The organism is Chryseobacterium sp. FR054 (assembly GCF_056844565.1).
Genome location: NZ_JBXDSA010000001.1, coordinates 57,672 through 115,342, shown reverse-complemented (window position 1 = coordinate 115,342; position 57,671 = coordinate 57,672). Strand labels below are relative to the sequence as shown.

Annotated in this window: 58 protein-coding genes (2 of these 58 cut by a window edge); 16 read left to right on the top strand and 42 right to left on the bottom strand. The window is 39.5% G+C overall.

What is annotated here, in order from left to right; all coding sequences use genetic code 11:
• From AC106S_RS00565 to AC106S_RS00550, 4 genes are all read right to left on the bottom strand, one after another.
• On the bottom strand, positions 1–426 hold the 5' portion of the coding sequence (locus AC106S_RS00565) for a GNAT family N-acetyltransferase (RefSeq protein ID WP_482437183.1). It extends 93 nt beyond the left edge of the window; only the first 426 of its 519 coding nucleotides appear in the window; it begins with the start codon at positions 424–426; its stop codon lies off the left edge, out of view.
• 391 nt (positions 427–817) lie between these two features.
• Entirely contained in the window at positions 818–1,396 is a 579-nt protein-coding gene (locus AC106S_RS00560) for a 5'-methylthioadenosine/S-adenosylhomocysteine nucleosidase family protein (RefSeq protein ID WP_482437182.1), read from the bottom strand.
• 15 nt (positions 1,397–1,411) lie between these two features.
• The gene (locus AC106S_RS00555) at positions 1,412–2,110 is read right to left on the bottom strand and encodes a DsbA family oxidoreductase (protein WP_482437181.1); all 699 of its coding nucleotides are present in this window, start codon (positions 2,108–2,110) and stop codon (positions 1,412–1,414) included.
• A 113-nt stretch (positions 2,111–2,223) separates the two neighbouring features.
• Positions 2,224–3,417 (bottom strand): MFS transporter, encoded by a 1,194-nt coding sequence (locus tag AC106S_RS00550; protein WP_482437180.1) that lies wholly within the window; start codon positions 3,415–3,417, stop codon positions 2,224–2,226.
• A 395-nt stretch (positions 3,418–3,812) separates the two neighbouring features.
• Between AC106S_RS00550 and AC106S_RS00545 the strand changes: the two genes are divergently transcribed.
• Positions 3,813–4,544: an MBL fold metallo-hydrolase gene (locus AC106S_RS00545; protein WP_482437179.1), complete on the top strand. Its 732-nt coding sequence runs from the start codon at positions 3,813–3,815 to the stop codon at positions 4,542–4,544.
• A gap of 14 nt (positions 4,545–4,558) precedes the next feature.
• Here AC106S_RS00545 and AC106S_RS00540 read toward each other — a convergent pair whose 3' ends face one another.
• A complete protein-coding gene (locus AC106S_RS00540) occupies positions 4,559–4,900 on the bottom strand; it encodes a helix-turn-helix transcriptional regulator (protein ID WP_482437178.1) in 342 nt (113 codons plus the stop codon).
• A 612-nt stretch (positions 4,901–5,512) separates the two neighbouring features.
• Between AC106S_RS00540 and AC106S_RS00535 the strand changes: the two genes are divergently transcribed.
• Positions 5,513–6,106, top strand: a complete 594-nt coding sequence (locus AC106S_RS00535; protein ID WP_482437177.1) for a Crp/Fnr family transcriptional regulator — start codon at positions 5,513–5,515, stop codon at positions 6,104–6,106.
• Between the two features lie 374 nt (positions 6,107–6,480).
• Here AC106S_RS00535 and AC106S_RS00530 read toward each other — a convergent pair whose 3' ends face one another.
• The 4 genes from AC106S_RS00530 to AC106S_RS00515 form a co-directional block, all read right to left on the bottom strand.
• Positions 6,481–8,649 (bottom strand): DEAD/DEAH box helicase, encoded by a 2,169-nt coding sequence (locus tag AC106S_RS00530; RefSeq protein ID WP_482437176.1) that lies wholly within the window; start codon positions 8,647–8,649, stop codon positions 6,481–6,483.
• Positions 8,646–9,962, bottom strand: coding sequence for an ATP-binding protein (locus tag AC106S_RS00525; protein WP_482437175.1), 1,317 nt, complete (start codon positions 9,960–9,962; stop codon positions 8,646–8,648). The genes AC106S_RS00530 and AC106S_RS00525 overlap by 4 nt, the downstream gene beginning before the upstream one ends.
• Complete coding sequence (locus tag AC106S_RS00520; protein ID WP_482437174.1) at positions 9,955–11,403, bottom strand: tellurite resistance TerB C-terminal domain-containing protein; 1,449 nt, start codon at positions 11,401–11,403, stop codon at positions 9,955–9,957. Before AC106S_RS00520 ends, AC106S_RS00525 begins: the two co-directional genes overlap by 8 nt.
• Positions 11,404–14,223: 2,820 nt before the next feature.
• A complete protein-coding gene (locus AC106S_RS00515) occupies positions 14,224–14,856 on the bottom strand; it encodes a CatA-like O-acetyltransferase (protein WP_482437173.1) in 633 nt (210 codons plus the stop codon).
• Between the two features lie 517 nt (positions 14,857–15,373).
• Here AC106S_RS00515 and AC106S_RS00510 point away from each other — a divergent pair.
• Entirely contained in the window at positions 15,374–15,829 is a 456-nt protein-coding gene (locus AC106S_RS00510) for a PPC domain-containing DNA-binding protein (protein ID WP_482437172.1), read from the top strand.
• Positions 15,830–15,849: 20 nt separating this feature from the next.
• On the opposite strand, the gene AC106S_RS00505 is transcribed toward AC106S_RS00510, so the two are convergent.
• The 4 genes from AC106S_RS00505 to AC106S_RS00490 form a co-directional block, all read right to left on the bottom strand.
• A complete protein-coding gene (locus tag AC106S_RS00505; protein WP_482437171.1) occupies positions 15,850–16,344 on the bottom strand; it encodes a hypothetical protein in 495 nt (164 codons plus the stop codon).
• Positions 16,344–17,165, bottom strand: a complete 822-nt coding sequence (locus tag AC106S_RS00500; protein WP_482437170.1) for a helix-turn-helix domain-containing protein — start codon at positions 17,163–17,165, stop codon at positions 16,344–16,346. Before AC106S_RS00500 ends, AC106S_RS00505 begins: the two co-directional genes overlap by 1 nt.
• A 621-nt stretch (positions 17,166–17,786) precedes the next feature.
• On the bottom strand, positions 17,787–18,182 hold the full coding sequence (locus AC106S_RS00495) for a GlcG/HbpS family heme-binding protein (RefSeq protein WP_482437169.1): 396 nt from the start codon (positions 18,180–18,182) through the stop codon (positions 17,787–17,789).
• A gap of 9 nt (positions 18,183–18,191) precedes the next feature.
• Positions 18,192–18,983: an SDR family oxidoreductase gene (locus tag AC106S_RS00490; RefSeq protein WP_482437168.1), complete on the bottom strand. Its 792-nt coding sequence runs from the start codon at positions 18,981–18,983 to the stop codon at positions 18,192–18,194.
• A gap of 625 nt (positions 18,984–19,608) precedes the next feature.
• Here AC106S_RS00490 and AC106S_RS00485 point away from each other — a divergent pair.
• The 4 genes from AC106S_RS00485 (at position 19,609) to pdeM (ending at position 25,416) form a co-directional block, all read left to right on the top strand.
• A complete protein-coding gene (locus AC106S_RS00485) occupies positions 19,609–20,631 on the top strand; it encodes a ligase-associated DNA damage response exonuclease (protein ID WP_482437167.1) in 1,023 nt (340 codons plus the stop codon).
• Positions 20,628–22,208, top strand: a complete 1,581-nt coding sequence (locus AC106S_RS00480) for an ATP-dependent DNA ligase (protein WP_482437166.1) — start codon at positions 20,628–20,630, stop codon at positions 22,206–22,208. The genes AC106S_RS00485 and AC106S_RS00480 overlap by 4 nt, the downstream gene beginning before the upstream one ends.
• 1 nt (position 22,209) lies before the next feature.
• On the top strand, positions 22,210–24,663 hold the full coding sequence (locus AC106S_RS00475) for a ligase-associated DNA damage response DEXH box helicase (RefSeq protein ID WP_482437165.1): 2,454 nt from the start codon (positions 22,210–22,212) through the stop codon (positions 24,661–24,663).
• 108 nt (positions 24,664–24,771) lie between these two features.
• The gene (gene pdeM, locus AC106S_RS00470) at positions 24,772–25,416 is read left to right on the top strand and encodes a ligase-associated DNA damage response endonuclease PdeM (protein WP_482437164.1); all 645 of its coding nucleotides are present in this window, start codon (positions 24,772–24,774) and stop codon (positions 25,414–25,416) included.
• Between the two features lie 280 nt (positions 25,417–25,696).
• Here pdeM and AC106S_RS00465 read toward each other — a convergent pair whose 3' ends face one another.
• Positions 25,697–26,914: an MFS transporter gene (locus AC106S_RS00465; RefSeq protein WP_482437163.1), complete on the bottom strand. Its 1,218-nt coding sequence runs from the start codon at positions 26,912–26,914 to the stop codon at positions 25,697–25,699.
• A gap of 148 nt (positions 26,915–27,062) precedes the next feature.
• Between AC106S_RS00465 and AC106S_RS00460 the strand changes: the two genes are divergently transcribed.
• The 5 genes from AC106S_RS00460 to AC106S_RS00440 all read left to right on the top strand — a co-directional run bounded on the left by AC106S_RS00460 (position 27,063) and on the right by AC106S_RS00440 (position 29,483).
• The gene (locus AC106S_RS00460) at positions 27,063–27,653 is read left to right on the top strand and encodes a TetR/AcrR family transcriptional regulator (RefSeq protein ID WP_482437162.1); all 591 of its coding nucleotides are present in this window, start codon (positions 27,063–27,065) and stop codon (positions 27,651–27,653) included.
• 69 nt (positions 27,654–27,722) lie between these two features.
• A complete protein-coding gene (locus AC106S_RS00455) occupies positions 27,723–28,181 on the top strand; it encodes a hypothetical protein (protein WP_482437161.1) in 459 nt (152 codons plus the stop codon).
• Positions 28,182–28,183: 2 nt separating this feature from the next.
• On the top strand, positions 28,184–28,486 hold the full coding sequence (locus tag AC106S_RS00450; protein WP_482437160.1) for a DUF3817 domain-containing protein: 303 nt from the start codon (positions 28,184–28,186) through the stop codon (positions 28,484–28,486).
• Positions 28,483–28,842 (top strand): rhodanese-like domain-containing protein, encoded by a 360-nt coding sequence (locus tag AC106S_RS00445; protein WP_482437159.1) that lies wholly within the window; start codon positions 28,483–28,485, stop codon positions 28,840–28,842. Before AC106S_RS00450 ends, AC106S_RS00445 begins: the two co-directional genes overlap by 4 nt.
• A 134-nt stretch (positions 28,843–28,976) precedes the next feature.
• Positions 28,977–29,483 (top strand): pyridoxamine 5'-phosphate oxidase family protein, encoded by a 507-nt coding sequence (locus tag AC106S_RS00440; protein ID WP_062699842.1) that lies wholly within the window; start codon positions 28,977–28,979, stop codon positions 29,481–29,483.
• Between the two features lie 91 nt (positions 29,484–29,574).
• Here AC106S_RS00440 and AC106S_RS00435 read toward each other — a convergent pair whose 3' ends face one another.
• The 3 genes from AC106S_RS00435 to AC106S_RS00425 form a co-directional block, all read right to left on the bottom strand.
• Positions 29,575–29,808: a thioredoxin family protein gene (locus AC106S_RS00435; protein ID WP_482437158.1), complete on the bottom strand. Its 234-nt coding sequence runs from the start codon at positions 29,806–29,808 to the stop codon at positions 29,575–29,577.
• 9 nt (positions 29,809–29,817) lie between these two features.
• Positions 29,818–30,702: a dihydrodipicolinate synthase family protein gene (locus AC106S_RS00430; RefSeq protein WP_482437157.1), complete on the bottom strand. Its 885-nt coding sequence runs from the start codon at positions 30,700–30,702 to the stop codon at positions 29,818–29,820.
• Between the two features lie 537 nt (positions 30,703–31,239).
• On the bottom strand, positions 31,240–31,695 hold the full coding sequence (locus AC106S_RS00425; protein ID WP_482437156.1) for a cupin domain-containing protein: 456 nt from the start codon (positions 31,693–31,695) through the stop codon (positions 31,240–31,242).
• A gap of 101 nt (positions 31,696–31,796) precedes the next feature.
• Between AC106S_RS00425 and pdxR the strand changes: the two genes are divergently transcribed.
• Positions 31,797–33,230, top strand: a complete 1,434-nt coding sequence (gene pdxR, locus AC106S_RS00420) for a MocR-like pyridoxine biosynthesis transcription factor PdxR (protein ID WP_482437155.1) — start codon at positions 31,797–31,799, stop codon at positions 33,228–33,230.
• 1,527 nt (positions 33,231–34,757) lie between these two features.
• Here the strand turns inward: pdxR and AC106S_RS00415 are convergent.
• Positions 34,758–35,900 (bottom strand): Atu1372/SO_1960 family protein, encoded by a 1,143-nt coding sequence (locus tag AC106S_RS00415; protein ID WP_482437154.1) that lies wholly within the window; start codon positions 35,898–35,900, stop codon positions 34,758–34,760.
• Between the two features lie 65 nt (positions 35,901–35,965).
• Here AC106S_RS00415 and AC106S_RS00410 point away from each other — a divergent pair, with 65 nt between their 5' ends.
• Positions 35,966–36,769, top strand: a complete 804-nt coding sequence (locus AC106S_RS00410) for a helix-turn-helix domain-containing protein (RefSeq protein ID WP_482437153.1) — start codon at positions 35,966–35,968, stop codon at positions 36,767–36,769.
• Here AC106S_RS00410 and AC106S_RS00405 read toward each other — a convergent pair.
• The 19 genes from AC106S_RS00405 to AC106S_RS00315 all read right to left on the bottom strand — a co-directional run bounded on the left by AC106S_RS00405 (position 36,766) and on the right by AC106S_RS00315 (position 52,758).
• On the bottom strand, positions 36,766–37,800 hold the full coding sequence (locus AC106S_RS00405) for a sulfite exporter TauE/SafE family protein (RefSeq protein WP_482437152.1): 1,035 nt from the start codon (positions 37,798–37,800) through the stop codon (positions 36,766–36,768). The two genes, AC106S_RS00410 and AC106S_RS00405, sit on opposite strands and share 4 nt — an antisense overlap.
• Positions 37,801–37,810: 10 nt before the next feature.
• Complete coding sequence (locus AC106S_RS00400; RefSeq protein WP_482437151.1) at positions 37,811–38,599, bottom strand: phosphatase PAP2 family protein; 789 nt, start codon at positions 38,597–38,599, stop codon at positions 37,811–37,813.
• 69 nt (positions 38,600–38,668) lie between these two features.
• The gene (locus tag AC106S_RS00395) at positions 38,669–39,955 is read right to left on the bottom strand and encodes a sensor histidine kinase (protein ID WP_482437150.1); all 1,287 of its coding nucleotides are present in this window, start codon (positions 39,953–39,955) and stop codon (positions 38,669–38,671) included.
• A gap of 133 nt (positions 39,956–40,088) precedes the next feature.
• A complete protein-coding gene (locus tag AC106S_RS00390; RefSeq protein WP_482437149.1) occupies positions 40,089–40,766 on the bottom strand; it encodes a response regulator transcription factor in 678 nt (225 codons plus the stop codon).
• Between the two features lie 72 nt (positions 40,767–40,838).
• On the bottom strand, positions 40,839–41,495 hold the full coding sequence (locus AC106S_RS00385) for a DUF6766 family protein (RefSeq protein WP_482437148.1): 657 nt from the start codon (positions 41,493–41,495) through the stop codon (positions 40,839–40,841).
• Between the two features lie 56 nt (positions 41,496–41,551).
• A complete protein-coding gene (locus AC106S_RS00380; protein ID WP_482437147.1) occupies positions 41,552–43,072 on the bottom strand; it encodes an FAD-dependent oxidoreductase in 1,521 nt (506 codons plus the stop codon).
• 25 nt (positions 43,073–43,097) lie between these two features.
• Positions 43,098–43,256: a hypothetical protein gene (locus tag AC106S_RS00375; RefSeq protein ID WP_482437146.1), complete on the bottom strand. Its 159-nt coding sequence runs from the start codon at positions 43,254–43,256 to the stop codon at positions 43,098–43,100.
• A gap of 22 nt (positions 43,257–43,278) precedes the next feature.
• Positions 43,279–44,025: an SDR family oxidoreductase gene (locus AC106S_RS00370; RefSeq protein WP_482437145.1), complete on the bottom strand. Its 747-nt coding sequence runs from the start codon at positions 44,023–44,025 to the stop codon at positions 43,279–43,281.
• Between the two features lie 6 nt (positions 44,026–44,031).
• On the bottom strand, positions 44,032–44,829 hold the full coding sequence (locus tag AC106S_RS00365) for an SDR family NAD(P)-dependent oxidoreductase (RefSeq protein ID WP_482437144.1): 798 nt from the start codon (positions 44,827–44,829) through the stop codon (positions 44,032–44,034).
• 6 nt (positions 44,830–44,835) lie between these two features.
• Positions 44,836–45,336 carry a CinA family protein gene (locus tag AC106S_RS00360; protein WP_482437143.1) on the bottom strand — a complete coding sequence of 167 codons (501 nt, stop codon included), beginning with the start codon at positions 45,334–45,336 and terminating at the stop codon, positions 44,836–44,838.
• 42 nt (positions 45,337–45,378) lie between these two features.
• Entirely contained in the window at positions 45,379–47,520 is a 2,142-nt protein-coding gene (locus AC106S_RS00355) for a catalase (RefSeq protein ID WP_482437142.1), read from the bottom strand.
• Between the two features lie 57 nt (positions 47,521–47,577).
• Positions 47,578–47,922, bottom strand: a complete 345-nt coding sequence (locus tag AC106S_RS00350; RefSeq protein WP_482437141.1) for a hypothetical protein — start codon at positions 47,920–47,922, stop codon at positions 47,578–47,580.
• 49 nt (positions 47,923–47,971) lie between these two features.
• Positions 47,972–48,274 (bottom strand): hypothetical protein, encoded by a 303-nt coding sequence (locus AC106S_RS00345; RefSeq protein WP_482437140.1) that lies wholly within the window; start codon positions 48,272–48,274, stop codon positions 47,972–47,974.
• A gap of 66 nt (positions 48,275–48,340) precedes the next feature.
• Positions 48,341–48,937, bottom strand: a complete 597-nt coding sequence (locus AC106S_RS00340; RefSeq protein ID WP_482437139.1) for a ferritin-like domain-containing protein — start codon at positions 48,935–48,937, stop codon at positions 48,341–48,343.
• A gap of 81 nt (positions 48,938–49,018) precedes the next feature.
• Positions 49,019–49,786, bottom strand: a complete 768-nt coding sequence (locus tag AC106S_RS00335) for a KGG domain-containing protein (protein WP_482437138.1) — start codon at positions 49,784–49,786, stop codon at positions 49,019–49,021.
• 216 nt (positions 49,787–50,002) lie between these two features.
• On the bottom strand, positions 50,003–50,617 hold the full coding sequence (locus tag AC106S_RS00330; RefSeq protein WP_482437137.1) for a Crp/Fnr family transcriptional regulator: 615 nt from the start codon (positions 50,615–50,617) through the stop codon (positions 50,003–50,005).
• Positions 50,618–50,658: 41 nt separating this feature from the next.
• Entirely contained in the window at positions 50,659–51,255 is a 597-nt protein-coding gene (locus AC106S_RS00325; protein ID WP_482437136.1) for a Crp/Fnr family transcriptional regulator, read from the bottom strand.
• 310 nt (positions 51,256–51,565) lie between these two features.
• Complete coding sequence (locus tag AC106S_RS00320; RefSeq protein WP_482437135.1) at positions 51,566–51,790, bottom strand: hypothetical protein; 225 nt, start codon at positions 51,788–51,790, stop codon at positions 51,566–51,568.
• A gap of 86 nt (positions 51,791–51,876) precedes the next feature.
• On the bottom strand, positions 51,877–52,758 hold the full coding sequence (locus AC106S_RS00315; RefSeq protein WP_482437134.1) for a DMT family transporter: 882 nt from the start codon (positions 52,756–52,758) through the stop codon (positions 51,877–51,879).
• A 95-nt stretch (positions 52,759–52,853) separates the two neighbouring features.
• Here AC106S_RS00315 and AC106S_RS00310 point away from each other — a divergent pair, with 95 nt between their 5' ends.
• Entirely contained in the window at positions 52,854–54,266 is a 1,413-nt protein-coding gene (locus AC106S_RS00310) for an aminotransferase-like domain-containing protein (RefSeq protein ID WP_482437133.1), read from the top strand.
• Here AC106S_RS00310 and AC106S_RS00305 read toward each other — a convergent pair whose 3' ends face one another.
• Genes AC106S_RS00305 through AC106S_RS00290 form a run of 4 tightly spaced genes read right to left on the bottom strand, consistent with a single transcriptional unit; the run spans position 54,267 to position 56,225 of the window.
• A complete protein-coding gene (locus AC106S_RS00305) occupies positions 54,267–54,860 on the bottom strand; it encodes a Crp/Fnr family transcriptional regulator (RefSeq protein WP_482437132.1) in 594 nt (197 codons plus the stop codon).
• The gene (gene ytxJ, locus AC106S_RS00300; RefSeq protein WP_482437131.1) at positions 54,860–55,237 is read right to left on the bottom strand and encodes a bacillithiol system redox-active protein YtxJ; all 378 of its coding nucleotides are present in this window, start codon (positions 55,235–55,237) and stop codon (positions 54,860–54,862) included. The genes AC106S_RS00305 and ytxJ overlap by 1 nt, the downstream gene beginning before the upstream one ends.
• Positions 55,234–55,695, bottom strand: a complete 462-nt coding sequence (locus tag AC106S_RS00295; RefSeq protein WP_482437130.1) for a DUF1569 domain-containing protein — start codon at positions 55,693–55,695, stop codon at positions 55,234–55,236. The genes ytxJ and AC106S_RS00295 overlap by 4 nt, the downstream gene beginning before the upstream one ends.
• Entirely contained in the window at positions 55,689–56,225 is a 537-nt protein-coding gene (locus AC106S_RS00290; RefSeq protein ID WP_482437129.1) for a YfiT family bacillithiol transferase, read from the bottom strand. The genes AC106S_RS00295 and AC106S_RS00290 overlap by 7 nt, the downstream gene beginning before the upstream one ends.
• A gap of 97 nt (positions 56,226–56,322) precedes the next feature.
• Between AC106S_RS00290 and pncA the strand changes: the two genes are divergently transcribed.
• Positions 56,323–56,928, top strand: coding sequence for a bifunctional nicotinamidase/pyrazinamidase (gene pncA / locus AC106S_RS00285; RefSeq protein WP_482437128.1), 606 nt, complete (start codon positions 56,323–56,325; stop codon positions 56,926–56,928).
• 126 nt (positions 56,929–57,054) lie between these two features.
• On the opposite strand, the gene AC106S_RS00280 is transcribed toward pncA, so the two are convergent.
• Positions 57,055–57,671, bottom strand: partial view of a pseudouridine synthase gene (locus tag AC106S_RS00280; protein ID WP_482437127.1) — the 3' portion only. 565 nt of this gene lie beyond the right edge of the window; the window shows 617 of its 1,182 coding nt (coding positions 566–1,182); the start codon falls outside the window, past its right edge; it ends in the stop codon at positions 57,055–57,057.

Here is a 57,671-nt window from a genome sequence, read left to right as displayed (position 1 = left end):
AAAATTGAGTGCCCTCAGGTTTTCTTCCCAGACTCCTAACCACAGATACTCCTTTCGCAGGTTTTCTGCCATTTCCATAGCTTTATCATAGAGTAACTGTCCTGCTTTTCTGCCATGATGGCTTTTTTTCACATAGATCCGTTCAATTTCCAGAGCATCACCATTCTGGGGTTCCGTCTGTGCAGGGCCGGAGTTCAGTTTAAGATAACCTACCGGATCATCATTCTCCCAGGCAAGGAAGAAATAAGAATCCGGATTATTCAGTTCAGATTTTATTTTTTCTATGCTGAAACTATCTTCCAGGTACTGCTTCATTGCTTCATCAGAATTGCTGTCGGAAAAAGTTTCGGAAAAGGTCTGTCTGCCAATGGTCTGTACTATTTCAAGATCTTCAGCAGTCGCTTTTTTGATTATAATTTGGATCATTTTTAAGTTTTTAAGAACCTGTTTAAATTGCTAATTTGATTTTTGTACCATTGAAATCTTAATATCAATCACATTCTTTGAGTATTTTTTGATTAAAAATATAATTTGCTGAACATTATTTTTTTTAAATGCAAAGGATTTTATTCTTAAAACCGTTATTTTAAGGGACCAAAGAATAGTAATTCGTCGAAGCGTACGGATAAGCATCCCTTTGCCACTCAGACTAAAGCTGAATTATTGATAAACTTTGCATCATTTTTTTGTAGACCTGAAGAAATGTGAAATAATAAAGAAATAATTTCAAACATGACCCCATTGATTTTCATCAATAAAAATACCTGATAATCAAAAATATAAAAGCGGATAAATACAATTTAAACAGGTTTTAAGATTAAAATAATATTCTCTTAAACGCTTCCGCCGCCAGATGTACCTGTACGCTCCAGTCATCTGCCGCATCGCTTCCGGCATCATCCGAAATATATTTCAGACACAGAAACGGAATATTTTCTTTTTTAGCGATCAGGGCCAACGGGTAGGCTTCCATATCTACAATATTGTAATCGGTTTCAGCATGATTCATTTCAAAACTGTCGCCGCTGCCACAGATACCTTCTTTCAGGCCGTTCATCTTCATTCCGTATTCCAGTACAGGTGGTATTCCGGACAGTGGGGTTTCATATAAACTAAAGCCAAGTCCCCTTACATCCATATCACGCTGAATAAATTTCGTACAGCATACCACTTCACCTTTACCAAAGCTTTGACTTCCTGCCGACCCCAGATTCACAATCAGTTCAGGCTTACGTAAATGGATCTCACGGGTAAGTTCTATGGCCGCATTTACCTTTCCTATCCCGGTTATTAATTTATTTTTTCCTTCAAAAGCTTTTCCCGCTTCTGAATCCAGAGCAAATACAAAAAGGGTTTCTGATAACGGAAAGCGAAATTCGTCGTTAATTTTTATCATAGATATTCAAAAATATTAAATGCTGCATCCGTCTGCATCACATGAAGCCCCTCCCTGTGAAAGATCTTTGAAAGGACTTACCGTTTCCTTATAAGTCTGCTGAAGAGCCTCTTCAAAAACCTGAGGCGGCTGCGCCCCGGATACGGCATATTTCCCGTTCAGAACAAAGAAAGGAACGCTGGAAATTCCATTATTTTTGGCTTCCATAATATCCTGATTCACTTCATAATCGAATTCATCAGAAGTTAAAGCCGGTCTTGCTTCCAGATGATTAATGCCCAGATCTTCAGCCAGGGCAACTAAAGTATCAGCATCCCCCACATTTTTACCGTCAATAAAGTGAGCTTTAAAAAGAGCCTCTTCCATTTCAGAGGAAACCCCGTGTTTTTTAGCCAGATGAAGCAGCCTGTGTGCCATAAAGGTATTGGTGATGAGTGCTTTTTCAAAATCGAAATCTATTCCTGCTCCTTTTCCTGCCTGGGCAACATGACTGATCATCTGTGCAGCCTGTGCTTCAGGAAAACCCTTTTTCTCCTTAAAATATTGAATGGTATTTTGGGTAGACGCAGGATCAAGGGAAGGATCAAGCTGAAAACTCTTCCACTCTACTTCCACTTCATCTTTAAACGGCAGTTTTTCCAGTGCCTGTTCAAAGTTGTGCTTTCCTATATAACAAAACGGACACATTACATCCGACCATATTTCTATTTTCATATTCTGATAAAATTTACTTCTTCAAATTTAACGCATCCTGTCAATGTAACAAAATTTATTACAATATATATTATCGACTGCTGAAACTGATTTTCTCTATTGGTAGCTTGATTTTAACGGTCAGAAGTTTTTACTTTATTACAGAAAAGCACATGGGCAATAATGGCTAAAAGACCAAATAAGGCCCCCACAAAACATACCCCGCTCCATTCCGCATACTGCCACGCCACAGAAGCCAGCCAGGTTCCCAGTGAACCGCCGATAAAATAAGAAACCATATAAACGGTATTCAGCCTGTTGACCGCATTGGATTTTATCAGGAAATAATTGGTCTGGTTCATAATGTGACTCGACTGTACACCGAGGTCCACAAGGATTACCCCCACAATCAGTCCCCAATAAGTTTCTCCTGCAAAATACGTAAAACCCCAGCTTCCCACCACAATGAGAAGAGAATAGAGAATAATACGGTTAATATCCAGATATTTCTGAAGCTTACCGACTTTAGCCGCAGCCAAAGCTCCGACAGCTCCTGCAAGCCCGAAACTTCCCACAACTGAAGACCCAGCATTAAAGGGCGGCTTTTCCATGTGAAATACCAATGTGGTAAATAAAGCACACATAGATCCGAATGCCATCGCTCCCCTGAATGAAGCCAGCTGCAAAATCGGCTGCGTTTTGGCCAGATGGGCAACGGAACCCATGAGCTCTTTGTAAGTTCCTTTGAAATTGGGGTGCAGCTCCGGAAGCATTTTGTAAACAGCAATCCAGACCAGAATCATAAGCCCGGCCGCAATCCCGAACATGGCTCTCCAGCCCCAGATTTCTCCTACAATTCCGCCGATGAAGCGGGAAAGAAGGATTCCCAGAAGCAAACCGGACATCACCGTGCCTATATTGGAAGATTTTTCCTGATCCGATGAAAGTTCTGCTGCAATAGGAACGAACAGCTGCGGAATTACAGAAGTTGCTCCTATCAGAAGGCTTGCGGCATACAGCATCCACAGTTCGTTGGCAAAAGTCATCCACAACAGGGACCCGAATACCAGAACCAGATCAAACAGAATCAGTTTTTTACGGTAAAATTTATCTCCCAGCGGTACAATCAGCAGCAGCCCCAATGCATAACCAATCTGGGTAAGAACGGAAATCCTGCTGGCTGCACTTTCAGAAACCTTCAGATCGTCTGAAATAAGGGCCAGAAGCGGCTGGTTATAATAATTATTAGCGACCACGAGGCCCGAAATAACAGCCATCAGCCAGATTACAGTACGGGAAATACCGTTTGATGAATGTACCTGCATCATAAATTAAAATTTTATGTCAAACCTGGTTATAGAACGAATGGAGGAAGACTGATGATGATGATTCATAGATCAACAGAAATACAGTCTTCTTTTGACGTGCAAAGATAATCAATAAAAAAGAGACCGCTCCGGAAAACGGTCTCTTCTCAATCATTCTATGGTATTTTAATCTTAAAATTTTTCCGGTCAGGAAAACAGGAAGCATTTTTGCATCAGTACAGTTTCTGCGGAATGCCTTAAGACGTTGTGTATTTTTTTAACGGAAAAAGATCTGTTAATATTTTATAAAATCTTTTATATTGATCTTCAGCGTACAAAAAACTGATTGTTTTTACCAATGGCCTGCATTGAGAAAAAAGCTTTCATATCCTGAAAATATTGGGGAAATTTGCATCATGAGAATTATTCCGCTTAAAGAAGGCAATTTTTCGGTCAGCAGAACAAAAGACCTTACCCTTTTAACTGCTGAGAATTCGGGTACGGCAAAAGGGATCAGAATGTCTGTACAGCCGTTTCTGGTTATTACAGCTCAGGATTATATCCTTCTGGATGCCGGCATCGGATGGAAAACACCGGATGGCAGAACCGTAATTTCTGAAATTCTGGAAAAGGAAAACATAAGACCGGAACAGGTGACCAAACTTCTTTTGTCCCACCTTCACAAAGACCATATTGACGGCAGTATACGCCGTACAGAAAACGGATTTGAGCCTGTATTTCCCAATGCACAGATTTTTATCCAGAAACGGGAACTGGATTTCGCCATGAAAAACGTTGATAATCCCTCTTTTGATTTTGATACCCTTCAGAAACTGATTTCGTTACCCAACATAATCTGGATGGATGAAGATAAAGGCAGCATCTCGGATGAAATCTCTTTTGAAGTCGTGGGCGGCCATACCCCTTTTATGCAGGTATTCTGGATCAGGGAAAATAATGAAACGGTATTTTACGGAGCAGATGATCTTCCGCAGGAGTCTTATCTGAAATACCACCTGGCCTATAAAAGCGATTTTGACGGAAGAAAAGCGATGGAATTAAGACTGAAATGGCAGAAGGAAGCGATAGAAAACCGCTGGAAAATACTGCTTTACCATGATCTGGATAAAGCAGTAATCCAAATGTAGCTCCAGACAAGCGTCTAAAGGTCGTTAAACCATTGGTAGATATCGACTTCGGAACGGATATTGAGCTTTTTCCGGAGCCTGTTTTTCCTGTTCTGAATGGCTTTTGGCGTCACAAAAGTATACGTTGCGATTTCTTTAGTGGTAAAGTTGAGCTTCAGATAGATACAGAAAGTCAGTTCAGAATTTTTGAGATTGGGCTGTATGGCTCCTATTTTACTGAAGAAATCCGGATATACCAATCTGAATTTGTTCAGAAGGCGGGGGGAATTTTCTTTAGCGAGCGCTACAATTTCATCCTGTACTAAAATTTTTTGACTTAAATCTTCTAAATCGGGTTCAGGTTTTTTGTTTTTCATAATCGTTTTCTCATCTCTACTTATTTTCTGCCTTCATGTGGTATGGCAGTACAATGCTTCTGTTTCACTTGGCTTCAATAACTGTTTTGTCAGCTTTTTATTGAAGTGCTTTATAATGGTTTTAAAATTTCATATGTCAAAGAATATCATACGGACCGTATCCGGATTTCAGCACTGTTTTAAAGTTTCCGGGAAAGAAAATTTAAAACAAAAACAAAGAAATAAAAAATGATTAGATTTTTCCGGAATTGAAATACCACATACATACCACGTAACTCTGTTGGACCATATAATTACCTTAATTTGAAGTAAAGTTTTTTTAAAATAAGGCTGTTTGTTTTATCAGCAAAGCAAATGTAGAGGATTAAAGTCTTTATTTTTTATGATCATAATCAATATACTGAAGTTTTTTCCCATGAACAGCAGGATTGCCGCAATCACTAAATTATAAAACCGCTGTTTCATGGTATATGAATGGTACCCTTTTTCGGGAAAACTAATGAAAATTGTACTTTCTTTACGACTGTAAAATTTACGATACAGTGATGTTTACCCAGATGATGAAATGAATTATTAAACAGAAGTTTAAAATTTAATCTAAATATATCACACATGATCACTGAAGATTTATTAATTGCCTACGGAGCTACATCTAAAGAATATAAAGCAGAGGATATTATTTTCCATGAGGGAGATGTTCCTCTGTATTACTATCAGATCAGAAGCGGACAGGTGAAACTGAATAACTATTCGGAAGACGGGAAAGAATTTATTCAGAATATATTTTCAGACGGGCACAGCATTGGTGAATCCCTGCTGTTTGTAGACAGGCCTTATCCAATGAATGCTGTTGCTATGGAAGAATGCTGTATTCTGAAACTGCCTAAATCCTGCTTTCTGAATATCCTGAAAGAGAACCCTGAAATCTCACTGAATGTCTATCAGTGTCTGGCTGAGAGAATGTATTACAAATATATTATGCTCTACAACCTTTCGTTCCAGAATCCCATTCTCAAACTGAAACAGCTGATGGATTATCTCAAAAGTTATTATGAAGACAAAACCCGTTATTCATTCCGGATTCCTCTTACCCGCCAGCAGCTGGCTTCCCTCACCGGGCTCCGTGTGGAAACGGTCATAAGAGCGATAAAGAATATGGAAAAAGACAGTATAGTAAGAATTGAGCGGGGGAAAATATTTTACTGATCCATACAACAGCCGGATCTTTTTTACAAGTTCCGGCTGATATGTAAGAGCCTGTTTAAATTTATAAATTTGATTTTTTTGTATAGAATTCAAATCTTTATCTAAATCATCCTCTTTGAGTATTTTTTGATTAAAAAGGAATATACTGACTGTAAATTTTTCTGACGCAAAGGCCTTGATTTTTGAAACTGCTGATTTTGAGGGTACAAAGGCTGGAATCAACTCCGTTGATTCGAAGAAGCGTATGGATAAATATTCCGCTTCATCAGCGACGAAGCCGCATCACTTTGTCCACTTAAAATAAAGCGGAATTATTTATCAACTTTGCGTTATTTTTTTACAGACCTGAAGAAATATAAAATTTAAACAGACTCTTAAGAATACAATAGTTTGTTTTCGGCAAAATTCAGTTTTTCAAGAAAATTAAAACAGCCTTCAAAATCGAAATAACATTCCTTTACGATGGCTGCCTGATACTGCAAAGGGAGATAAGTTCCCCATTTAGAAAAGCTCAGGATTTCGGGCAGTGTTTCCAGCAACTCGGTCAGAAACGGCTCAAAATCGGTAGTACATAAAACCGGATCCTTCAGCAAAGACATGAATTCTGATTTTTTCTGAAGTTCAATTTCAAACAGGCTCTCTCTGTCATCCAGCGTATTCCCAATACCCATTTTATCGAGAATAAAGCTCAGGGTTCTGTTGATTTTAGACCCGGCAAATGAATAAAACTTAAAAATTTTACTTTCAGGACCGGATAAAAGAGGTCTTTCTGTTTTCGGATCGGCAATATCAAAAACTTTAAATTCTTCGCGCATCTGTCTGATGATTTCTCTTCCCGCATCGTCCATAAAATCATAGGCATCTTCAGAAACTTCAGAAATAAGAATCTCAAGCATTTTTTCCCTGATCCTGGAAGCTGTATCCGCAGAGTCTCCTAAAAACATAGGCTTCTCGCCATCTTTTGCCGGAATTACTTCTATTTTTTGAGATTTAAAATCAATATCTTTTATTTTCCAGATCTTCGCAGAAAGATAAATATTCTCATCCACGCGGATTTGTGGAGAAAGAGGCAATTCCCCGATCCTGATCCCCTGACTGGAAACTTTAAAGTAAACCGGAGTGTGGAACAGTGTATAGAAATCCTTTGTATTAATCACTTTTTCTCCTTCCACACCGATAATATATTCGCGGCCCAGTTTTTCCAGGAAATCAATGGAAATAAGGTGTTCTGTAATTTCTGTGATCTCTCCAGGCTTAATGTTTCTGAAAGCTGTGTTTTGAGACATTTCTTCCAGAATTTTGGCAAGAGTAATTCCGGAACTCCCCTTCACTATGGAAAGAATCTGATGAACAAGCACGTCATAAGGCTTCTGATGAATATCTACCGGTTCTATAAACTGTTCCGTAAAGAGAAGCCAGCAGGCTAAGGACTGAAGATGACTCCATTTTTCCGTAGCGTATAAAAGCAGATTGCTGGATTTTCCCTCCCGTCTTCCACTTCTTCCGACCCTCTGAATGAGAGAAGCAATGCTGTGAGTGGCATCAATCTGGGCTACTTCGTCTACATTTCCGATATCTATTCCCAATTCCAGGGTAGAAGTACATGAGATACAAAAGTTTGCCGTTTTACTTTTCTTGGCAAAAAACTCAACATATTCCCGAACTTCTTTGTCTACCGATGAATGGTGGGCAAAATAATTGGGATGACCGCCTACTTTTTCCGATATCTTTTTCAGCTTTACAGCCACTTCCTCCACTCTTCCTCTTGCATTGGGAAAAACCAGTATTTTACGGTCACGGGTTCTGATATAAAGGTCTTTGAGCAAATCAAGCGGCAGTTCTTCAACCGTTCCCTGAAAATATTTGAAAACAGCATTGATAGGCTTAGGATTCATATCTCTGATAACGGTAGTATTTTCCGGATCTCCTAAAAATTCTTTCAGTTCAATATACTGATGATCACCATTTACGGTGGCCGACAGTCCTACAATCTTAAATGTACTTTTATTAATCCTCTGTAAACGCTGCAGCAAAGACTGAAGATGAATTCCCCTGTCAGAACCAAGAAAAGAATGAATTTCATCAATAACCACGTATTCCAGCGAGGAAAATAAATGCTGAACGTTATAGGGTTTGTTGACAAACATAGCCTCAATGGATTCGGGAGTAATCAGTACAATTCCGCCAGGATCTTTAATCAGCCGGTCTTTGGCTCCTTTTGAAGCTTCACCATGCCATTTGGTCACAGGTACGTCCAGATACTCGCATAATTTTTCCACTCTCATAAACTGATCATTGATCAGAGCGATCAGCGGTGAAATATAGAGTACTTTTACACCTGATCCCTTAAAGTTCACTTTAGAAAGGATGGGCAGGAAAGCAGCCTCGGTTTTGCCTGAAGCGGTTCTGGAAATGAGAATATAATTCCGGTCAGTAGAAATGATCTTCTGTATCGCTTTTTCCTGAATTGGTCTTAAACGCTCCCATTTCTGATCCCTGATGTATTTTCTGATCGGCTCAGAGAGCATATCAAAAGCTATCATATCTCTTCAATACTGTCTAAAAGTACCAGATCATTCGGTCTCTCATCAGAAATTTCAATTTCTCCGAATAGTCTTTTTTTGTCGGCTCCCGGATTTTGTCTGATGATATTCAGGATGTTTAAGAAATCTCTGATCACTTCTCTGGGCGTCAGGAATTCCGAAGCGCCCGGTTTATTGAACATTTCTTCCATGAAGGCAGAAATATCCTCATCGCTGACGTTCAGATCCGTTTTATAGTTGAAATCAAAGATCAGCTTTAATTTTTTCAGCAGCACAAATATTTCGTTGTGATCCAGTGGAGTTAATTTAATGACCGGCTGGGCAAAATCCCTGATCTCAGCAGTCTCAAATTTATTGGTTTCCAGCCTTGTCTTTAAAGCCTGATAACTGAAAAGCCCTCTCCTTTCATTCTCCAGAAATTCTTTTGTTCCGGCAAAATTGATGAACAGATTGGAAACTTTCCCCTGAAAACAGTCGTTATAAATCGATAAGATCTTTTCATAATTCTTCTCACGTGCAGCAGCAGTAGAAATTTTATACAGATTAACCGCTTCATCCAGGTTGATCATAAAACCGCTGTACCCCATACTCACAAAGAATTTACAGAAGTTTTTAAGCATATCATAATAATTGGAATCACTGATGATCTCCCTCACGCCAAGATCCTGTCTTGCCTCGGTTTTTGTTGAATACTCTCCTTTCAGCCATTTCAGGGCATTCCTGCGCAGCTGATCGTCTCCTGAAATATAACCTTCATAATATTTCACAATCACCGAACCAAAATCAAAACCACCAACTTCAGTAATTTCGTTGACTGTTTTCATGATGGCACTTCTGATGAGATCCGTATGCTGGTCATTCCGTATATCAGCCAGTGAAATGCTGCTTTCTTCAGCAGTTCTGGTAATCACCTGCTCGATCCATTTTTCAAGGAGGGTCTGTAATGCTCCGCCCTCTGGCTTGGTCTGAATGGCAATATTATCCATGATCGCAGAATACAGGATCACACTTTTCCCGTCGTTGGAATAGATCCTGTTATCCGGAGTAAAATCTGCATTGGCCACTACAAATTTCTGCCTCAGAGCAACAGTATTCAGCAGGTGAAGCATAAAGGATTTTCCGCTTCCAAAGTCTCCGATCCAGAATTTGGCCATGCTGTGGCCATTTTTCACATCATTCAGGGAATCGATAAAAGCATTGATCTCTTCGGATCTCCCAACGGTTATATGCTGTACGCCAATTTTCGGCACAACACCGCTCACCAGGGAATTGATAATGGATGTGGCTTCTTTGGGCTTAATATTTTCAATCATTGTTTAAAAGTTTTTTATAATAATCGGTATTCATCGTAAAATAATCATCCTCTTCCTCAATAAGGATATCGTCCAGGGTTTCATAGCAGAGATCGTTGACCGAATCGATCACAGCTCCCATAAAAAGGTTTTTGGAACGTAAGAACGTACTCATTTCATTTTGCGGAATATTAAAGCTCTGCTTCTCAAAAAGATTAAGAACTTCCTGCTGGATATCCGTTAAATTCAGTTCTTCACGGTATTTCCGGATCTGAAATTCTGTGTCTGTCTGAGCAATATTGATCGTTAATTCTTCATCGCCGGCAGGATCTTCAGTCTTTCCGCCTCCCGGTTCATCGCTAAGGTATTCTTCCAGCAGCGCAACGGTTCCTGAATGCTGTCTTTTGACATCTTCAACGGCATCAGGATCAATAACGATCTTTTTCCGCTTGGGAAGATAAAGCTGATTGACTTTTTCAATAGCCTCTTCAAGATTCCGGTCTCTGATAAATGTACTCAGTATTCTTTCAAAATCATGGATCTGTTCGGTGGAGGAAAAAAGACTTTTCTGAATGCTCTTGGTCAGCTGTTTCCTGTCAAGCTTCGGAGAATCCATATCTTTATCCAGATAATGAATATACAGTCTCAGTGCACAGTTTTTATCATGTCCGGCCACAAATTTTGAAGCTTCAAAAAAGATCAGATCTGCAGACGGGTTCTTGATGTTAACATCCGCCAGTCTGAAAATCTCTCTCTCAAAAGCTGCAGGATTGGAATAATCCCCTTTGATCTCATCAAACTTTGTTTTCCAGCGGCTGGTATTATTTTCGTTAAGGATAATATTCGTTTTATAATCGGCATCCAGGATCTGATTTCCATTTTCAGCCAGAAAAACTTCCAGCTTTGAAACAATTTTCCTGTTATACTGATGCTGTATATCCGGATTGGCATAAGGAAAATCGGTATTGATCTTTCTTTTGATTCCATAAGCCTCGCGAACATTATTTTCGCATAGTTTTAAGATATGATTCAGGATTTCTCCCTGTACAGAATCATAGGTATACTGGTAGTTTAAGCTGTCTTTTCTGTAATTATACTGAAGGCAGACAATAATTTCCGACAACTCTTCAATCACCGAGGCATAGGCACGGTTAACCGGAACGCAATTGCTCTGCAGAAATTCAAAAGCTCTTAAAAATTGTTTCAGGATCTGGATTCTGCAATATTCAATCTCGTTAAAAACATTGGTGGTGAACCATAACTTATCCATTACAGCTGCCTGTTCAGCTGTCAGGTTCAGCTTTCTGGAATATTTTTTTCCTGTTTTCCAGTTTTCAGAATCAGATTCTCCTGTGATCTGCCTGTTCACTGATAAATCTGTTCCGTAATGAATCGGAACATCGGCATTTCCGGAAACATCAATGATGGATTCGTCATGAGATATAAAAGGATCGTTCTGCATGGTATCGTCAGTATTTTGAGGGTCTGTTGTGTATTAGTTTATATGGAATGAATTAAACTTCTAATATAATACAATAATTCCATATTCAAAACTAGGTGAAATAGAGAAAAATCTATTACGGTTTCCCGTAATAATTAAATTTCTAATTTTGATTTTTTTTATAATGTGATGATGATGAATTTTTCTAACGCAAAGCTCCATTTATAGGCAATGTTGATTTTAGAAAGCAAAGGTAAGAATCAACTCCGTTGATTTGATGAAGCGTACGGATAGCTTTATCAGGGACGAAGTCGCATCACTTTGCCCGCTCAAAATAAACGGAATTACTCATCAACCTTTGCGCTTATCTTTTAAGCTGAAGAAAATATGAGAACCTTATAAATTTCTAATTCTGATGTTTTTTATAATGTGATGATGATGAATTTTTCTAACGCAAAGCTCCATTTATAGGCAATGTTGATTTTAGAAAGCAAAGGTAAGAATCAACTCCGTTGATTTGATGAAGCGTACGTATAGCCATATAGCTTTATCAGAAACGAAGCCGCATCACTTTGCTCACTCAAAATAAAACGGAATTGCTCATCAACCTTTGCGCTTATCTTTTAAGCTGAAGAAAATATGGGAACCTTTATAAATTTCTAATTCTGATGTTTTGTATAATGTGATGATGATGAATTTTTCTAACGCAAAGCTCCATTTATAGGCAATGTTGATTTTAGAAAGCAAAGACAAGAATCAACTCCGTTGATTTGATGAAGCGTACGTATAGCCATATAGCTTTATCAGGGACGAAGCCGCACACTTTGCTCACTCAAAATAAAACGGAATTATTCATCAACTTTGCTTTTATCTTTTTTGTAAGCCTGGAGAAAATATAAGAGCCTGTTTAAATTTCTAATTTTGATTTTTTTTATAATTTGATGATGATGATTTTCTAACGCAAAGCTCCATTTATAGGCAATGTTGATTTTAGGAAGCAAAGACAAGAATCAACTCCGTTGATTTGATGAAGCGTACGTATAGCCATATAGCTTTATCAGGGACGAAGCCGCATCACTTTGCTCACTCAAAATAAAACGGAATTATTCATCAACTTTGCTTTTATCTTTTTTGTAAGCCTGGAGAAAATATAAGAGCCTGTTTAAATTTCTAATTTGATGTTTTTATAATGTGATGATGATTTTCTAACGCAAAGCTCCATTTATAGGCAATATTGATTTTAGGAAGCAAAGGTAAGAATCAACTCCGTTGATTTGATGAAGCGTACGTATAGCCATATAGCTTTATCAGCGACGAGGTTGCATCACTTTGCCCGCTCAAAATAAAACGGAATTGCTCATCAACCTTTGCTTTTATCTTTTTTATAAACCTGAAGAAAATATAAGAGCCTGTTTAAATTTCTAATTTGATGTTTTTATAATTTGATGATGATGAATTTTTCTAACGCAAAGCTCCATTTATAGGCAATGTTGATTTTAGGAAGCAAAGACAAGAATCAACTCAGTTGATTTGATGAAGCGTACGTATAGCCATATATCTTTATCAGGAACGAAGCCGCACACTTTGCTCACTCAAAATAAAACGGAATTACTCATCAACCTTTGCGCTTATCTTTTTTATAAACCTGAAGAAAATATGAGAACCTTATAAATTTCTAATTCTGATGTTTTGTATAATGTGATGATGATGAATTTTTCTAACGCAAAGCTCCATTTATAGGCAATGTTGATTTTAGAAAGCAAAGACAAGAATCAACTCCGTTGATTTGATGAAGCGTACGTATAGCCATATAGCTTTATCAGGGACGAAGCCGCACACTTTGCTCACTCAAAATAAAACGGAATTATTCATCAACTTTGCTTTTATCTTTTTTGTAAGCCTGGAGAAAATATAAGAGCCTGTTTAAATTTCTAATTTTGATTTTTTTTATAATTTGATGATGATGATTTTCTAACGCAAAGCTCCATTTATAGGCAATGTTGATTTTAGGAAGCAAAGACAAGAATCAACTCCGTTGATTTGATGAAGCGTACGTATAGCCATATAGCTTTATCAGGGACGAAGCCGCATCACTTTGCTCACTCAAAATAAAACGGAATTATTCATCAACTTTGCTTTTATCTTTTTTGTAAGCCTGGAGAAAATATAAGAGCCTGTTTAAATTTCTAATTTGATGTTTTTATAATGTGATGATGATTTTCTAACGCAAAGCTCCATTTATAGGCAATATTGATTTTAGGAAGCAAAGGTAAGAATCAACTCCGTTGATTTGATGAAGCGTACGTATAGCCATATAGCTTTATCAGCGACGAGGTTGCATCACTTTGCCCGCTCAAAATAAAACGGAATTGCTCATCAACCTTTGCTTTTATCTTTTTTATAAACCTGAAGAAAATATAAGAGCCTGTTTAAATTTCTAATTTGATGTTTTTATAATGTGATGATGTTTTTCTAACGCAAAGCTCCATTTATAGGCAATGTTGATTTTAGGAGGCAAAGACAAGAATCAACTCCGTTGATTCGATGAAGCGTACGTATAGCCATATAGCTTTATCAGCGACGAGGTTGCATCACTTTGCCCGCTCAAAATAAAACGGAATTGCTCATCAACCTTTGCGCTTATCTTTTAAGCTGAAGAAAATATGGGAACCTTTATAAATTTCTAATTCTGATGTTTTGTATAGCATTTAAATCTTGATTTTGGAATTATCAGATCAAACCTTATATTTTTTTTTAAAGGTTTAGTCCATCCATAAAATCTGCGTTATCTGCAAGATCAGCGAGAAAAATAATCCACTACAAAGCTAATTGACCATTCACTTATTCACCATTATTCAGCTGTTTCTGGAATTCCTCAAGGTATTTCGCAATATGAATTCCGTCTGCCAGTCCATGATGAGCCTCTACGGAAACCGGGAGATATTTCCTGCCATCCCGGATACTGAATTTCCCGAAAGTGATCTTCGGAACAGATTCCGTGTGTTCAAGATTCGTCGGGTGAAGCAACGCACTGAAAGAGTTCCACGGAATAGTTGTATGCCTGATCAGATCTTTTCCCAGTTCTCCATTATTAAGCCGGATTCCTTGTGTTTGCTGTACCGCTGCAATTTCTTCCTGCATCGCTGCATTGAAAACTTTAAAATCTTCTGAAAAATGCATAAATGCAAAACCGAAAGTACCGTCTGCCCGGCCAATGGTCGTTCCGGCATGAATTGTATCGTACAAAACCACTTTTCCATCAAGGATCCGGAGTTTCAGTTCGTCAACTGCATTTACAGCGATCATTGATTTATGAAGATAGGACGCGAAAAAAGAATACCCGTTTTCTTTGGCGTGACGGTAAGCCTCAGTACATTCAACCTCCGTGGTAAAACCAAAATACGGACTTGCCATTTTGGAAAAAAATTCAAAATGTTCTTTACGTTTCCAGTTTTCTATATCGATGATCTTCATTGAATGATTTTTTGCAAATTTCGTCAAGTTTTGGGATTTTTAAAACTTGCAGGAAATGAAATTAATGATATGCATATGATAAAAGACTGTAATATTCGTTTTTCCTAAAAAGATTTTAAAAGTTTGTTTAAAATCAGAAGAAATATTAAAGTTTTTTCTCGCGGATTCAGCAGATTTTTTTAAACTTTAAGTCATTAGCTTTAACATCAGAAAATATTATTGCCTTTTTCTGATGCTCATTGCATTTTTGTCCGACGCAAAGATCTGAGGTATAGGCAATGTAGATTTTAAGGGAGCAAAAATTCGTTGAAGCGTACGTATAACCATATAGCTTCATCAGCGAAGAAGTCGCATCACGTTGCTCCCTCAAATAAAGCGGGATTATTCATCAATTTTGCGGTAGTCTTTTTTTTCAAAAGAATCCGAGTATTAAAGCACAATTATTGCATTTATTTTCTCTCTTGAATTGTTCAAAATTCAAAATCAGAATTCATAAGAACAGATTAAAATTCATATTATGGAAATACAGAATTATAAAGGAAAACACTGGTCAGCAAGAAGAGTTGACGGAATCTACATCGTAAGTATAGAAAACAGAGCCGGAATTGTAGAAGCACTTACCGATTTTATTACTGTTCAGGGAATCCATGCAGGAGAAGTTACCGGTATAGGAGCTGTGGATGAGGCCACATTGCGTTTTTTCAGGCCTTCCGAAAAAAAATATGTTGACAGGACATTTAAGGAACAGATGGAAATCACCAATATATCCGGAAATATCTCAGAAATTGAAGGAAAGCCAGGCCTTCACCTTCATATCACGTTGGGAAGAGAAGATTATACCGCACTGGCAGGTCATCTTCTGGATGCCAGAATATCCGGTGCAGGGGAATTTATATTTTATCCGTTAAATACGAGAGTCGTAAAAATCAAAAATGAAGACGTGGGAATTAACTTCTATGATTTTGAAAGATAACCTTTGACTTGTGAAAAATTTCACTGAGTTTCTAAAGCCGCTCTATAAGTTTTAAGCCTTGAATGAAAGCAGGAATCCGTGATGAACAGGGAAAAAAACAAAATCATACATCCTGATAAAAATCCTTTGAAACAGGTTCCGGAGATCAGGAAATATAAAAGTCCCGAAATAAAAAACACTGACAGCCAGACTGTTCTAAAAGCCACATAACTTCTGCTGTCTTTAGCCGTTCTTTCCTTTTCCTTTTGAAGTACTGCTGCTGCGTCTTCTGAATACATCTTTTCCATCACCGGTATTTCTTTGCTCTTTGTTACCAGAAGATAGGTACCATAGCTTAAAAAGATAAGTGATAAAACCACTGCCGGAATTATTGTCCCTTTGAGAAAACTGTGCACAGATCTGGCAGAAAACCATGTAAAAGGAATACAGAGAAATATGGTTATTCCTATCATTACTTTAGCCTGTACAAGATCACCTTGAACCCAATCATTAAAATACTGCTGGAAGTTCATCATTATAAAATTTTTGCCGGATGAATTTCAGAAGTCGTTACCCCGAACTTCTGTTTGAAAGCGTAATAGAAGTGGGACAGATTTTCAAAGCCCAGATCAAGATAAATATCGGAAGACTTTTTATTCCGGTGCCGGATCAGATAATAGGCTTCTTCAAGTCTTTTTTCCCGGAGCCACTGTTTTGGAGGCATACCGAATACCTTACTGAAATCACGCTTAAATCCCGACAGGCTTCGTCCGGTAAGTTTGGCCAACGCCTCTAAAGGAACATTGAACATGAAATTTTTGTTCATGAATTCCTTCAGATCGATCTTATAAGGCTCCGAAAAATCAAAAAGCAGATTTTTAAAATCCGGATTACTCTGAAGGATCAGTTCTATTGCTTCTTTCACTTTTAAAACCGCCAGTCTGGGGCTGGCTGTTGCTGTTTTATCAATATACGGAAGAAGTGACATAAAATATCCACTGAAAAAATGATCCGGCTCAAAAAACAGTTTCCGGGTATCAGGAAATTTTTCTTCTGCTGTAATTCTGTTTTCCGCCGAATACTGTCTGAGCGTTTCCTGATCAAGGGTAATAGACAGAAACTGATATTTTTGATCCTTAGAAGGATATTTCATCGTCCGGATCAGCTGATTTTTTTTAACCAGAACCACAGTATTCTCCCCGATAACAGCTTTACCTTTATCATGGAAAGCATGCGTTTCTCCAGAAAGCTGAAACCCCAGAAAATGATCGGGAATAAATTCCTCATGCCCCCTGTATGTTTCAAAGGCACATGAATAAACCAGTCTGTCAAATATGATTTCGGAAGTTTTTTCCATAACACAAATATCTGAAATTAATAGATTGGAGAAATAAGAAGTATTACTTAAATTTTATTTGAAACATTAAGAGCCTGTTTAAATTTGATTTTTTTATAATATTATTTTTATCTACATTATATTCTTTAAGGATTTTTGATTAAAAAAACAATGTACTGATGACATGCTTTTTTCACGCAAAGATTATTTTTAGGCAATGCAGATTTCAAGGATGCAAAATACAGAATCAACTCCGTTGATTCGATGAAGCGAGCGTTTTAACCATTAGCTTCATCAGCGACGAAGTCGCATCACTTTGCCTACTTAAAATAAAGCGGACTTATTCATCAACTTTGCGTTGATTTTTTTAATCAAAAACAATTCAAATATGATCCATTGAGTTACGCCAACATAAATAATATAATAATCAGACACATACAAACTTATAGATAAGATTTAAACAGGCTCTAAGAGCATTTAAGTATTAATGTTCATTAAGGAAAAGTCAAAGATTTTTTATAAGTATAAACCTTGCTTAATATTCTAAAAACCTTAAACAAACTTAATGGTTTAAAACAATTCCGGATAAAAACAGACTTTCAAACCATTTTCGAACTATCTCATTTTCAAATTTTCAAATTCTTAAGCTGTAACAGCGGCCCCAGCTTCAGCAATTTCCTTATCCTGTTCCGGGGTTCCGCCTGAAGAACCTATGGCACCGATTATCATACCTTCTGCATTTTTAATGACCACCCCTCCGGCAAGCGTTAAAAGCCCGTCATTGGAATTCAGCATCCCATAGCCATGAATTCCTGCTCCTGCAATAATACTTCCCATCACATCACTGTCTACTCCAAACCATACGGCTGTTTTTGCTTTTTTAACGGCAAAATCTATGACACCGCACACACTGTCCAGCCTGGCAAACGTCATTAAATGTCCGCCGGAGTCCACCACGGCAATACTCACCGGAATACCCAGAGATCCTGCTTTTTCCACAGCGGTGTTTAGCGCCTTCTGAGCTAAATTATAATTCATACTCATCGGTTAACTTTTTGCGGTCCAGGCATCTGCCTGAAGCTGTTTAACAAAATCTTCAGTTTCTTTCGGATGTACATTTCTGAAATTGCTGCTGTCATCCAATGCTACATTCACAATAACTTCCGCCATAGATTGCGGGTCCAGCTGATGGGCTAAAGATTCCGCTGCTCCGTCAAACGCCGATTCAGGAGTAAAATTTACTTCCGGATCATACCAGCGGAATATAGAATCCACACCTCTGTCATTAAATCCGGTTCCGAATACTCCCGGATTGCAGGTGGCAATTTTGATATTGAAAGGAGCCAGCTCAGTCTTTAATCCTTCAGCAATAGATTCCAGAGCATGTTTGGAGGCACAGTAGGCCGCTACATAAGGAACAGTCCACAAACCGCCCATAGAAGAGGTAAAGACAATTTTCCCTGCTTTTTTATTGTCAACAAATTTTCGGATAAATCCCTGAGCCAGTTCCAAAGCTCCGAAAACATTGATTTCAAACATAGAACGGATCAGATCAACCGGCTGTTCAGCAATAGGACCTCCTTCCATAATTCCTGCATTACTGATCAGAATATCAATGTCGTACTTTTTTAAAATATAAGCAATATCCCTCGGGTTGGTTACATCCAGTTTATCGGCAGTCATCTCAATACCCTTTTCTTCAGCTTCACGGATCAGATCACTCATTTGCGGATAAGTCTGTGCAGTCGCAATCACCTGGTGTCCTTTTTGGGCCAGATCAAAAGCAGCAGTTTTTCCGAAGCCGCTGGCTGCTCCTGTAATTAAAATGGTTTTACTCATTGTTGTTGTTTTATTGTGTTACAGATGCAAAGATCAGCTTTACAGGCCGGGATCATATTGGTGAAAAGCTCAATGTTTTATTGTTGAAAAGTTCATTTCAGAGCAAATTGAGAAAATGGATTATGATATTATTTTCCATACTCCCTGATTTATCTTAGAGACTGTCTGAATTTTATTTAAATAATTTCATATATCTGATTATCAATCGTTTTAATATTGATAAAACTCAATAGATTATATTTGAAATTATTTAAATAAAAAGATCATGCAGATTTTATGTTGCTTCAATTCTACCAAAAAGATTAAACGCAAAGGTTGATGATTAATCCTGTTGATTTTAAGGAAGCAAAGTGTAGAATCAACTTCGTTGATTCGATGAAGCGAGCGTTTTAACCGTTAGCTTCATCAGCGACGAAGTCGCATCACTTTGCCCACTCAAAATAAAGCGGAATTATTCATCAACTTTGCGTTTAAAAATACGTCATCAGTAGACTATCTTTTTAATCAAAAAGTACTCAAATAATGTAATTTAGATAAAAAAATTGAATGATAAACAAAAATCAAATTTAAACATGCTCTTAATTTGGTGGGATTTTTGAATGTAAAATATAAACCGATCACTCCATTGAAACTAATCACATTCACTAAAAAAGGAATCTATTGCCCGCAGGGAAAATTCTATATTGATCCCTGGAGACCCGTAGATATGGCTGTCATTACACACGGACACGCTGACCATGCCCGCTGGGGAATGAAAAAATACCTGTGCCACCATTTTACCAAACCTGTTCTTTACCAGAGAATAGGCCCTGACATTGACTGTCAGAGTGTGGAATACGGAGAAGTCATACACATCAACGGGGTAAAAGTATCCCTTCATCCGGCTGGCCATATCATTGGCTCGGCTCAGATAAGACTGGAATATAAAGGATTCGTAACGGTTGTTTCAGGGGATTATAAAATACAGGATGACGGTTTGAGCACCCCTTTTGAACTGGTACGATGCAATGAGTTTGTTACGGAAAGCACTTTCGGACTTCCCATTTACAACTGGCTGGAAGTTGCCGACCTTAATAAAAAGCTTCAGAGTTGGGTGCTGAAAAATCAGGAAAACTCAAAAACCTCTGTATTTATAGGGTATTCTTTAGGTAAAGCCCAGCGAATCATGAAAGCCGTTGAAGGTATGGGAAAAACATATGTGCATTATTCTATCGGAAAACTGAATGAAGCTTTTGAAGCATCGGGAATACTGCTTCCTGATTATCAGACCGCAGATTTCAGGGAAAATATAAAGGAGCTTCAGCATGAAATTGTGATCGTTCCGCCTGCTTTGCTGGACAGCAGTATCATCAGAAAAATACCGGATGCGGCCACTGCCATATGTTCCGGATGGATGCAGGTACGGGGAGCCAGAAGATGGCGAAGTGCGGATGCCGGATTTGCCATAAGTGACCATGCAGACTGGAAAGGACTTCTGCAGGCCGTAAAAGCCACAGAAGCAGAAAGAGTGCATGTAACACACGGACAGACTGAAATCTTCTCAAAATACCTGAATGAAATCGGAATCAAAGCCGATGTGATAGAAACGCTTTTCGGCGAAGATGAAGAGGAATCTGAAAAAGAAATCATTGAAAATCCGGAATCATGAAACATTTTGCAGATCTGATCAATGCACTGGAAACTACCAATAAGACCAATGCAAAAATTGAGGCCATCACTGATTATCTGGAACGTGCGCCGGATGAAGACAAAGTATGGTTTATCGCTTTATTTACCGGAAAAAGGCCAAAACGGAACGTCAATACCAATTATATGAAAGAATGGGCACTGGAAATTACACAGCTGCCGTTCTGGCTCTTTCAGGAATCCTATTCTTCCGTAGGTGACCTGGGAGAAACGCTCTCCCTGATTCTTCCGCCTCCTGAACAGAAAATTGAACGCACTTTATCTGAATGGATGACGGATATCCTTCATCTGAAAGATAAAACAGACGCAGAAAAAAAGACGTTTGTACTGCAATCCTGGAACGGACTGGATTATACGGAAAGGCTGATCTTCAACAAACTTTTAGGAGGAAGTTTCCGTATCGGGGTTTCAGACAAAACACTGATCAATGCGCTGACGAAATTTTCAGGCCAGGAAACCAGTACCCTTACGCACAGCCTTACAGGAAAATGGGTGCCCGGTGAAATCTCATTCCAGGAGCTGATTTCCGCAGAAAAAGTGAATCCTGACAATTCAAAACCTTATCCCTTCTGCCTGGCTTATCCACTTGAAAAAGAGCTGAGTGAACTAGGAGGTCCTGAAGAATGGCAGGTTGAATATAAATGGGACGGCATCCGCGGACAGATCATCAAAAGGAATGAAGAAGTATTTATATGGTCAAGAGGAGAAGAGCTTGTAACAGAACAGTTTCCTGAAATCAGGGATGCTGTGAAAGCGATGAAAGGAAGTTTTGTTTTAGATGGAGAAATACTTGCAGTAAAGAATGGTAATATTTTAAATTTTAACGAGTTACAAAAGAGGTTAAACAGAAAAACTCTAACTAAAAAAATGCTGGCTGATATTCCGATCGAAGTTTTTGTGTATGATCTTTTGGAACTTGAAGGAACTGATCTCCGCGAAAAACCCATGAGCGCCAGAAGAGCTATGCTGGAAGAATTATTACTGAATGGACAGCCTGAAAAGATCAGAATTTCGCAGACCATAGCATTCGAAAACTGGGACGAACTGAACAGCATCCGGGAAGAATCCAGGGAAATTAACAGCGAAGGACTGATGCTGAAACAGAAGAATTCCCCCTATCATGCCGGAAGAAAAAAGGGTGACTGGTGGAAATGGAAAGTAAGCCCGTTGACCATTGATGCTGTGCTGATTTATGCCCAGAAAGGAAGCGGCAGAAGAAGTGCCTATTACACCGACTATACTTTTGCAGTAAAAAACGGTGATGCTTTGGTCACCATCGCGAAAGCGTATTCCGGGCTTACCGATAAAGAAATCATGGAAGTGAGCAAATTTGTCAACAAAAATGCCATTGAAAAATTCGGACCTGTACGGACGGTAAAAGCTGAACTGGTATTTGAAATCGCTTTTGAAGGTATAGGATTCAGCAGCAGGCATAAGAGCGGTGTAGCCCTGAGATTCCCCCGGATTGTGCGATGGCGGAGAGATAAAACCGTTGATGAAATTGATGATCTTGAAGAAATTAAAAAACTGATCCAGTAAATTGAATACATTTGAAAATACCAACGGCTATAAAGTCATTCAGCAATGGATGGCCGCAAAGGGTATTGCCCCTTTTAAATTCCAGTCGGATACCTGGCGTAAATTCGGAAACGGTTACAGCGGAATGGTGGTAGCCCCCACAGGATTCGGAAAAACATTTTCTGTATTTCTGGCGTTGGTTTCAGATTTTATGAACCATCCTGAAAAGTATAAAAAAGGGATGAAAATGATCTGGATCACTCCGCTCCGCTCCCTGGCAAAAGATATTGCCAAAGCTATGGAAGAAGCCATGAATGAAATTGGCCTGGACTGGGCCGTTGGGGTAAGGAACGGTGATACGGACCCCAAAGTAAGACAGCAGCAGGTAAGAAATATGCCTGACATTCTTGTTGTTACTCCGGAAAGTCTTCACCTGCTTTTAGGACAGAAAAACCACAGCCGTTTTTTTCAGGACCTGAAATGTACCGCAGTGGATGAATGGCATGAACTGCTGGGTTCCAAGCGTGGAGTTATGGTAGAACTGGCCATCTCCCAATTGAGAAAATATGCTCCGGCTATGAAAATCTGGGGAATTACCGCAACCATCGGAAATCTGGATGAAGCTATGGAAGTTTTAATCCCTTATGACATCAAAAAAACAAAAATTACCGCCAAAGAACATAAAAAAATTGAAATTCTTCCCGTTTTCCCGGATGAAGTGGAAGTTTTACCGTGGGCAGGACACCTGGGGGCGAAACTGGCGGATAAAATCGTTCCGGTTATTCTTGAATCCACTTCTACTATTGTTTTTACCAATACCAGAAGCCAGAGCGAAATGTGGTATCAGCTGCTGCTGAACGCCTATCCTGATTTTGCAGGCCAGATTGCCATTCACCACAGCTCTATTGATGCCCATCTCCGGATCTGGATCGAAGAAAATTTAAGCAGCGGAAAGCTTAAAGCCGTAGTCTCTACTTCCTCTCTGGATCTCGGCATTGATTTTAAGCCCGTAGATACGGTCATTCAGATCGGATCAGCCAAAGGAGTTGCGCGGTTTCTTCAGCGTGCCGGACGGAGCGGGCACTCCCCTTTTGAAACCTCTAAAATTTACTGTGTTCCTACTCACTCCCTGGAACTGATTGAAGTTTCCGCACTGAAAGAAGCCGTAAAACAAAAAGTAACGGAACCCCGCGATCCTCAGGTATTATGCTTTGATGTGCTGGTGCAGTTTCTGATGACTTTAGCTGTCGGGGACGGATTTTATCCCGAAGAAACCTACGAAAGGATCCGAAAAATATACGCTTTCCGGGAAATGACGGATGAAGAATGGAAAAGCTGCCTTGATTTCCTGACCATCGGAGGAAGTGTCTTAAAAAGCTATGAGGAATTCCATAAGATCGTCATCATGGAAGATGGGTTGCATAAAGTGACATCCAGAAAGATTGCGATGCTGCACCGTATGAATATGGGTGTGATCGTAAGTGATGCCATGCTGAAAGTAAAATTCATTTCGGGCGGCTATATTGGTATGGTAGAGGAATATTTTATTTCAAAACTTAAAAAAGAAGAAAAATTTATCCTGGCGGGCCGTACCCTTGAAGTAGTCATGATAAAAGATATGACCGTCTATGTAAGAGCAGCCAAAGGAAAAGCATTTGCGCCAAGTTACCTGGGAGGAAGACTTCCTTTAAGCTCTGATCTGGGGCACTTTTTAAGAGAAAAGCTGTCTCATGCCCTGAATCCAAAAACTTCTGAAAAAGAACTGAAATTCCTGCATCCGCTTCTGGTACGGCAGGAAAAGAACTCCCATATTCCCAAAGAAGATGAGTTTCTGGTGGAAATGATCAAAAACAGAGAGGGTTATCATCTGTTTATGTACCCTTTTGAAGGACGCCTTGTGCATGAAGTGATGGCAGCCCTGATGGCCTACCGTATTTCAAAGCTGGCCCCGATCTCTTTTTCTATGGCGATGAATGATTACGGTTTTGAACTGTTCAGTGACAAAGAAATCCCTCTGAATGAAGAAAATCTGCATACTGTTTTAACACGGGACAATCTGATGAATGATGTGATCGCCAGCATCAATTCAGCGGAAATGGCCAGAAGAAAATTCAGGGATATTGCCGTGATCTCCGGAATGGTGATCCAGAATTATGCAGGAAAACAGCGTTCCAATAAATCGTTACAGAGTTCCGCCGGACTGATCTTTAAGGTTTTGGAAGACCATGACCCTAATCATTTCCTTGTGAGACAGGCGTATACAGAGGTTTTCAATATACAGCTTCAGGAACAGCGATTGGTGGAAGCTTTTAAAAGGATAGAAAAATCAAAAATTATATTAAAATATTCCAATACCTTTACTCCGCTCAGCTTCCCGATTAAGGTAGACAGTCTGAGGCAGACCTTATCCAGTGAAAGCCTTGATGCGAGGATCAGGAAAATGGTGGAACAGGCCGGGAAAAATATGTTGTTATGAATAAGTCAACCCTCAATGCTTTTCACATGATAAAATTCACAGCGAAGCTGATTGACAATTGACTTATGAAGTACAATTCACCATTAATATTTTTAATTATTTACAGTCTTGAATATTGCAGTAAAAAATATCAACATCGGCAGTGAAGTTTTTACATTAACCAATCAGCGTGCAGCCTTCTGGAAAAGAGAGAAAGCATTGATTCTTTCCGACCTTCATATCGGGAAAACGGCTCATTTCAGGAAAAACGGTATTGCCCTGGCCAATCATATTATGAAAAGCGATCTGGAAAGACTGTCTGTTCTCATAGCCTGTTTTAAACCTGAAAAATTTATTGTCGTCGGTGACCTGCTCCATGCCGGAGATAATTCTGATGTAGATGAGTTCTGCCGCTGGAGAAATCAGTATCCCGATCTTCTATTTTATCTTATCGAAGGAAACCACGACCGGATTACAGAATCCCTGGAACAGAAATTATGCCTGAATTTCAGGGCTGAACTTCTGCAGATTGACGATTTTATCTTTATTCATGATTTTGATAAAACATATTCCGGATTTCAGATCACCGGACACATTCATCCGGGCATTGTGCTGAATTCTTCTGTGAAAAACTTCCGGCTTCCCTGTTTTGTACAGACTTCCGGGCAGCTTCTCCTGCCTGCTTTCAGTGAATTTACCGGACTCGATACCAAGAATATCCCGAAAGACGGAAAGTTTTTTGTGTTTACAGATTCTGAAATTCATGAAATATAAGACACGAGGAAAGAGACGGAAATTATTTTGTTCTGAAAGAAAACTTAGAGACTGTTTCATCTCAAGGAAAATATTAATACTAAAAAATTTCTCTCGCTGATTTTGCAGATTGAGCAGATTTTTTTTAATAAACAACATTACATTCGAATTAACTAAAAGCAAGGCAATATAACGAGAACTGCCCATCCCCTATAACTTTATTCATATACATACAGCTATTTAAGATCTGCGTTATCTGCAAAATCTGCGAGAGAAAATAATCTCTTCCTTTCTTCCCTTCCTATTGCCTTTTACTCAAACGGATACTGTACCAGGTGATCAATACCGTTACCAACAGGAATAATGCTCCGATCCAGGGTGTACTGCCTAATCCTAAAGAAGAGGTCACGATAAGTCCACCCGCATAAGATCCTATGGCAATCCCGATATTGAATGCTGCAATATTGATTCCTGATGCCACATCCTCAGTACCCGGAACTTCTTTTTCTGCAATCTGTACCACTAAAAGCTGTAATCCGGGTACGGTAGCAAACGACAGACCTCCTAAAAGAAACAGCGTGATAATACTCAGCACCGGGCTGGCTGCTGTAAAATAAAATGCCAGTAATACAAGCCCCTGCGCTGCAAACATCCATAAAAGAGCCTTTAACGGTTTTTTATTGGCCGCTTTTCCTCCGAAAAGGTTTCCTAAAGCAATTGCAATTCCATAGACCAGAAGGATAAAAGTTACGGTAGACTCCTGAAAGCGAGTGATCTGCTGTAAAATCGGTGATAAATAAGTAAACACTACAAATGTTCCTCCATATCCCAGGGCTGTCATTAAAAATGCAAAGATCAGACGTCTGTTTCCCAATACTTTGGGAAGGCTTTTTAAAGAGGTGGCCCGATCACTTTTAAGATTTTTCGGGACCAGCAGCATACTCGCTATCAATCCTATGATTCCCAGAATGGAAACGCCGATAAAAGTTGCCCTCCATCCAAAATGCTGTCCGATAAAGGTTCCCAGTGGAACTCCTGTCACGATCGCCAGGGTAAGCCCTGAAAACATAATTGAAATCGCTGTTGCCCTTTTTTCTTCAGCCACCAGTGACGCAGCAATCGTAGAACCTATGGAAAAGTAAACTCCGTGGGCAAATCCTGTAAGAATTCTGGCCAATACCAGTGTAAAAAATCCAGGAGCTATTGAAGCAAGACCATTTCCGATTACAAATAGCAGCATAATCGAAATCAGAAGCATCTTTCGCGGGACTTTCCCGGTTAATGCTGTTAATATGGGTGCCCCGATAGCCACTCCTATTGCGTACAGGCTTACTAAAAGTCCTGCCGAAGGAATGCTGATTCCGAGATCTGATGCTACCGTAGGAAGAAGCCCCACAATGACAAACTCGGTGGTTCCTATTCCGAATGCACTTATGGTAAGTGCCCATAATGCAGCAGGAAGACCTTTGCTTTTCATACCTTCCTTTGCATGGATCTGTATTTCGTTCTGATGATTCATTGTATTCAGATTTTATTAATTTTTGACATGACAAAGTTCCGATGAAAAAATATATTATAAAAATTATTTAAATTCTGGCTTATTATCAGAATAATAATAGTTGTATTTTTAGAAATTCCGTTTCTTTGCAGTAAAGACAGTGTGTCCTATGAAAAAATCAGAAGCAACCCGTTTAAATATTCTTCAGAAAGCCTTTGAACTGATTTATGTGAAAGGCTATCAGACCACAAGCATCGATGAAATAATTGCAACCACCCAGGTAACAAAAGGGGCTTTTTATTATCATTTTAAAACAAAAGATGAAATGGGGCTGGCGATTATTAATGAACTTCTGATCAATAATTTCAAAAGTGTCTTTATTGAGCCTCTGCAAAACAGTGAGCATCCTTTGGAAAGTATTTATAAGCTACTGTATCATGTTTTAATGGAAAATGATGTGTTAAAAGTTGCTTACGGCTGCCCGGCTTCCAATTTCACTCAGGAAATGGCTCCCTGGCATGTAGATTTTACCCAAGCTCTCAATCAACTTTCTTCACAATGGGAGGAAGCTATTATTTCGTGTATTGAAAACGGAAAGAAAAACAACTCGTTAAAAGCGGAGGTCAATGCAAAAGAAATTGCTGTTTTTGTGATGTCCGGCTATTGGGGAGTGAGGAATTTAGGAAAACTGGAGAATTCAAAATCGGTGTATCTCGTTTATTTAAAAGGACTTAAATCTTATTTCAATTCTCTGGAATAATTTTTTTATCAAAAAAAATACTAACTAGTATGTTTTTATTCTATCTTTGAAGTATTCTAAAAATTAATCATGTACCAGACGCTTACATTTCTTCATTCTCTGTTCCGGTGGATCGTTTTATTAAGCCTTATTTACAGCATATGGATAGCTTTCAGAGGATATTTTTCACAAAAAAAATTTGGAAAAAGAGAGGATTCGATACGGCACCGGACGGCAACTATTGCCCATATTCAGCTGGCTTTAGGAATTATTCTTTATTCAAAAAGTCCCATAGTACAGTATTTCTGGAAGAATTTCAGTAAAGCAAAAGCTTCTACGGATCTGCTTTTCTTCGGCCTGATTCATATTTCACTTATGCTTGCTTCGGTTGTGCTGATCACGGTAGGTTCTGCTTTGGCCAAAAGAAAGGAAACAGACCGTGAAAAATTCAGAACAATGCTTATCTGGTACCTGAGTGCGTTTACACTTATTTGTATAGCAATCCCATGGCCGTTCTCCCCTTTTGCCAACAGACCTTATTTTAGATAATTATGATGAATTTATTAAAAACAAAAGCCGGCCATCTGAGGATTCTGGCCATTCTGGAAGGAATTTCCCTGCTTATTCTGGTATTCGTTGCGGTACCCCTGAAATATGGGCTGGGAAACCCGGGACCTGTAAAACTGATGGGACCGGTCCACGGAACCTTATTTCTTCTTTTCCTGTTCAATACATTAAGTGTGGGGATCGAACAGCAGTGGAAGTTTAAAGAAACTACCTGGAAAGTAATTCTGGCTTGCTTTATTCCGTTTGGGACTTTCTATATCGACCGTAAAATTTTAAGCAGATTATGAAAAATATCTTCATCATCTGTGGAATAGCTCTGATGGTATATATCATTTACCGGGTTTACAGATATCAGACATTAGGTAGCGGCCTGGAGATCCATATTAAAAACGGAGCCGTTATTCTGGATGTAAGAACGGAACAGGAATATAAAACGGGACATATTGAAGGATCCGTAAATATCTCTTTAGGAAGCATCCGCGAAAGATATACCGAACTTGACCGGAATAAAACCTACATCACCGTCTGTTCTCATGGATTACGGAGTGTAAAAGCTGAACAAATTTTAAAGGAAAGGGGTTTCAGACATGTATATAATGGCGGTGCATGGAGCGATCTTCAGAAAACGGTTTCAGACCGGTGATACGTAAAAAACCGGATATTCCTGTATGAATAATGCTGTTTGGTCGGGTATTTGAATATTTATGAGTGAATATTAATGAAATTCTGTTTCAGAGATCATTCATTTTCCAATACCAACCTCTAAAATATAATAATATGTCAACACAGAATTTAACCCACCTCGAAGCCATTAAAAAGATCAAGGAACTGTCGGAAAAGGCAAGAATATGCATGTTCTGTACGGAACTGGAAACCGTACCGGTCAATTCAAGACCTATGACCCTTCAGGAAACGGATGACAGCGGAAATCTATGGTTTATCAGCAGTTCCGTAAGCAACAAGAATTTTGAGATAAAAGAAGACCGCCGGGTACAGCTGTTTTTCATGAACAACAGCGATTCCCAGTATCTTTCCGTATATGGAGAAGCTTCTGTTTATAAGGATAAAGCAACGATTGAGGAAAAATGGTCGCCTATGGCCAAAGCTTGGTTTGACGGGAAAGATGATCCGGATGTGAGCATTATCCGCGTAGAACCTAAAGAAACGTATTACTGGGATACCAAAGCCGGAAAGCTGGTCAGCCTGTTCAGTTTTGTGGCTTCTGCCATTACCGGCATTAAAACGAATAATTCAGACGGTGTTGAAGGCAATGCCACTGTATAAGATAAAGACAGCCAGAGAAAATTCAGGCTGCCTTTTGTAAAAGATCAGAAGATTCCCGGTGATCCTGAGAAATTCAGCCACCGGGAATTTTTTATTTTTTTACATCTTCCAAAGATGCTCCGAAATTGATATGAAGGACATTTCCACTAGGCGTTACCAGAGCCGGAACAGACTGTATCCCCGCTTTCTCTGCCTCTTCAATTTTACTTCTGTCATTCCCCAGATGAATGATTTCTACATTTTCCGCACCGATAAGGTTGACAATATCGTGTTCTGCACTTACACAAACCGGACATCCGGCGTGATAAAAAACTGATTTTTTCATAAGACTAAATTAATTAACAAGAGTTTTAATAATATTTTTAAGTTCTTCCGTTTCCCCGGAAGTTAAGGGTTTTAACGGATTTCTCAGATTTCCGCCTTCTTCTCCCAGAATGTTCAGACCGGCTTTTACAGCTCTTGGAAGTCCTTTATTAACGATAAATTTCAACAGATCGAACTGTTTGTAGAAAATCTCCTGAGCTTTTTCTATATAGCCTTCTTCCACAGCGTTGTATAAAGCAACGTTCAATTCAGGGATCAGGTTTGGTGCTGCGGTACACCAGCCTCTTGCTCCGGCCGTAAAGGCAGCCAGGGCCAACGGGTTGGATCCGTTATAGAAAGCTACATCCTCTCCCAATTCTTTTCTCAGATAATGCATTCTCTGAATATCTCCTGAACTTTCCTTAATCATCGTTACATTAGGAATTTCCAGCAGTCTTTTAAGAAGTGCAGGCGACATATCCACTCCACTTGTGGCCGGGTTGTTATAAGCCATGATAGGAATTGAGATCTGGCTGGCCACGGCATCATAATGGGCAACAATTTCATCATCTGTAAGCTTCCAGTAGCTCATAGGAATAATCATTACCGCATCAGCTCCTGCCTTTTCAGCAAATTTTGCGTGATGAACCGTTTTATCTGTGGTAAGATTGGACACTCCGACAAGGGTTGGAACCCGGCCTTTGGTCTGCTCTATTGTGGCTTCCGTTACGGCTTCTTTTTCCTCATCAGACAGATAGGGCATTACTCCGGTACTTCCTAACGGCGCAATTCCGTGGCTTCCGGAAACGATCAGCCGTTCAGTAAGTTTTTTAAAAAGAGGAATATCTACTTTTTCATTCTCGTCAAAAGGCGTGATAGGATAAGCAATAACCCCTTTAAATGGAACATTTTTCATTGTTTATTGATTTTAAAAGTTAAATGGTTTTCCATTAAGAAAGTTTAAGCCGTTAAGATCGGTTACGGCAGGTTTTCTTTAAAATTAAAATAAGAATGGCTTTCTTAACTAAGAGCCTGTTTAAATTTCTAATTTTGATTTTTTGGATCATACTCAAATCTTTATATAAATCACATTCTTTGAGTATTTTGATTCAGAAGATAATATGCTGGTGATGAATTTTCAGACGCAAAGGATTTCATTTTTGAAACTGCTGATTTTAAGGGAGCAAAGAATAGAATCAACTCCGTTGATTCGTTGAAGAGCATGGAAAACATTCCGCTTCATCAGCGACGAAGCCGCATCACTTTGCCCGCTCAAAATAAAGCGGAATTATTCATCAACTTTGCGTTTAATCTTTTTAATCAAAAAATAATTCCAGGTATAACCTATTGGATTTCACAAAAAAATATCTGATAATCATACATATAAATATTTATGAATAAAATTTAAACAGGCTCTAAACTTAAACTTTCAGTATTTCTTAATGGTTTGTGACTAAAGGTCTCTGCCTTCTTCTTCTCTTAAAGCAACCCCAAGATTCTGCAGCTGCGGTGCATTTTCACAGGCGATATATTTGGCAGGTTCGGTATCGCTCATATTCTGGTGTTTATGCCAGGCCCATGAAGGAATATAAACGGCATCTCCCGCTTCCCAGTGTACTCTTTCATCTTCCACTTCTGTCCATCCCTTTCCTTCAATCACGTATAATACCGTTTCATAGGTATGTCTGTGTCTGTTGGTCTGCTGGCCCGGAAGAAGTCCGCCAATGGTCATACTTACATTCTTACTCGGAAGGTCTACAAAGAAAACCGGGTGTTTTCTTTCTGTCGAAAACTGGTTGTGCTCTCCTGCATTTTCTACGTTTTTATGAATCAGGTGGCTTGGTTTTGCATATTCCGGTCTTGCGAAAGTTTCATGAAAGTCTTTTGAACTGAATTGTTTCTTGTCCATAATTGTAAAAGTTTAAATGTTCTTTGCTTTATTGCATGACAAAATTATTTTATATTTGGACTGGTTAACTGATACAGTTTTCACATAAACAGATAGTCCAGATGCTCAGACCTTGGAAATTAGAACTTGAAATTGATAAAAATTTAGATAAAGCCGTCTATTTGCAGATTGCTGATACCATTATTGCAGATATCCGTTCTGCAAGATTAAAAGCAGGAGATGCTCTTCCGGGAAGCAGGAATCTGGCCCAATTGCTGAAGATTAACAGAAATACTGTGGTAGAAGCTTATCAGGTACTTATTAATGAAGAATGGGTAATCTCAAAGGAAAGAAAAGGCATCTTCGTTTCCGATATACTACCGGCTCCACAACAGAAGCCACTGCTAAAAGAATACGGACAGGAAGAAAAATCCGGACAGTCCGGTTCATTGCTTATTAATTTTGACGACGGGCATCCTGACAGTAAAATTGCCCCGGTAACAGAGTTGGCCAGAGCTTACAGGCAGATTTTCAGCAGGAAAGCAAAATGGCAGATGATGGGCTATACCGGTGAGCACGGAGATCCTGAATTCCGTAAAAGTATTGCGCAGATGCTCAATCATCAGAGAGGAATGAATATTAATGAAAATGAAATTTCTATCACAAGAGGCAGCCAGATGGCTATGTTCCTTACTGCTCAGGCTCTTTTAGAGCCGGGAGACCAGGTGATTGTAGAAAATCCGGGCTATCAGCCTGCCTGGAAAGCTTTTGAATATGCAGGTGCAGAGCTGCTTCCTGTACCAGTAGATCATGAAGGAATCAGGATTGAGGATATTGAAAAGCTTTTAACGGCTTATAAAAATATCAAAGCCATTTATATTACCCCTCACAGGCAATACCCGACAACGGTTACTTTAACTCTGGCAAGAAGGCTTCAACTCATTGCATTATCCAATGAGTACGGTTTTACTATTATTGAAGACGATTATGATAATGAATTTCATTTTGGGTACCGTCCTATCCTTCCCGTTTCCAGCTTTCCGGATCTTAATCATTATGTATATATCGGAACATTAAGTAAAGTGGTAGCTCCAGCGTTAAGGATTGGTTATCTGGTGTCTAAAGATCAGAAACTGCTTCAAAAAATCGGAGATCTCAGAAAGATTATTGATGTTCAGGGCGATATGATTATGGAACAGGCCGTATTACAGCTGATTAAAGACGGGGCTGTAAAAAAACATATCAAAAAAGCAACCATCCATTACAGGAATAAGAGAGATTTTGTGGCAAATCTTCTGGAAAAACATATAAAAAATTCTGCTGATTTTACAATTCCGGATGGCGGGCTGGCTTTCTGGATTGTACCAAAAGCAAAATTAAACTGGGATACTGTGACAGATTTACTTATTAAAAGAAATATCAATATCATTCATCCTGAACAATACAGTTTTGATCAGACCATCAACGGTTTCAGGCTGAGTTATGGTTCACTTTCTGAAGAACAGCTGGAACAGAGTATAAAGATAATCGGTGAAATGCTGCATAAGCAGATATAGCACTTCATACTTATCATATTTTGATGTGAATGCGGACTGATCATCAAATATTTGTTAGGATACGCTATGGTGCAAGGTTTGGAACCATTATGCTGCTTTAAGGCGCAAGAAAACCAAAAGTTTTCAGCTATTTTTACGATGAAACTGAATGGTGATATCTTTTTAATCTCGCAGATTCAGCGGATTTGGCAGATTTTATATAGTCTTAAAAAACAGGAGTAAATTATAACATTTAAGCTGGAGCTTTATGGCACCTGCTTCTTCAAATAAACGCCATCGATTCTCTTACTTTATCTACTAAAATCAATGTTATCAATAATAGAAGTCCTTTTGTTATATTTTCTAAACGTTATGGATACTATGATCCAAACCCGTAAAATTTATCACTGTATCTTTTCAACAGGTATTAGAAAAAAGATCTGCTTTATCTGAGAAATCCTCGAGAGAAAAATTTCCACAAGCATCTGCAAAATCTGCGGGAAATTATTTTAGCCACAAACCGAAGGTTCGACGTAATCAAAAGGTTTTTACACTAAAGATTTTTCAAAGAGACTAGCTTTATGTTGAGAAGAACAAAATCAAAGATTTTTATTGATGTTGCGGTGTGGAATTTTATCGGAGATAAAATCATTGCGCCCTTTTATACAACCTGTAATATAATTACTGCGACCTTGCGTATTCCAACAAAAAAAATCTGCCGGATCTGCAAAATCTGCGGGAAATTATTTTAGCCACAAACCAAAGGTTCGACGTAATCAAAAGGTTTTTACACTAAAGATTTTTCAAAGACTAGCTTTATGTTGAGAAGAACAAAATCAAAGATTTTTATTGATGTTGTAGTGTGAAATTTTATCGGAGATAAAATCATTGCGCCCTTTTATACAACCTGTAATATAATAATTGCGACCTTGCGTATTCCAACAAAAAAATCTGCCGGATCTGCAAAATCTGCGGGAAATTATTTTAGCCACAAACCAAAGGTTCGACGTAGTCAAAAGGTTTTTACACTAAAGATTCTTTTAAGAGACAAACTTTATGTTGAGAAGAACAAAATCAAAGATTTTTATTGATGTTGCGGTGTGAAATTTTATCGGAGATAAAATCATTGCACCCTTTTATACAGCTGTAATATAATTCTTGCGATCTTGCATATTCCAACAAAAAAAAATCTGCCGGATCTGCAAAATCTGCGGGAAATTTTGACCACAAACCAAAGGTTCGACGTAGTCAAAAGGTTTTTACACTAAAGATTTTTCAAAGAGACCAGCTTTATGTTGAGAAGAACAAAATCAAAGATTTTTATTGATGTTGCGGTGTGGAATTTTATCGGAGATAAAACCATTGCGCCCCTTTATACAGTCTGTAAAATAATTATTGCGACCTTGCGTATTCCAACAAAAAAATCTGCCGGATCTGCGAGAATTTTAAACCATAAGATCTGTGAACTTGTGTGAAATAGAAAACTGCAAATCCATGAGATTAAAGTTCTCACAAATTTGCAGATGATTTTTAAAATATCGGCAGGAGTTATTCCACTTCAAAAACAGCCTGTATTTCTACCGAAGAATTGACAGGAATAGAAGAAGCTCCCAGCGTAGCTCTTGCATGTTTTCCTTTTTCGCCGAATACTTCTACGGTAAGATCGGAAGCAGCATTCATAAGATCGGCATGTTTGGTATAATCGTCTTTGGTATTGAAAATTCCGGTCAGCTGCACACATTGCTTTACCTTGTTGAGATCTCCGCCCACGGCATCTTTCAGTACTGCAATGACGTTCAGCATGGTGGCTTTTGTGGCTTCTTTTACCTGTTCTTCATTCACATCAACCCCTAATTTTCCGGGATAAAGAATTTTCCCTTCTTTTAAGGCTACCTGATTGATGAATACCAGATTTCCGGAACGGACAAAAGGTTTGTAATTTCCGGCTGGCTTAGGTACCTGTGGCAGCATAATATTTTTAGCCTTTATCGTGGTATTGATATCCTCTGACACAGGTTTTGATATTGCACTAAGCTTTTTAGTAAAGGTTCCTTTCAGCGCCAAAGCAGTTTTAGCAAAATTTCTTCCCTGGAGTTCAGCCAGAATACGTTCGTCTTTTGTAGGTCTTTCTACATCTTTTAAAGAAGCCATGCTGGTAATTCCAAGCACACTGTTTCCCTGGGGTATGGTTTTATTCATATTCTCATATCCTCTGATTCCGTTGGAAACCAATACCATCCCGTGAACTGCCAGACTGTTCCAGAAGGCCTGTAATGCGAGTTCTTTTCCGGCACCGCTTCCGGCAGACATAAATACGGCTGCGGGCATTCCTTCAAGGGCGTGATTCGTCCATAAATTAACGGTTTTAGACAGAAATTCGCTCATTCCGGTGCTTATATTTCCAAAATAAACAGGAGATCCGAAAACGATCCCGTCGTAGAAAGGCAGTTCATCTACTGCTGCTATGGGAATATTCTTTAATTTTGGATGGGGAGATTCTTTAACCTGCTTGATGACTGCTGAAGCATTTCCGCTGCTTTCAATACCGGATGCTATTTCTTTTGCCAGCTCATATGTTCCTCCGTTATCCGAATGAATGAGAACCAATATGCCGGCTTTTTGATTTTGTGCCATGATGGTGGTGGTTTTTAGTAATAGAATGAATACAAAAAGCGTACTTAATTTTTTCATTTTGAGTAATATATTGATGGTACAAAATTAGCATTGTCGTTTTTATTAAATTTGCCAAAAAATATATGCAGAACGACAATATCAAATGCGGCTTAACAGAACATATCCAAAGCAGTTTTGTAGACAGTATTGAAAAAGAAGCCTATGTATGGTGTGAAAAAGACTGGAAACATGATGATTATGACCACACCCACAACCGGGCACAGCTTACATTTGTAGAAGAAGGGTATCAATATTTTCATATCGACCAGAAGATCTACCTGGTTCCTCAGCATCATGTCATCTGGATCCCTTCCGGGAAAGCCCACCGGATTACCTCGGAAGCAAAAACGGTACACTTAATGGTCTTTTTATTTAAGTCGGTTTTCAAGGAAGATTTTTATAAGAATGTTCATGTTTTCGCTGTTCCTCCGGTTTTGAAGGAAATGCTTTTGTATGGTTCTAAATGGAATCAGTTACTGGTTGAAGATGAAGAGCAGGATCTGTTTTTTAAAGCGATTTTAAAAAGTCTTCCTAACTTCTGCAAAGAAAGTTCTTATCTGGAAATTCCTGTTCCTGCAGATATAAGATTGATTCCTGTGTGCGAGCATATCAATTTAAATTTCAGATACAGCCTGGATACCGGTTTACTTGCAGAAAAAGCACAGATGTCTGTTCGCTCGCTCCAGAGAAATTTTAAAAACGAAACAGGAATAACGCTTCAGAAATACCATCAGTTGGTTCGTATTTTAAAGAGTATCGAACTGCTGGACACCGGACAGTATACATTAAGCCAGATCGCTTATAAAACAGGATACCAGAGCCTGTCAGCTTTTACAGCTTCTTACCAGGCGATGATGAAGTCCAGACCGAAAATCCGGAAAAATTAAATTTCAAATTTGGTAAGTTTTCCGTTTTTATAGCAGTAAAACTCATACGCAGGCTCTTTTCTGAACATAAAAACCTTTTCAAGGTGTATTCTGTCGTAATGAGGTTCTAGCTGTAAATATTTTTCCTTAAGCGGACCGGGCAGTTCATCCGGCTTTACAGGTCTTTCCACTTCAAAACCGTCATCGAATGCGAATTCAACAACAAAATCGGTTTTCCGCCATGAGATCACAGATTCTGATTCTCCACTATGCCCGGCAGATGAAAAAGCAATCTGATCTTCTTTTATTATTTTATCTGAGGTTCCAACGAAAAGCGTTATTCCCGAGATTACCATGGCTCCATATCCTATCTTTTTAAACATCACTTCACTTAAATACGGAAGAATATACTGTATGGTATAGGAAGAAACAATTGCCGCCAGAGCAATAGCCAGCCCAAACCACAACGCTTTTCCTGAATATAAACCAAGTGAAAGATAGATAATCAGTTTGATGAAATGAAGGAATACCTCATTGGCTGCCCTTGTTGCTACTATTTCTTCTTTTTTTAAACCAAAACGCAGGTAAAAACGGTTAAAAAGCAACCCGATAGCTCCTGTAATACCGGAAACAAAGCCTGCACAAAATCCTATCAGGGCCAGGGCTGCCGATGGATAAGGCTTCTGAATCTCCTGCTCTGTTTTTTTTGCCCTGAACAGTTCCGGAACATTGGCCATCAGAAAAAAAGCGACAATCAGCTGCAGATAGTTAGGATTGACATATTTGATGAGCCACGCTCCTACTAAAACAGCAGGAATAGAAAAAGGAACAAACCAGAAAAAAATTCTCCATCTGATGTGTTTTTTAAAAACAGCGATGCGGGACAGCGAACTCGTAAAAGTTCCCACCGTAAGCGAGAACGGGACTGAAGAGCCAGGAAGCATCATATTCAGGATCGGAATCAGAATGAGACTGGCACCTCCCCCACAGATGGTACTGATCCAGAAAGCAACGATAGTAGCCAGAAAAAGCAGAACAATGTAAACAACCATGATATGATGTTTAAAAGTTTTTCACCAGTCCTATTCCAACATTTCCTTTCTGGTAGTAAGGCATGATCATCGTCCGGGATCTTTCCTTTTTCCCACCTAAAAGATTATTGATTTTAGGATACAGCCAATAGGCCAGCTCCGTAGACAAGATCCCGAATCCGGCTCCGCCAATCACATCCCCAAACCAGTGTTTGTTATTCAGCATTCTGTAAACTCCTGTAAACACTGCCAGTGAATATCCTGAAACACCCAGCCAGAAATTGGTATCCTTATATTCGCGAAACATAAACTGTGCAGAAGCAAAGGCCATTGCGGTATGTCCGGAAGGAAAAGACAGCCGGTTGGAGCCGTCCGGTCTTTCTTCTTTGGTGATATGTTTTAAAGGAAGCATAAATGCGGAAGAGATCAGCAGAGAAGTTCCGTAAATAATACTTCTGTCCCGGAAGTCATGTTTTCCTTCTACTCCGAATGCATTCAATCCGTAAACCAATGCTGCGGGAGCAAACTGAGTGTAATTATCCAGCCTGATATGGTCTGGTTTGTGTTCACTGATCTCATACTGGGTAGAGGAATTCAGCTGCTTTAAACCACTGACTCCCAGACTTGCAAATCCATAGGAAATAAATACAGCCGGAATAATAAGCTTTTTATAGCTGAACTGATGGGTTTTGTCTGCCGGAAGAACCTCATCCTGAATGAGGGTGCTGTCCTGAACTGTTGCGACAGCTAAGCTGTCCTGTGCATGAACCTGCTGAAAGCTTACCCAGATAAACAGTAAGCCTGAAATGAAACCTTTCATGAGTATACGGTATCTTTTGTATTAATGATGCCGCAAAATTGCACTTCAATTTAGAAGAAATTCTGAATTTTAAAAGATAATACGGAAAATGTGAAAATTATTTTTAAAATCATAGGAAATATCCCAGTTATGGCGGACGCAGATCTCTTTGATAATGGCTAATCCCAGGCCGCTTCCCGAACTGTCTGTGGAAGACCTTGAAAATCTTTTGAAAAGACTGTTTTTATTCAGTTCAGCGGTTCCGGAATTTGAAATTTCCAGCGATGTTTCTGATAATTTTATATGTACATTTCCTCCTGCTTCTGTATGTCTTACCGCATTCACCAGAAGATTGCTGACCAGGGTTTCTGTAAGCGTTCTGTTTCCGGAAATCTCTATTCCGTTTTCAATTTGTTGCTGTACAGAAATGTTTTTCTGCTCAAAATGTTCCTCAAATACAGCCGCATACTGTGTGATGATTTCACTGACTGGCAGCTTTTCATTACCGGCAAACTGCTGGTTTTCAATTTTGGCAAGCAGCAGCAGGTTTTTATTGATCCTGGAACTTCTTGCCAGCGTTTTATTAAGATCTTCAATGATCTGATATTGCTGTTTCGTCATATTTTCATCCTGAATAAGCACGTCAAGTTTATTCTGAAGGATGGCTAGCGGAGTCTGCAATTCATGGGATGCATTTTCTGTAAATTCTTTCTGGGTTTTATATACCGAAATATTATGATCAATAAGCTTTGAAAGAGCCTGATTCAATTCTTCAAATTCTTTAATATCAGTTTTCTCAAAACCGATTCTCTCTCCGCTGCTGAGATCGAAAGACTTCAACCGGTTGAGTGTATTATGGAAAGGCTTCCATACTGTATTGGAAAGCCTCCTGTTCAGAATTAAAAGCCCGATAACAATTACAATAAAGAAAAACAGTGTGGTAAAGGCGATTACCATAACGGTTTCATGACTTTCTTCCACATTGGTTTCTACGGAGAAAAGATAAGCTTGATTTTTAATATAAACTACTGTTTTCAGACATCTGAAACGCTCTGATTCCGGTTCTGAAGTGTAGGGTTTCTTTTTCTCTACGGTAAAAAACACATCTTTTTTCGGTGCATTGAACGGAATCTTTTCAATGTCGGTGCCCGGCTGAATTGTATTCCATAAGGCAACACTTTTTTCCAGTTCCTCGTCCGGGAGATTGAGTTGATTCAGCTCATACGCTGATTTTTCTGCAATAATTTTATTGTGTTCATCCAGCTCACTGATCCAGATGCTGTCTACTACCCAATAGTACACAGGAATACTGACCGCTAAAATAATCAGCACATAGATCAGGAACGGTTTGGTGGTTTTGGCTAATAGAGGTTTCAAAAGTTCTGTTTTAGTTTTAAAATTGTAATGATTCTTGTGAATAAGGCAGGGGTCAGATAGCTACGATGCGAATACGATGCGATTCAACATTCACATACGAAGTAACATTGACGATTCACATTCTGATGTTCTCCTATTCCCCGCTCCATTTATATCCTGTTCCATACACCGTTTTCAGGTAATGCATACTGCCTGCCTCATAGAGCTTTTTCTTAAGATTCTTTACGTGGGCATATACAAAATCATGATTGTCCAGCATATCTGCAAAATCTCCGGAAAGGTGTTCTGCCAGAGCACTTTTAGAGATCACTTTATTTTTATTTCCGATAAAATACAGCAGAAGGTCAAATTCTTTTTTCGTGAGAATCACTGATGTATCATTTACCACAACCGTTTTTGCCAGGAGATCGATCTGTATCTCATTCTGAGTGATTGTGTTGGTACTTCCAAAGTGCTTTCTCCGGATCACTGAATAAATTCTTGCTGAAAGTTCAGATAAATGAAATGGCTTGGTCAGATAATCATCCGCCCCTGTCTGCAGCCCTTCTATTTTGTCTTCCAGTGAATTTTTTGCTGAAATAATGATGACCCCTTCCTGTTTATTATCTTTTTTGAGTTCTTCCAGAATCTTCATGCCATTTCCGTCCGGAAGGGAAATATCCAGAAGAATACAGTCGTAACTGAAACTTTTGATCTTTTCAAAAGCCTCTCCGAACGTACGTGCAAATTCACACAAATAGTTTTCTTCCGAAAGATAAGCGGCAATACTTTGAGCCAGTTCAGGTTCGTCTTCTATGATCAGGATTTTCATTCAGCAAAGGTAATATTCAATTTTGAAGAAATTCTGAATGAAGATACTAAAGATTATCGGAATAATATTCAGTCAGGGTGTTTCATTGTGAGCCATATCGACAGGTTTGGACTCGGGAGAACCTTTTTCCCGGAGCCATATGGACAGAATAACGATGGAAGCCACAGCCAGAAACTCGCTTTGCCAGTTCTGAAAAGATTCAAACCAGAACCTTGATTCTGAAATATACTGTACAGCAGAAATTTCCGGTTCATTTTTAGAGATCTGTTCTTCGTTATAATCTTTAAGACTTCCGTAGAAATGCATCCCGAAACTTGCCAGAAACAAAACGGCAAAAGCAATTGAAAGGGAATGTTGATAAATGTTGAGCCAGATACCGCCCTTTTTAACCGGCCACGGAGCTTTGGAATGGACCTTAGGCTCACGGTCTACTTCTTCTTTCTTCTCAAGAGATTTGGATTCGCTGGAGCCTTTCTGTCTCAGGGAAACAGTCAGCAGAATATAAAGCATCATCTGAAGGAATTCACTTTCCCAGTTTTCAAAGGTAGCCTGTATAAAGTGTCCGCTGTGCATATATTCACCAAGAGACAGCATGGATCGGCCAAGTTCTGCAAGTTCTTTATTTTCGGTCTTCCAGCCGGTTAAAAATTGTCCCACAAGGCAGGAAATCATCAGAACAAGTAAAACGATGCTTAAACTGTTGCGGTAAAAAAAACGTTTAGCAGCCATGATCTGTTTTTAGGGTTAAAAAACTTAATTAATCTGAGGTATAGTTAATTAAAATTTCAGATCCCAGGTCTGGATAACATGTGAAGGTTTTTTACAGAAGGGCCGGTAAGCATTTTCCCATTCACTCCAAACCGCGAGCCGTGACACGGACAGTCCCAGCTGAGTTCAGCTCCGTTCCACCGGACTTCACACAATGCATGAGGACAGGTACTTTTTACAATGTGCATCCGGCCGCCGGGTTCTTTGTAAACAGCATAGGATTCTCCTTCAAATTTCACGGTTTTTGCTTCTCCTTCTTTGATCTCTGCCATAGAATCTATTCTTTCCATAAAGAGCTTATCTTTAATAAAATCAAAAGCCACCTCTGCATTTTCTTTTACAAAACCGGTAAATCCCGCCACCGGTTTTATCCGGGAAGGACTGAAAAGCTTTTCATACTTACTATTTCCGCTGACGATGAGATCATGCAGAATCTGTGAAGACAATGTTCCGAATATCATTCCGTTTCCCCTGAATCCCGTAGCGGTAAAGATCCTGCCTTTACTGCCCGGGAGCTTCCCTATGTACGGAAGACCGTCCGCAGGCTCGTAATATTGGCTGGACCAGCTGTACATGGCAGTTTCCACATTAAAATATTTCCGGACGTAATCTTCAAGCCTGGAAAAACATTCTCCTGTATTTTCGCAATGTCCTGTTTTATGGTCTTCTCCCCCTGCAATCAGCAGGTTTTCTCCGTTAATTTCCTGAATTCTGTAATAATGATACGGCTCGCAGAGATCATATCCAAGCTGCCAGGGATACTGATTATCTTTCAGGGAGAAAGCCATAACATAGCTCCGGTAAGGTGCATTGGTGAAGTGAAGAACGTTAATACCCGGAGGAATATGGGTGGCATAAATTACATGAGCGGCTTCCGCTTCTCCTTTTGAAGTCGTAAGGATCACACGATCATTCTGTTCAGTATGTTTTTCACAAAGACAGTTTTCTATAATAATCCCTCCTGCCCTGATGAAAGCTTCACATAATCCTCTGACATACTTCACAGGGTGAAAATGTCCCTGTTCTGGAATCATAACGGCTTCCCGGAAAGGGACAGGAAATGGAATTTCGTTGACATACTGCATTTCGTGGCCTACCTGCGCTGCACCTTCCACTATTTTCCTCAGTTTATTTTCCTGTTCCTGATCCAGAGCAAAAAGATAGGCCGGTTTTCTGGTAAAATCGCAGTCAATTCCGTTTTCAAGAATATTATTTTCGATGATATGGATAGCTTCCTGTCCGGCACCGGCAAATAATACTGCCTGATCAATTCCGAAATCATCTATCGCCCGGGCAAATGAGGTATCGAAAAAATCATTAAGATGGGCGGTGGTTCCCCCGGTAGTACCGAAAGCGATATTGGCTGCTTCCAGGATAATACATTTCTTCCCGGAATTCTGCAGCTTCAGGGCAGTAGAGACGCCGGTTATTCCCCCGCCGACTACCGCAACATCAAAAACCTCATCCGGAATGGCATCTGTGGAAAATCTTCTGATTTCTTCCTGCCATATACTTTTCCTTGTTCCGTCTCTGTACATAGCCTGAATATTTTATGGTTTACAATTATTTAATCTGCAGGGTATCGCTTTCCGGCATACCGGTTTTTGCGGCAGTCTTTTCTGTTACTTTTTTATTTTTGGGTTCATCTTCTTCCAGATCACATTTACACGAGGCAAAGGCAAAAGCGCTTATCATTCCCAAAACTAATGCTGTTGTTTTCATAATTCTGTCCTTTAAAGTTGTTTTATCCGTTAACGATCAGGCCTCCGTTGGGGTGTAGAACCTGCCCTGTGATCTGGGCTGCCCCGTTTCCGGCAAGGAACAGGAAGCTTGCAGCGATTTCTTCAGGGGTGGCATTTCTTTCAAAAGGCGGTTTATTGGGATCTTCATCTTCCTCTCCGAATGTTTCTTTGGTAAGCGGTGTCGCTACTGGTCCCGGTGCTACTGCATTGATACGGATCCCTTTAGGCTTTGCCTGCAGAGCCAATGAACGGGTGAATGATACAATCGCCCCTTTTGTCGCCGAATAATCCAGAAGTTCGGCATGCCCCTGATAGGCTGCTGCCGATGTTGTATTGATAACAGAACTTCCTTCTTTCAGATAAGGAAATACCACTTTGGTAAGCAGGATCATTCCTACAATATTGGAATCAAAGGTCTTTCTGATGTTCTTTTCTTCCAGATCCTTAATGTTTTCGGCTGGAAACTGTACTCCGGCGTTATTGATGAGAATATCTATTCCTCCGAATTCCGAAGCGACATGCTTTACTGTTTTTTCACAAAATTCATAATCATTGATGTCTCCCCGGAAAGTGATGCACTTTCTGCCCGATTTTTCTATTTCTTTTTTTGTTTTTTCCGCATCTTTATCGTCGGTATGATAAATAACAGCAATGTCAGCACCTTCCCGGGCAAAGGCCAGGGCAACGGCTTTTCCAATTCCGCTGTCTGCACCTGTAATAAGTACTGATTTGTTTTTAAATTCATCCATATCTCACTACTTTCCGGTTACGGGCTTCTGCATTTCTGCCATTCTGTGTGCGGCCATACTATCAGTCGCAATATTGGCCATTGCTACGGAAAGTTTATTTTTAATTCCTGAGATCACCTTGTCTTCACCGTTCATCAGGGCATTGTAACCGTCTATGGCTACTTCTTCGGGAGAGGCAAGACTGTCTTTGTCTTCCAGAATTTTACTTCTGTTCATATCCGCTTTATTGAAAAAATCGGTATCGGTAGGACCGGGAAGCAGTGCTGTTACAGTAATTCCTGTATCTTTCAGCTCTTCACGAATGGCTTCGGACCAGGAAAGGACAAATGCTTTCGTCCCGTGATATACCGAATGCCAGGGACCGGGAGCCTTACTTGCCACGGAAGCAAGGTTCAGTATTTTTCCCGATCCTTTGGACAAGCGGTCCTTAATAAACAACTTTGTTAATATGATGACTGAAATAATGTTTAAACTGACAATATCTACTTCCCTGTGAATATCCGTATCCTGAAATTTTCCATATACGCCCTGTCCCGCATCGTTCACCAGAATTTCCGGGCTTATGGCATTCAATTTCAACTCAGAATACAGGGAATAGGCTTCATCCTGAAGAAAAAGGTTTTTTGAAATACTGATGACATTGACGCCGTAATTTTTTAATTCAACGGCTTTGCGCTGCAGTTCTTCATGATTTCTGGCGACAATCACAAGATCGTAACCGTTTTGGGCAAACTGTTTTGCCAGTTCATATCCTATTCCGCTTGTGGCTCCTGTAATCAGGGCATATTGGTGTTTACGTTCCATATGGATTTATTTTAAAATTAAAAACTGGTTCATCTCACTTTTAAAGCATCCCAGAATGAATTCTGTATAGTACAGCTGGGCATTCAGGGCCTGGGTTTTGGGATGGAGTTCCAGTTTTTTGGTAAGAACGATCTCTCCTTTATAGGAAAATGAGAAATAAGCAAAAATTTTATAGGATGAATTTCTGATGGGGGTACAGTATCCTGTTGTAGCGATGGACCAGTCGGATTCAAATAGTTTTGCTACGTTAAGCGCCATGGTTTCCGCTATATTTTCCGATACGCAGTCGCATTCTTCGGCTTCGGTACGGTCTACATTCAGAAGCTTTACTTTCTGCGGGAGGGTATATGCTGTCATCCCTCCTTTATAGATCAGAGAGGCATTCGGCATCTGCGAAAAAGACAGCTGCAGGCATCCTGAAGTAACGCTTTCGGCTATTGATACGGTTTCATCTGCCGTCATCAGTGACTGGCTTATATATTCCAGAAGGTTTTTTTGAAATTCCATGACATTATATTTAGTAAGTTAGTGTGGTGTGAAAGGCTGTTTTTATGGCTGTGAATTCCGATCCTGTTCCAGATCCCAGACTCTGTGTTCAGCAATTGCTTTTACAAACCTATCCCGGGGATTTTTATCCTGCCAGGTGATGATTGCTCTGTCTTCGTGTTTTCTGGCAGCTACATTGCTGCTGCGATAAAGAGATTCTGTTCCTTCTCCAAAACAGATGGCTTTACAATGTTTGTATGCTTCGTTGATAAAATTCAGAACAGGATATCTGTTTTCCGGGATCATCAGCTCTTTTGCCGATTCTTCCCCGGCACCGATGTAAAGGGCATCAAAACAGACACTGGCTGTACTGGTAAGGGAATGTTCAGGATTGAGGGATGACCCGTCATTGATTTTTACCGGAGCAAGATCTGGGGCAATAATTTCTACTTTTGCTCCTTCTGATTCCAGTTTTGTTTTAAGATCATTCACTGCTCTGCCCTCTGCGCCATTAGCCATAATGAAGCCTATTTTTCTGCTTCTGACGGTATTTTTCACCGTATCTTTCATGCTGAGTGCTTCCGAGATTCTGGTTTTAGGTTCTCTTTCTTCACTCTGCAGTTCTATCATATTGCCGTCCGCAGGAATACTCTGATTGGGCCAGTCTGGTTTTTTAACTTCAACACCGAGTTTTTCAGCTACCTTCCACGCGAGCGTCATGTCGATGAAAGCAAGCTGACCTACTACTCTTTCCCGGACTGCCGGCAGGGTAACTTTTGACAGTTCAAAAATAAGGGCCTTCTGAAGATGTACTTTTTCAGGAGCAGACTGACTGTTGTAAAAGAGTTTTGCCTGTGAATAATGATCTACAAAGCTGGAACTTCTTTCTCTTATTTTCGCTCCCGAAACTCTTTCTTCCTGAGATGTAAAGCCACCTTCGGACATCATTGCCTGGAACGGACATCCTCCGCCTATGGAATTAGGATCATAACTGGTTTTTCCTTTTACGATCTGCTGTCTCATGTGACCGTCTCTCTGATTATTGTGTACGGTATTGACGGATCTGTTGATGGGAATTTCGTGAAAGTTGGGAGATCCCAGCCTTGAAAGCTGAGTATCTGTATAGGAAAATAATCTTCCCTGCAGCAGCGGATCATTGGTAAAATCGATTCCGGGAATGATATGCCCCGGATGAAAAGCTACCTGCTCGGTTTCTGCAAAGAAATTATCAGGATTTCTGTTCAGGGTTAAGGTTCCGATTATCTCTACGGGAACTTCTTCCTCAGGAATTATTTTGGTAGGGTCTAAAAGGTCAAAATCAAAGCTGTGTTCGTTTTCTTCGGGAACCAGCTGTACGCCAAAGTCCCATTCTGCATAATCACCATTTTCTATGGCTTCCCAAAGGTCTCTTTTATGAAAATCCGGATCTACTCCTGAAATTCTCTGGGCTTCGTCCCAGGCTACGGAATGGACTCCTAATTTGGGTTTAAAATGAAATTTTACGAAGTGTACTTTCCCTTCTTCACTGATGAATTTGAATGAATGCACCCCGAAACCTTCCATCATTCTCAGGCTTCTCGGAATTGCTCTGTCGCTCATCAGCCACATGATCATATGCATGCTTTCGGGCATGAGTGAAATAAAATCCCAGAAGGTATCATGTGCTGAGGCTGCCTGGGGAATTTCATTGTCGGGTTCTGGCTTTACAGCGTGTATAAGATCCGGAAATTTAATGGCATCCTGAATAAAAAAGACCGGCATATTATTGGCCACGAGGTCATAATTTCCTTCTTCCGTATAAAATTTCACGGCAAAACCTCTTACATCCCTTGCCAGATCGGTACTTCCTTTGCTTCCTGCGACAGTAGAAAACCTTACAAAAACAGGGGTTTCTTTTCCTAATTCCGTTAAAAATTTAGCTTTGGTATATTCTGCCATGCTTTTGGTAAGCTTAAAAATACCGTGAGCCCCGGAACCCCGGGCATGAACTACTCTTTCAGGGATTCTTTCATGATCAAAATGGGTAATTTTTTCTCTGAGAATAAAATCTTCAAGTAAGGAAGGTCCTCTTTCTCCGGCTTTTAAAGAATCCTGATTGTTATTGATTTTCAGTCCCTGATTGGTAGTCAGTTTTTCATTTTCATTGGAAGTGCTGTGGGTTTGCAGCTGGTCTAACTTTTTATTGTGCGGTGTATCGTTTTTCATATCAGTTATTTTTGGGTGTGGTTGGTATTAAAAAGTCAAACGGAATAATTCACAGGATCATTCGGGTTTGTCCTGTCCCAGAGTATTTAACAGCTTATTGAGGTATTCTTCTTCTTTCAGCACTTTATAATAAGCCGTTTTGGCGTATAGAGTGAAAGAAGGGTTTTCAATCTGTATCTCTGCATCCATATCTTTACCGTTCATGGAACTTTCGCTGTGATATTCCCGGATATGAAGGATATATTCTTCGATATACGTATCAATTACCTTCTTCAGAATCTCACACTTTGCATTGCTTTTGATCTTTTCGAGAGATTTGATCAGAAATGCGGTAACTCCATAAGAATTGATAATACTGGGGAATAAGGATTCATTTTCAATCACATTATTTTTATCATTCAATCCAGAATGTTTCAAAGTGTCATTTTCAAATATCATATCCGTAAGGTTATCAGTTATCTGTAATTTTTAAATATTTCTCAAAATAATGGAGGTCTTCCTTATCTTTAATGGAAAGGTAAAACATCACCTGTTCCGGTTCCTTCAGGCCAATGCTGTTGAATCCGTCAAAATGAGCGATCAGAGCCTGAATGTTTTCAATCTGTATGTCTTTTAAGATGACAAATAATAAAAAAACATTGTCTTTTATTTCTTTCGCATAGATGGCCGCTCCGTCTTCAAACCAGTATCCTTTGTTCTGAATTTTTACAAAATCTTTGTGTTTCAGGGTCTTTACTATTTTCTGACAATCCATATATCTGAGTATTCCTGGTTAAAAATAAGCCACATAAACTAAGCGCTATATGGCTTATAGGGTGTATTAATCTTCCTGTTCCGCATCAAAGTTGATGGAAGTTTCAGCAATTTCAGTGAGCTGATAATCGGTATCTTCCTCTTCCTGAAGTGTTTTTTCGAGGAGATCTGCAGCTTTGTCATGGCCCATAGTAATGGCCAGTTGTGCCAGTCCTCCATAAGTGGCTATTTCATAATGCTCTACTTTCTGGGCGGCAATAATAAGTGCTGCATCTCTTGTCATAGAGCCTTCTTCCGTAGATTTAATGATTTCTTCGCCTTCTTTGATGATGCCTTTAATAGCTTCACATTCCTTTTTTTCAGGTTCTTCGTCAATAAGCTTAAAGACTTTTTCCAGGCGGCTTACATGCTTTTTGGTCTGCAGCTGATGATCATCAAAGGCATCCTTCAGTTCCTCTGTGGTAGCAGCTTCCTGCATTTTTTCCAATGCGTCAATAATTGCATTTTCTGCGTAATAAATATCTTTAAGGGCACTTACAAAGAATTTGTGAAGTGGTGAAGTTTTCATTTCATCCTTTTTCACGGATGTATTTCCTACTGTCATTGTTTTTTTGGGTGTAGCAGCTGATGTTGTGGTGCTGTTATCCGATGTTTTATTGGCCATGATGTGATGTGGTGTTTGGGTATTTTATTTTAAAAAGACTGCCCCTTTATACGGGATAAAAAGGCAGTCATGGAAAAAGAATTATGAATTACGTCTGCCTCCGAATCCGGATCTTCCTGAAGATCTTCCGCCTCCGTGAGAAGCCTGTCCGCCCATTCTTGCGATTCTGGTACGGTCTGCTTTGCTCATTCCTGCGAAACCTCTTCCTGACGAACCTGATCCTGAATTGGAGCCACGACCTGAACCGCCGTTATTTCCTCCTGATCTGGAGTTTGAATTTCCTCCTCTTCCGGAATTAGATCCCAAATCTGATCCTGAAGATCTTCTTCCGCCTCCGTGAGAAGCCTGTCCGCCCATTCTTGCAATTCTGGTACGTTCAGCCTTGCTCATTGATGCGAAACCTCTTCTTGAAGTGTCGTTACCTGATCCTGACGAAGATCTGCCTCTTCCTCCTGACCGGGATCCTGATCCAGAATTGGAACGCCCTCTTGATCCGCCTCTTCCGGAGGTAAATCTTCCCTGGCTGTCCCGCTGCTGGTTTCCGCTTTCTGATCCTCTCCTGCCACGGTTACCACGGCCTCTGTCATCATCATCATCGTCGTCATAATCATTATCATCGTCATCATCGTCATAGTCTTCGTCATCATCGTAATCGTTATCATAGTCATCATCATCGTCGTCGTAATCTTCATCAAAATAATCTTCATATTCTGAAAAATCATCGTCATAATCTTCATCTTGCGATGCGTCATTATAACCGTGGTCATATCCCAGCTGGTAGATTTCCTCAAGGTTGCTGCTGGATGAATTTCCTCTTGAACTGCGATTTCTTGAATTTCTGGTGTTCATAACTGAAATTTTTATTATTAATATTTAAGTGATGTATTGCAGCCCGTGACTAGTATTAGACGGCAATTGTTTTGGTCTGATAATTTATACTGAATAAAGCCTTTGCTTTTTGTAACCTCTGATAAATAAAGGTTTTAGAATTGTCCTGAAAATTGATAACTCAAATGTACGGCTGAATAACTCACTTTTTTATGACTCTGGTCATATTGACCGATATTAATATAAAATTTTTCTGTTTACTATTCTGATTCCTCCTTCTTTTTCCATTTTCTTTAAGGATCTTATGACGGTTTCTACCCGCAATCCTACGAGATTGGCAATCTGTTGCCGGGTAAGATGTACCGGAAAACAGTGCTGGCAGTCGCCATCATGATAACTTTTAAGATAATCCAAAAGCCCCTTAAGCCGGTTAATGGGATTTTGGGAAGCCATAGCCTGCATCATCACTATCTTAAAATATAATCTTTGGGAAAGACATGCATTCATGGAGAGGGAAAGATCAGGATGTAATCTGATCATCTCCAGAAAATTGGTTTTCGGTACACGAATCAGCTCGGAAGCTTCAAGACATACCGCATTCATGGGATATTTTTTTTCAAAAAAAAGAAGTGAATCTCCAAAACTCTGGTTTTTCCCGAGAATATTATGAATAAACTCTTTTCCTTCTTCGTCAAAAGTATTAAGTTTTACCTTACCCTGGACTATCTGAAAATAATACTGTGCATGATCGCCTTCTTTAAAAACTGTTTCTTTGGCTTTATATACTTTATCTTCTCCACCAAATGAACGGAGAAGATTCTCATCGATATTCATGCAGCTTATCGTTTTCATCTTTTTTTATATAAAAATCGTAAAAATATTTTAAAGTATGCTTAATAAAGTATTTTGCGATCCTTAATTCTCAGCATTTTATCCCTCTCCATATGTTTGATGGTTCTTATTGCCGTTTCTACGCACAGGCCGGTAAGGCTGGCCATCTGCTGTCTTGTAAAAGGGATAAGAAAAGAATATGGGCTTTCGTCTTCCTGAAAACTTTTAAAATAATCCATAAGACCTTTTAATCTCACTGCCGGATTTTGGGAAGAAAGATTCTGCATCATGATAAATTTGTAATAAAGACGCTGCGAAAGAAAGCTGCTGATCTCCAGATACAGTTTGGGTGATTTGTCAAGCAGATTTAAAAATGCTGATTTATGAAGTTTCAGAACAGTACAGTCGGTAAGAGCCTCAGCATTCATAGGATAAGGTTTGCTGATCAAAAGAATGGATTCTCCACAACTTTCTCCATCTGAAAGTATATTCTGTATAAATTCTTTACCTTCTTCATTGTAATTGTTGAGTTTTATTTCTCCTTTAATGATCTGGTAATAATAATTCGGGGTTTCTCCCTCACTGAACAGAAGTTCTGAGGGCTTATAATATTTTGTTTCTGCTCCCGCTGAATGCAAAATTTCTTCGTTAATAACCATAATAGCTTTTTTAGGTGTTTTCTCTAGCTTTCAAATTCTCTTAGTAAATGCATTGGGAAGTTCGGTCAGATTATGAATGCAAATATTAAACCTGAACAATCATTAAGAATGTTAAATAAAGTTAAAAATATTTGAAAAATTATCAGTATTTAAAATTTATCACTGAAAAGTCATACAGATAAATCAAAAACATTTACTTTTTTCATAAATAAATAATTATAACCTGTGACTGATCTCTGATGCCGGACAAAAAAGACGAAAAACCCGTTTCAAAGAAAACGGGTTCTTATCAATCTATGGCATACAAAAACTACTTTCTTTTTGTTCTTACCGTGTCCATACGTTTGACTGAAGTACTACTGTCGGTTCTTTTGATCGTATCGGATGACATAGGTGGTGGCGGTGCTGTAACAACTGTATCGGATGGTATTGTGTCAAGAATAACACTGTCTGAAGTAGCTGTATTAACTTTAGTTTCTTTCCTGCAGCTCAGGACCGTTAGTCCTAAAAGCATTAATGAGATAGCAAATTTCATAATATTAAATGGTGTTTTGTGTATGTCAAAAGTAATTTATTACCAACCGCTATCTTATGATTCAAGTCATAATCATTTATTTTTGCTTATTTCGCAAATCGTTTTGTTCCTGCAACACAAAGAATAACGCCTATTGTTATCCCGAGCATTCCCATACTTACCGGCTCATGAAGGAAATAAGCTGCCAGAGCCAGTCCGAAGAACGGCTGTAACAACTGAAGCTGTCCTACTGTTGTAATTCCGCCCTGTGCAAGACCTTTATACCAGAATATAAACCCGATGAACATGCTGAACAGGGAAATATACGCCAGCCCAAACCATCCGCGGAAACTTACCGTTTCTATATGATCAGGAAAATAAATAAAGAATAAAGGGATCATTACGGGAAGTGCAAGCACCAAAGCCCATGAAATTACCTGCCATCCGCCTAATGTCTTTGACAGCTTTGCTCCTTCCGCATACCCCAATCCACATAAAATAACAGCCAGAAGCATCAGAATATCACCAACCGGAGATGCGGAGATTCCCTGGGAAAATGCATACCCTATCACTAACAGACTTCCTATCACGGAAAACAGCCAGAATACAGGATGAGGCCTTTCACCTCCACGGATGACCCCGAATACTGCGGTGGCCATAGGAAGCATTCCCAGAAATACAATAGAATGGGCGGAGCTTACATACTGCAGCGCTAAAGCAGAAAGTAAAGGAAAACCAATCACACAACCCAGCGAGACCAGCAATAATGGGAAAATCTGCTTTTTATCCGGACGTTTTTCTTTGTAGATCAATAACACGCAAAGTGCCAGAACTCCGGCAATTCCTGCACGGGCTATGGTTGCAAAGACAGGGCTCATTTCCATTACAGCAAGCTTGGTGGCAGGCATAGACCCGCTAAACAGCAGTACTCCTATAAAGCCGTTGATCCAGCCGCTGATATTTTCATTTTTTGATATTGTATTGTTCATGATTGAATGTCTGTTTTAATGATTCAAAATTAGGCAGTCAAAATAAATAAACACAGTATCAGTTTTGTATATTTGCATGAACACAGTTAAAAAAAATGAGTAAAGAATTCTTATATACAGAAATTGCAGAGAGAATCGCTGCACAGATCAGAAACGGAATACTGAAAACCGGTGACAAACTGCCATCCGTAAGAATGCTATGCCGGGAACATCAGGTAAGCATGAACACAGCCAAACGTGTCTTTCTGGAACTGGAATCACAGTCGTTGGTAGAATCAAAACCGCAGTCAGGATATTTTGTAAGCCGGCTGATGTCTGTAAAACTGCCTCTCCCCGAAGTGAGCCGCCCGTCTTTAATTGCCAATAACGACGAACCTGATGAACTCATCAGCAGGGTTTACGAGAATATGGGCAAGAAAGGGATTACCTTTTTCTCCATAGGAATTCCTTCAGGAGACCTTTTACCACAGGCCAAACTCAAAAAAGAGATCATTAATGCCACCCGGGAACTGAAAGACGGGGGAACAGAATATGAAGAGCTTCAGGGTAATTTAAAGCTGCGGAGGATGATTGCCATCCGTTCTCTTCAGTGGGGCGGAAATTTTAATGAAACTGACCTGGTGACCACCAACGGCGGCATGAACGCCTTATCATTTTGCCTGATGGCTCTGGGAAAACCCGGCGATACGATTGCCATTGAAAGCCCTTGTTATCCGGGTATTCTTCAGCTGGCCAACGGTCTCGGTTTAAAAGTTCTTGAGCTTCCCACCCACCCTACAACCGGAATCGAAATTGAAGCGTTGAAAAAAGTGATTCCACAAATCAATCTGTGCCTGCTGATTCCTAATTTTAATTCTCCGCTGGGTAGCTGCATGCCGGATGAAAACAAAAAAGAGATCGTTAAACTACTGTCAGAAAACGGAATTCCACTGATTGAAGATGATGTATACGGCGACCTGTACTTCGGGACCAGTCGCCCGAAATGCTGTAAATCTTTTGATAAAGACGGAAATGTCCTGTACTGCAGCTCGATTTCAAAAACACTGGCTCCCGGATACCGTGTAGGATGGATCGCTCCCGGAAGATATAAAGACAAAATTTTAAAGCTTAAACTTCTGCATTCCACCTCATCTATTTCTATTGTGAATGAAGCTGTGGCTAATTTCCTTAAATCCGGGCGGTACGAAAAACATCTTCAGCAGATGCGCAAGGCACTTCAGAACAATTATCAGAACTATGTTCAGACGATTGCCGAATCTTTTCCGGAAGGTACAAAAACAAGCCGCCCGCAGGGAGGACTCTCTCTATGGGTAGAATTCGATAAAAAAATCCGGACTACCGGACTGTATGATCTGGCGATCAAACAGAACATAAGTATTGCGCCCGGAAGAATGTTTACTCTTCAGGATCAGTTTCAGAACTGTATGCGTCTCTGTATAGGGCTTCCCTGGTCGGAAGAGATCCGGTTACAATTACGTCAGGTAGGCAGTCTTGCCAAAAGAATCTGATTATTTATCTGGAACGAAATTCTTTCTAGCCAGTTCTTTTCTCACACGGCTCAGACTTTCAGGAGTAATGCCGAGATACGAAGCAATCATCCATTGTGGAACCCTCAAAAGAAGATCCGGATACATTTTGATGAATTTCATATACCTCTCTTCCGCAGTCTCGCCCAGCAGGGAATTGATCCTGTTCTGAAGGCTTCTGATATGTTTCTGAAGCAGAAAATCACTCCGTTCAATACTGTTCGGAAACTGCTCTACCAGTTTATTGAAGAAGTCAGGATGCAGAAACAGAACTTCCGAATCCTCAACAGCTTCTATATAATAAATGGATTTTTCATTGAAATAAAGACTGCTTCTGTCGGAGATCAGCCAGCTTTCGGGGGCAAACTGTATAATGTGTTCTTTTCCGTTCTTATCAATGGAATACATTTTCAAAAGTCCTTTTTCAACGAAGAATATATGACGGCAAATCTCACCGTACTGTAAAAGAAACTGGTTTTTGGGAATCTTCTTTACTTCATAGTGCAGGCTGCACGTGTTTACCTTCTCAACGGGAACATTGAGTACCTTGGCTAAATAATTATTGATATTCTTCATTATGCAATCTGGCTTATAGAGATATCTTCATGCGAAGCTGTACTGATTACTTTTCCGTCTTCTATTACGATCAGCTGAGGACTTTCATGCCTGATCCCGAAATCCTCAGAAATCTTATTGGAGACAGGTCTGTACATCAGCAAATCTAAGTAATATAAATCCAGCTCATGATCTAAATTATCTATATCTCTTTCAAAATTTTTCAATACTGTTTTGCTTATAAAACAACGTGTTGAATGTTTGAAAATAGCAATTTTATGATGGTAGGAATTTTCTACTGCTTTGGCCAGATCTTCTTCAGACTCTATTTTCTTCCAGAAGGATTTACGCTCAGGATTGTTTTCTTTTCCTCCGAATATTTTATCAAAAAAACTCATACATTAAATTGTTTTAAGTGGTGATTCAGATGCTTGTATTCTAAAAATCCCCAGTCTTTTTCAGTCATTTTACCGAATAAACGATGACGGTCCGGAAGGTCTTTATTTACAGAGGCTTCGTGGAAATTCGTCAGTGTATTCAGCAGATTGGTTTTGGATTCACCAAAATCACATTCAAAATTAATGATTAGTTTTTGAAAAGTCGGCATATTTCGGGGAATTCCATTATTAAAAACCCGCATTTCCAGTTTTGTCAGGATTCCTATGGTCTGAAAAAGCGGATTAATGGCAGGAAGCTCAATTTTTCTCAAAGGAACCTGAAGAACAAGGTCACAGTGTTTCAGCATCTGGCACACATCCATCTTCCCCCATTTTGCCGGGGAATTTTCTGTAAGACGGGAAATCCTTTCTATGATTTCCTCAAAATGAGCAGGATTATGAAGATTCTTCTTTACCAACCTTTTTCCTTCTTCAGATTTTCAATATGAGCATAATGGTGATTACAGTGCCATACATAAAAGGCAAGATAATACCTGAGATTATAGTCTCTGTTCTGCTCAGGATGATGAAAGGTTCTCTCAAACTGTTTATTGGTAAGGGTATTCAGTAAAACAGTCCATCGCTGATGTGTTCCCCGGATCATTCTCATGGCAGGTTTTACCGGCATGTGTACACTGTCCTGAAGCTCTGCCCATCTGGCTTCATCATAGGGTTTGATGACAGGATTATCTTCCGTGAGAGCAAGTTTAAAACGGATAAAACTGTTGATGTGGCTGTCGGCAATATGATTAATCAGCTGCCTTACCGTCCACCCTCCTTCTCTGTAAGGAGTATCCAGCTGTCCGTCTGTAAAGTTTTCAATTAGATCTTTCAGCTTTCCGGGGAAGTTTTTAATGACTCTGATGTGCTCATCCAGCTTTATATCACAGATATTCTCCGGATGCTGAAACGGGCCGATGGGAAATTTCTTTTGCTCTAAACTGCTCATTCTATTTACGTTAAAAATTTATATTGCCGATTTGTCCGATAATTCAGTTTTGGACGGTTTTTTGAGTAAATTTATCAAAAATTCGAGAAATCTAAATATGAAAAAAGCGTTAATAATTGTAGATGTACAGAATGATTTCTGTGAAGGGGGTTCTCTTGCAGTTCCGGGAGCTAATGAGATCATTCCTTATATTAATCTTTTAATGGAGGAAAATGAATATGATCAGATTGTTCTTACCCAGGACTGGCATCCTGCCGATCACAAAAGTTTCGCCAGTAACAACGGCAGAAAGGTAGGGGAAAGTATTATTCTGAACTCCATTCCTCAGTTTATGTGGCCGGATCACTGCGTTCAGGGAACTTTTGGGGCAGAATTCCATAAAGATCTGAACAGGGATAAAGTAACCCACATCGTTCAGAAAGGAAAAAACATTGAAATAGACAGTTACAGCGGCTTCCAGGATAATAACCATTTCATGAAAACCGGTCTTGACGATTTCCTGAAGTACCACGATATTCAGCTGGTGGAAATTGTTGGATTAGCATTGGATTACTGTGTAAAATATACCTGTCTTGATGCTGTGGCGGCCGGATACGTTACCTGCCTTCATTTCAACGGAACCAGAGCGGTGAATGTAAAGCCTGATAACGGTAAAGATGCCATTTATGAGCTGCTTCAGAAGGGAGTTACCGTGTTGGGGTAAATGATGGGTAATGAAAAATGAGCAATAAGTAATAGGCAATGAATAATGTTCAGAGCTGCTATTAAAAATAAGAAAGACCGTAGAAAAATCTGCGGTCTTTTTTATTGGGTATACCTTATATAGCTCTTAAAGCATTTTAAGGTTGTTTACTTCCTGTTCTGTAAGGATTCTCCAGTGTCCTCTCTTGATATTCTTCTTCGTCATTCCGGCAAACATCACTCTGTCTAAAGCTTCTACTTCGTATCCTAATCTTTGGAAAATTCTTCTGATTACTCTGTTCCATCCGATGTGGATTTCGATTCCGATTTCATTTTTCGGTTTTCCTTCAATGAATGAAATCTGATCTACTACCGCAACACCTTCATCAAGACGGATTCCTTCCGCAATCAGCTTCATGTCTTCGTGGGTCAGTTTTTTATCCAGCGTAACATGATAGATCTTTTTGGCATCAAAAGACGGATGCGTCAGTTTCTTAGTCATATGTCCGTCATTGGTTAAAAGGATCACTCCCGTTGTGGAACGGTCAAGTCTTCCCACCGGAAACAGACGGTACGGCGATGCATTGGCAACAAGATCCATTACGGTTTTTCTTGCCTTATCATCTTTTGTTGTAGAAATATAACCTTTAGGTTTGTTCAGAAGTACATATACCGGTTTTTCAGGGGTAATGCCCTGCCCGTCGAAAACCACTTTATCGGTTTTCTGAACCTGGTATCCCATTTCCGTTACCACTACTCCGTTTA

Coding starts and splice junctions, on each gene's coding strand:
- AC106S_RS00380 (WP_482437147.1), bottom strand. CDS start 43,072: ATGTACAGAGACGGAACAAGGAAAAGTATATGGCAGGAAGAAATCAGA.
- AC106S_RS00465 (WP_482437163.1), bottom strand. CDS start 26,914: ATGAATCATCAGAACGAAATACAGATCCATGCAAAGGAAGGTATGAAA.
- AC106S_RS00535 (WP_482437177.1), top strand. CDS start 5,513: ATGATCACTGAAGATTTATTAATTGCCTACGGAGCTACATCTAAAGAA.
- AC106S_RS00320 (WP_482437135.1), bottom strand. CDS start 51,790: ATGAAATTTGCTATCTCATTAATGCTTTTAGGACTAACGGTCCTGAGC.
- AC106S_RS00390 (WP_482437149.1), bottom strand. CDS start 40,766: ATGAAAATCCTGATCATAGAAGACGAACCTGAACTGGCTCAAAGTATT.
- AC106S_RS00455 (WP_482437161.1), top strand. CDS start 27,723: ATGTACCAGACGCTTACATTTCTTCATTCTCTGTTCCGGTGGATCGTT.
- AC106S_RS00345 (WP_482437140.1), bottom strand. CDS start 48,274: ATGGATTGTCAGAAAATAGTAAAGACCCTGAAACACAAAGATTTTGTA.
- AC106S_RS00545 (WP_482437179.1), top strand. CDS start 3,813: ATGAGAATTATTCCGCTTAAAGAAGGCAATTTTTCGGTCAGCAGAACA.
- AC106S_RS00290 (WP_482437129.1), bottom strand. CDS start 56,225: ATGAGCAGTTTAGAGCAAAAGAAATTTCCCATCGGCCCGTTTCAGCAT.
- AC106S_RS00460 (WP_482437162.1), top strand. CDS start 27,063: ATGAAAAAATCAGAAGCAACCCGTTTAAATATTCTTCAGAAAGCCTTT.
- AC106S_RS00530 (WP_482437176.1), bottom strand. CDS start 8,649: ATGATAGCTTTTGATATGCTCTCTGAGCCGATCAGAAAATACATCAGG.
- AC106S_RS00325 (WP_482437136.1), bottom strand. CDS start 51,255: ATGGTTATTAACGAAGAAATTTTGCATTCAGCGGGAGCAGAAACAAAA.
- AC106S_RS00515 (WP_482437173.1), bottom strand. CDS start 14,856: ATGAAGATCATCGATATAGAAAACTGGAAACGTAAAGAACATTTTGAA.
- AC106S_RS00385 (WP_482437148.1), bottom strand. CDS start 41,495: ATGGCTGCTAAACGTTTTTTTTACCGCAACAGTTTAAGCATCGTTTTA.
- AC106S_RS00305 (WP_482437132.1), bottom strand. CDS start 54,860: ATGAAGAATATCAATAATTATTTAGCCAAGGTACTCAATGTTCCCGTT.
- AC106S_RS00330 (WP_482437137.1), bottom strand. CDS start 50,617: ATGAAAACGATAAGCTGCATGAATATCGATGAGAATCTTCTCCGTTCA.
- AC106S_RS00405 (WP_482437152.1), bottom strand. CDS start 37,800: ATGGTTGTTTACATTGTTCTGCTTTTTCTGGCTACTATCGTTGCTTTC.
- AC106S_RS00525 (WP_482437175.1), bottom strand. CDS start 9,962: ATGATTGAAAATATTAAGCCCAAAGAAGCCACATCCATTATCAATTCC.
- AC106S_RS00490 (WP_482437168.1), bottom strand. CDS start 18,983: ATGAGTAAAACCATTTTAATTACAGGAGCAGCCAGCGGCTTCGGAAAA.
- AC106S_RS00375 (WP_482437146.1), bottom strand. CDS start 43,256: ATGAAAACAACAGCATTAGTTTTGGGAATGATAAGCGCTTTTGCCTTT.
- AC106S_RS00520 (WP_482437174.1), bottom strand. CDS start 11,403: ATGCAGAACGATCCTTTTATATCTCATGACGAATCCATCATTGATGTT.
- AC106S_RS00400 (WP_482437151.1), bottom strand. CDS start 38,599: ATGAAAGGTTTCATTTCAGGCTTACTGTTTATCTGGGTAAGCTTTCAG.
- ytxJ (WP_482437131.1), bottom strand. CDS start 55,237: ATGAGTTTTTTTGATAAAATATTCGGAGGAAAAGAAAACAATCCTGAG.
- AC106S_RS00510 (WP_482437172.1), top strand. CDS start 15,374: ATGGAAATACAGAATTATAAAGGAAAACACTGGTCAGCAAGAAGAGTT.
- AC106S_RS00415 (WP_482437154.1), bottom strand. CDS start 35,900: ATGAAAAAATTAAGTACGCTTTTTGTATTCATTCTATTACTAAAAACC.
- AC106S_RS00315 (WP_482437134.1), bottom strand. CDS start 52,758: ATGAACAATACAATATCAAAAAATGAAAATATCAGCGGCTGGATCAAC.
- AC106S_RS00365 (WP_482437144.1), bottom strand. CDS start 44,829: ATGGAACGTAAACACCAATATGCCCTGATTACAGGAGCCACAAGCGGA.
- AC106S_RS00555 (WP_482437181.1), bottom strand. CDS start 2,110: ATGAAAATAGAAATATGGTCGGATGTAATGTGTCCGTTTTGTTATATA.
- AC106S_RS00370 (WP_482437145.1), bottom strand. CDS start 44,025: ATGGATGAATTTAAAAACAAATCAGTACTTATTACAGGTGCAGACAGC.
- AC106S_RS00440 (WP_062699842.1), top strand. CDS start 28,977: ATGTCAACACAGAATTTAACCCACCTCGAAGCCATTAAAAAGATCAAG.
- AC106S_RS00410 (WP_482437153.1), top strand. CDS start 35,966: ATGCAGAACGACAATATCAAATGCGGCTTAACAGAACATATCCAAAGC.
- pncA (WP_482437128.1), top strand. CDS start 56,323: ATGAAAAAAGCGTTAATAATTGTAGATGTACAGAATGATTTCTGTGAA.
- AC106S_RS00495 (WP_482437169.1), bottom strand. CDS start 18,182: ATGAATTATAATTTAGCTCAGAAGGCGCTAAACACCGCTGTGGAAAAA.
- AC106S_RS00445 (WP_482437159.1), top strand. CDS start 28,483: ATGAAAAATATCTTCATCATCTGTGGAATAGCTCTGATGGTATATATC.
- AC106S_RS00430 (WP_482437157.1), bottom strand. CDS start 30,702: ATGAAAAATGTTCCATTTAAAGGGGTTATTGCTTATCCTATCACGCCT.
- AC106S_RS00560 (WP_482437182.1), bottom strand. CDS start 1,396: ATGATAAAAATTAACGACGAATTTCGCTTTCCGTTATCAGAAACCCTT.
- AC106S_RS00450 (WP_482437160.1), top strand. CDS start 28,184: ATGATGAATTTATTAAAAACAAAAGCCGGCCATCTGAGGATTCTGGCC.
- AC106S_RS00335 (WP_482437138.1), bottom strand. CDS start 49,786: ATGAACACCAGAAATTCAAGAAATCGCAGTTCAAGAGGAAATTCATCC.
- AC106S_RS00435 (WP_482437158.1), bottom strand. CDS start 29,808: ATGAAAAAATCAGTTTTTTATCACGCCGGATGTCCGGTTTGTGTAAGT.
- AC106S_RS00360 (WP_482437143.1), bottom strand. CDS start 45,336: ATGGAATTTCAAAAAAACCTTCTGGAATATATAAGCCAGTCACTGATG.
- AC106S_RS00550 (WP_482437180.1), bottom strand. CDS start 3,417: ATGATGCAGGTACATTCATCAAACGGTATTTCCCGTACTGTAATCTGG.
- pdxR (WP_482437155.1), top strand. CDS start 31,797: ATGCTCAGACCTTGGAAATTAGAACTTGAAATTGATAAAAATTTAGAT.
- AC106S_RS00425 (WP_482437156.1), bottom strand. CDS start 31,695: ATGGACAAGAAACAATTCAGTTCAAAAGACTTTCATGAAACTTTCGCA.
- AC106S_RS00505 (WP_482437171.1), bottom strand. CDS start 16,344: ATGATGAACTTCCAGCAGTATTTTAATGATTGGGTTCAAGGTGATCTT.
- AC106S_RS00355 (WP_482437142.1), bottom strand. CDS start 47,520: ATGAAAAACGATACACCGCACAATAAAAAGTTAGACCAGCTGCAAACC.
- AC106S_RS00480 (WP_482437166.1), top strand. CDS start 20,628: ATGAAACATTTTGCAGATCTGATCAATGCACTGGAAACTACCAATAAG.
- AC106S_RS00340 (WP_482437139.1), bottom strand. CDS start 48,937: ATGGCCAATAAAACATCGGATAACAGCACCACAACATCAGCTGCTACA.
- AC106S_RS00500 (WP_482437170.1), bottom strand. CDS start 17,165: ATGGAAAAAACTTCCGAAATCATATTTGACAGACTGGTTTATTCATGT.
- AC106S_RS00540 (WP_482437178.1), bottom strand. CDS start 4,900: ATGAAAAACAAAAAACCTGAACCCGATTTAGAAGATTTAAGTCAAAAA.
- AC106S_RS00310 (WP_482437133.1), top strand. CDS start 52,854: ATGAGTAAAGAATTCTTATATACAGAAATTGCAGAGAGAATCGCTGCA.